This window comes from Mycobacterium sp. E1214, from assembly GCF_001666755.1.
Taxonomy (GTDB): Bacteria; Actinomycetota; Actinomycetes; order Mycobacteriales; family Mycobacteriaceae; genus Mycobacterium.
In genome coordinates this window covers 1-57,671 of sequence record NZ_LZJC01000082.1, presented here as the reverse complement: position 1 = coordinate 57,671, position 57,671 = coordinate 1, and the positions used below count along the sequence as shown (strand labels likewise).

At 70.0% G+C, this 57,671-nt stretch carries 48 protein-coding genes and 2 tRNA genes (1 of these 50 running past the window's edge); 21 read left to right on the top strand and 29 right to left on the bottom strand.

From position 1 onward, the window contains the following. The 3 genes from A5700_RS09845 to A5700_RS09835 all read right to left on the bottom strand — a co-directional run. On the bottom strand, window positions 1-349 hold the start of the coding sequence (locus tag A5700_RS09845) for a methylenetetrahydrofolate reductase C-terminal domain-containing protein (RefSeq protein WP_156671177.1). 629 nt of this gene lie to the left of the window's left edge; the window shows 349 of its 978 coding nt (coding positions 1-349); it begins with the start codon at window positions 347-349; the stop codon falls past the left edge of the window. 70 nt (window positions 350-419) lie between these two features. Further along, window positions 420-1,124, bottom strand: coding sequence for a carboxymuconolactone decarboxylase family protein (locus A5700_RS25310; RefSeq protein ID WP_082960485.1), 705 nt, complete (start codon window positions 1,122-1,124; stop codon window positions 420-422). A gap of 67 nt (window positions 1,125-1,191) precedes the next feature. Further along, window positions 1,192-1,440, bottom strand: a complete 249-nt coding sequence (locus A5700_RS09835; RefSeq protein WP_068069949.1) for a hypothetical protein — start codon at window positions 1,438-1,440, stop codon at window positions 1,192-1,194. Window positions 1,441-1,881: 441 nt separating this feature from the next. On the opposite strand from A5700_RS09835, the gene A5700_RS09830 reads away from it, so the two are divergent. Both A5700_RS09830 and A5700_RS09825 read left to right on the top strand, forming a co-directional pair. Then, the gene (locus A5700_RS09830) at window positions 1,882-2,292 is read left to right on the top strand and encodes a hypothetical protein (protein WP_068069947.1); all 411 of its coding nucleotides are present in this window, start codon (window positions 1,882-1,884) and stop codon (window positions 2,290-2,292) included. A gap of 408 nt (window positions 2,293-2,700) precedes the next feature. Further along, complete coding sequence (locus A5700_RS09825) at window positions 2,701-3,471, top strand: enoyl-CoA hydratase (protein ID WP_068069945.1); 771 nt, start codon at window positions 2,701-2,703, stop codon at window positions 3,469-3,471. Here the strand turns inward: A5700_RS09825 and A5700_RS09820 are convergent. From A5700_RS09820 to A5700_RS09800, 5 genes are read right to left on the bottom strand one after another with little or no spacing between them, the layout of a single operon-like run. Then, window positions 3,468-4,283 carry a CoA ester lyase gene (locus A5700_RS09820; RefSeq protein ID WP_068069942.1) on the bottom strand — a complete coding sequence of 272 codons (816 nt, stop codon included), beginning with the start codon at window positions 4,281-4,283 and terminating at the stop codon, window positions 3,468-3,470. The genes A5700_RS09825 and A5700_RS09820 overlap by 4 nt on opposite strands. Further along, window positions 4,280-4,783: a MaoC family dehydratase gene (locus A5700_RS09815; protein WP_068069940.1), complete on the bottom strand. Its 504-nt coding sequence runs from the start codon at window positions 4,781-4,783 to the stop codon at window positions 4,280-4,282. The genes A5700_RS09820 and A5700_RS09815 overlap by 4 nt, the downstream gene beginning before the upstream one ends. Further along, window positions 4,780-5,946: an acyl-CoA dehydrogenase family protein gene (locus tag A5700_RS09810; protein ID WP_068069938.1), complete on the bottom strand. Its 1,167-nt coding sequence runs from the start codon at window positions 5,944-5,946 to the stop codon at window positions 4,780-4,782. Before A5700_RS09810 ends, A5700_RS09815 begins: the two co-directional genes overlap by 4 nt. Before the next feature lie 7 nt (window positions 5,947-5,953). Further along, window positions 5,954-7,930, bottom strand: a complete 1,977-nt coding sequence (locus tag A5700_RS09805) for an acetyl/propionyl/methylcrotonyl-CoA carboxylase subunit alpha (protein WP_068070039.1) — start codon at window positions 7,928-7,930, stop codon at window positions 5,954-5,956. 5 nt (window positions 7,931-7,935) lie between these two features. Then, on the bottom strand, window positions 7,936-9,531 hold the full coding sequence (locus tag A5700_RS09800) for a carboxyl transferase domain-containing protein (RefSeq protein WP_068069936.1): 1,596 nt from the start codon (window positions 9,529-9,531) through the stop codon (window positions 7,936-7,938). Window positions 9,532-9,770: 239 nt separating this feature from the next. Here A5700_RS09800 and A5700_RS09795 point away from each other — a divergent pair, with 239 nt between their 5' ends. Beyond that, on the top strand, window positions 9,771-10,430 hold the full coding sequence (locus tag A5700_RS09795; protein ID WP_082960484.1) for a TetR/AcrR family transcriptional regulator: 660 nt from the start codon (window positions 9,771-9,773) through the stop codon (window positions 10,428-10,430). A 70-nt stretch (window positions 10,431-10,500) separates the two neighbouring features. Next, a complete protein-coding gene (locus A5700_RS09790; RefSeq protein WP_068070038.1) occupies window positions 10,501-11,292 on the top strand; it encodes an MmpS family transport accessory protein in 792 nt (263 codons plus the stop codon). Between the two features lie 31 nt (window positions 11,293-11,323). On the opposite strand, the gene A5700_RS09785 is transcribed toward A5700_RS09790, so the two are convergent. After that, window positions 11,324-12,652 (bottom strand): MFS transporter, encoded by a 1,329-nt coding sequence (locus A5700_RS09785; RefSeq protein WP_068069932.1) that lies wholly within the window; start codon window positions 12,650-12,652, stop codon window positions 11,324-11,326. Between the two features lie 66 nt (window positions 12,653-12,718). Between A5700_RS09785 and cmrA the strand changes: the two genes are divergently transcribed. Further along, window positions 12,719-13,525: a mycolate reductase gene (gene cmrA, locus A5700_RS09780; RefSeq protein WP_068069930.1), complete on the top strand. Its 807-nt coding sequence runs from the start codon at window positions 12,719-12,721 to the stop codon at window positions 13,523-13,525. Window positions 13,526-13,528: 3 nt separating this feature from the next. Here the strand turns inward: cmrA and A5700_RS09775 are convergent, their stop codons facing one another. Beyond that, window positions 13,529-15,082: a helicase HerA-like domain-containing protein gene (locus A5700_RS09775; RefSeq protein ID WP_068069928.1), complete on the bottom strand. Its 1,554-nt coding sequence runs from the start codon at window positions 15,080-15,082 to the stop codon at window positions 13,529-13,531. A 111-nt stretch (window positions 15,083-15,193) separates the two neighbouring features. Between A5700_RS09775 and orn the strand changes: the two genes are divergently transcribed. From orn to A5700_RS09760, 3 genes are all read left to right on the top strand, one after another. Further along, window positions 15,194-15,841 (top strand): oligoribonuclease, encoded by a 648-nt coding sequence (gene orn, locus A5700_RS09770; RefSeq protein WP_068069926.1) that lies wholly within the window; start codon window positions 15,194-15,196, stop codon window positions 15,839-15,841. Between the two features lie 53 nt (window positions 15,842-15,894). Further along, window positions 15,895-15,970: transfer RNA gene (locus A5700_RS09765), tRNA-His, on the top strand. Window positions 15,971-16,010: 40 nt separating this feature from the next. Continuing rightward, a complete protein-coding gene (locus A5700_RS09760) occupies window positions 16,011-16,391 on the top strand; it encodes a hypothetical protein (RefSeq protein ID WP_068069923.1) in 381 nt (126 codons plus the stop codon). Between the two features lie 4 nt (window positions 16,392-16,395). Here A5700_RS09760 and A5700_RS09755 read toward each other — a convergent pair whose 3' ends face one another. The 3 genes from A5700_RS09755 to A5700_RS09745 all read right to left on the bottom strand — a co-directional run bounded on the left by A5700_RS09755 (window position 16,396) and on the right by A5700_RS09745 (window position 20,987). Next, the gene (locus A5700_RS09755; protein ID WP_068069920.1) at window positions 16,396-17,592 is read right to left on the bottom strand and encodes an Ig-like domain-containing protein; all 1,197 of its coding nucleotides are present in this window, start codon (window positions 17,590-17,592) and stop codon (window positions 16,396-16,398) included. Window positions 17,593-17,712: 120 nt separating this feature from the next. Continuing rightward, the gene (locus A5700_RS09750; RefSeq protein ID WP_068204679.1) at window positions 17,713-18,615 is read right to left on the bottom strand and encodes a DMT family transporter; all 903 of its coding nucleotides are present in this window, start codon (window positions 18,613-18,615) and stop codon (window positions 17,713-17,715) included. Window positions 18,616-18,617: 2 nt separating this feature from the next. Next, window positions 18,618-20,987, bottom strand: coding sequence for an MMPL family transporter (locus A5700_RS09745; RefSeq protein ID WP_068069916.1), 2,370 nt, complete (start codon window positions 20,985-20,987; stop codon window positions 18,618-18,620). Window positions 20,988-21,139: 152 nt separating this feature from the next. Here A5700_RS09745 and A5700_RS09740 point away from each other — a divergent pair, with 152 nt between their 5' ends. Beyond that, window positions 21,140-22,378, top strand: a complete 1,239-nt coding sequence (locus A5700_RS09740) for a GNAT family N-acetyltransferase (RefSeq protein WP_068069914.1) — start codon at window positions 21,140-21,142, stop codon at window positions 22,376-22,378. Between the two features lie 97 nt (window positions 22,379-22,475). Then, a tRNA-Lys gene (locus tag A5700_RS09735) sits at window positions 22,476-22,551 on the top strand. Between the two features lie 15 nt (window positions 22,552-22,566). On the opposite strand, the gene A5700_RS09730 is transcribed toward A5700_RS09735, so the two are convergent. Continuing rightward, window positions 22,567-23,793, bottom strand: coding sequence for an MFS transporter (locus A5700_RS09730; protein ID WP_068069912.1), 1,227 nt, complete (start codon window positions 23,791-23,793; stop codon window positions 22,567-22,569). Window positions 23,794-23,883: 90 nt separating this feature from the next. Between A5700_RS09730 and A5700_RS09725 the strand changes: the two genes are divergently transcribed. Beyond that, the gene (locus tag A5700_RS09725; RefSeq protein WP_082959641.1) at window positions 23,884-24,813 is read left to right on the top strand and encodes a LysR family transcriptional regulator; all 930 of its coding nucleotides are present in this window, start codon (window positions 23,884-23,886) and stop codon (window positions 24,811-24,813) included. Here A5700_RS09725 and A5700_RS09720 read toward each other — a convergent pair. Beyond that, window positions 24,788-25,015: a DUF3618 domain-containing protein gene (locus tag A5700_RS09720; RefSeq protein ID WP_068070036.1), complete on the bottom strand. Its 228-nt coding sequence runs from the start codon at window positions 25,013-25,015 to the stop codon at window positions 24,788-24,790. The two genes, A5700_RS09725 and A5700_RS09720, sit on opposite strands and share 26 nt — an antisense overlap. A gap of 109 nt (window positions 25,016-25,124) precedes the next feature. Between A5700_RS09720 and bcp the strand changes: the two genes are divergently transcribed. Continuing rightward, a complete protein-coding gene (gene bcp, locus A5700_RS09715; protein WP_068069910.1) occupies window positions 25,125-25,607 on the top strand; it encodes a thioredoxin-dependent thiol peroxidase in 483 nt (160 codons plus the stop codon). A gap of 25 nt (window positions 25,608-25,632) precedes the next feature. Here the strand turns inward: bcp and A5700_RS09710 are convergent, their stop codons facing one another. The 6 genes from A5700_RS09710 to A5700_RS09685 all read right to left on the bottom strand — a co-directional run bounded on the left by A5700_RS09710 (window position 25,633) and on the right by A5700_RS09685 (window position 40,099). Continuing rightward, complete coding sequence (locus A5700_RS09710) at window positions 25,633-26,484, bottom strand: SDR family oxidoreductase (protein ID WP_068069908.1); 852 nt, start codon at window positions 26,482-26,484, stop codon at window positions 25,633-25,635. A gap of 306 nt (window positions 26,485-26,790) precedes the next feature. After that, on the bottom strand, window positions 26,791-28,128 hold the full coding sequence (locus A5700_RS09705; RefSeq protein WP_068069906.1) for a dipeptidase: 1,338 nt from the start codon (window positions 28,126-28,128) through the stop codon (window positions 26,791-26,793). A gap of 92 nt (window positions 28,129-28,220) precedes the next feature. After that, the gene (locus A5700_RS09700) at window positions 28,221-28,616 is read right to left on the bottom strand and encodes a holo-ACP synthase (RefSeq protein ID WP_068069904.1); all 396 of its coding nucleotides are present in this window, start codon (window positions 28,614-28,616) and stop codon (window positions 28,221-28,223) included. Between the two features lie 31 nt (window positions 28,617-28,647). Continuing rightward, window positions 28,648-37,884, bottom strand: coding sequence for a type I polyketide synthase (locus A5700_RS09695; protein ID WP_068069902.1), 9,237 nt, complete (start codon window positions 37,882-37,884; stop codon window positions 28,648-28,650). Window positions 37,885-38,419: 535 nt separating this feature from the next. Further along, on the bottom strand, window positions 38,420-39,079 hold the full coding sequence (locus A5700_RS09690; protein WP_156671174.1) for a DUF1906 domain-containing protein: 660 nt from the start codon (window positions 39,077-39,079) through the stop codon (window positions 38,420-38,422). Window positions 39,080-39,202: 123 nt separating this feature from the next. After that, entirely contained in the window at window positions 39,203-40,099 is an 897-nt protein-coding gene (locus tag A5700_RS09685) for a MerR family transcriptional regulator (protein WP_068069898.1), read from the bottom strand. A gap of 40 nt (window positions 40,100-40,139) precedes the next feature. Here A5700_RS09685 and A5700_RS09680 point away from each other — a divergent pair, with 40 nt between their 5' ends. Continuing rightward, entirely contained in the window at window positions 40,140-41,291 is a 1,152-nt protein-coding gene (locus tag A5700_RS09680; protein WP_068069896.1) for an SRPBCC family protein, read from the top strand. Here A5700_RS09680 and A5700_RS09675 read toward each other — a convergent pair. Further along, window positions 41,280-42,623 (bottom strand): secreted hydrolase, encoded by a 1,344-nt coding sequence (locus A5700_RS09675; RefSeq protein WP_068069895.1) that lies wholly within the window; start codon window positions 42,621-42,623, stop codon window positions 41,280-41,282. The two genes, A5700_RS09680 and A5700_RS09675, sit on opposite strands and share 12 nt — an antisense overlap. An 81-nt stretch (window positions 42,624-42,704) precedes the next feature. On the opposite strand from A5700_RS09675, the gene A5700_RS09670 reads away from it, so the two are divergent. Continuing rightward, a complete protein-coding gene (locus A5700_RS09670; protein ID WP_068069893.1) occupies window positions 42,705-44,177 on the top strand; it encodes an aldehyde dehydrogenase in 1,473 nt (490 codons plus the stop codon). 1 nt (window position 44,178) lies between these two features. On the opposite strand, the gene A5700_RS09665 is transcribed toward A5700_RS09670, so the two are convergent. From A5700_RS09665 to A5700_RS09640, 6 genes are all read right to left on the bottom strand, one after another. Next, window positions 44,179-44,619 (bottom strand): MaoC family dehydratase, encoded by a 441-nt coding sequence (locus A5700_RS09665; RefSeq protein ID WP_068069891.1) that lies wholly within the window; start codon window positions 44,617-44,619, stop codon window positions 44,179-44,181. Beyond that, a complete protein-coding gene (locus A5700_RS09660) occupies window positions 44,616-45,089 on the bottom strand; it encodes a MaoC family dehydratase N-terminal domain-containing protein (RefSeq protein ID WP_068070034.1) in 474 nt (157 codons plus the stop codon). Before A5700_RS09660 ends, A5700_RS09665 begins: the two co-directional genes overlap by 4 nt. A gap of 62 nt (window positions 45,090-45,151) precedes the next feature. Continuing rightward, a complete protein-coding gene (locus A5700_RS09655; RefSeq protein ID WP_068069889.1) occupies window positions 45,152-45,577 on the bottom strand; it encodes a nuclear transport factor 2 family protein in 426 nt (141 codons plus the stop codon). A 245-nt stretch (window positions 45,578-45,822) separates the two neighbouring features. After that, window positions 45,823-46,947, bottom strand: a complete 1,125-nt coding sequence (locus A5700_RS09650; RefSeq protein ID WP_369828256.1) for an aromatic ring-hydroxylating dioxygenase subunit alpha — start codon at window positions 46,945-46,947, stop codon at window positions 45,823-45,825. A 191-nt stretch (window positions 46,948-47,138) separates the two neighbouring features. After that, window positions 47,139-47,330: a ferredoxin gene (locus A5700_RS09645; RefSeq protein WP_068070030.1), complete on the bottom strand. Its 192-nt coding sequence runs from the start codon at window positions 47,328-47,330 to the stop codon at window positions 47,139-47,141. A gap of 17 nt (window positions 47,331-47,347) precedes the next feature. Then, the gene (locus A5700_RS09640; protein WP_068204677.1) at window positions 47,348-49,738 is read right to left on the bottom strand and encodes a CoA transferase; all 2,391 of its coding nucleotides are present in this window, start codon (window positions 49,736-49,738) and stop codon (window positions 47,348-47,350) included. Between the two features lie 94 nt (window positions 49,739-49,832). Between A5700_RS09640 and A5700_RS09635 the strand changes: the two genes are divergently transcribed. After that, window positions 49,833-50,645 (top strand): FadR/GntR family transcriptional regulator, encoded by an 813-nt coding sequence (locus A5700_RS09635; RefSeq protein WP_068069884.1) that lies wholly within the window; start codon window positions 49,833-49,835, stop codon window positions 50,643-50,645. Between the two features lie 11 nt (window positions 50,646-50,656). Continuing rightward, a complete protein-coding gene (locus A5700_RS09630) occupies window positions 50,657-51,376 on the top strand; it encodes an SDR family oxidoreductase (RefSeq protein ID WP_068069882.1) in 720 nt (239 codons plus the stop codon). Here A5700_RS09630 and A5700_RS09625 read toward each other — a convergent pair. Then, window positions 51,339-52,205, bottom strand: coding sequence for an LLM class flavin-dependent oxidoreductase (locus A5700_RS09625; RefSeq protein WP_068069879.1), 867 nt, complete (start codon window positions 52,203-52,205; stop codon window positions 51,339-51,341). The two genes, A5700_RS09630 and A5700_RS09625, sit on opposite strands and share 38 nt — an antisense overlap. Window positions 52,206-52,274: 69 nt before the next feature. Between A5700_RS09625 and A5700_RS09620 the strand changes: the two genes are divergently transcribed. The 5 genes from A5700_RS09620 to A5700_RS09600 form a co-directional block, all read left to right on the top strand. Next, on the top strand, window positions 52,275-53,351 hold the full coding sequence (locus A5700_RS09620; RefSeq protein ID WP_068070028.1) for an acyl-CoA dehydrogenase family protein: 1,077 nt from the start codon (window positions 52,275-52,277) through the stop codon (window positions 53,349-53,351). Continuing rightward, window positions 53,348-54,445, top strand: coding sequence for an acyl-CoA dehydrogenase family protein (locus A5700_RS09615; protein ID WP_068069877.1), 1,098 nt, complete (start codon window positions 53,348-53,350; stop codon window positions 54,443-54,445). The genes A5700_RS09620 and A5700_RS09615 overlap by 4 nt, the downstream gene beginning before the upstream one ends. Further along, on the top strand, window positions 54,442-55,599 hold the full coding sequence (locus tag A5700_RS09610) for an acyl-CoA dehydrogenase family protein (protein ID WP_197502825.1): 1,158 nt from the start codon (window positions 54,442-54,444) through the stop codon (window positions 55,597-55,599). The genes A5700_RS09615 and A5700_RS09610 overlap by 4 nt, the downstream gene beginning before the upstream one ends. Beyond that, window positions 55,596-56,531 carry an acyl-CoA dehydrogenase family protein gene (locus tag A5700_RS09605; protein ID WP_068069875.1) on the top strand — a complete coding sequence of 312 codons (936 nt, stop codon included), beginning with the start codon at window positions 55,596-55,598 and terminating at the stop codon, window positions 56,529-56,531. The genes A5700_RS09610 and A5700_RS09605 overlap by 4 nt, the downstream gene beginning before the upstream one ends. Beyond that, a partial coding sequence (locus A5700_RS09600; protein ID WP_231973787.1) for a class I adenylate-forming enzyme family protein occupies window positions 56,528-57,671 on the top strand: 1,144 nt, incomplete at its 3' end. The genes A5700_RS09605 and A5700_RS09600, both read left to right, overlap by 4 nt.

Here is a 57,671-nt window from a genome sequence, read left to right as displayed (position 1 = left end):
GGCACGACAACGTGATCCACGGCGCCACACCCGCGTCGAGCAGCAACGACCCCATCAGCGTCGGCGGGAAATCGGGCTTGTTCTGGTGCTCGCCGACGAGCACGGCGTCGCAGCCGGGCGCCAGCAGCCCGGCCGTCGCGGCCACGTCGGCGCGGTCGAACGGCGTGCAACTGAAGTCGGTGAGCACCAGAGGCGCGCGGGCCGGGCGGGGCGGCGGCTGCGGACCGGGCCAGGGCACGATGTCCTCGAACGCGCACGCGCCGGGCCGCATCTCACACTGACCGTCGGGCCGCACGCCGCCGCACGGTCCGAACTCCATCCGTTTCGGACAGTCCGAATCCGCCGACATCACCACCCCCGGGCCGCGCTGCATGATCAGACGGACTTGTACCCCGCCGGGCGGAACCGCAAGCTTGCGTTCAGCCGGTGAACGCGTTGGACCCCATCACCAGCGCCGCGGTGCCGCCGAACAGGTAGCCCACCTCGACCGCCTCGGTGACCTCGGGCTCCGAGGCGCCGGCCGCGCGGGCGTTGCCCGCCAGGGTCCGAACGCCGTCGGGGTGCGCGGCGATCGCGTCGGTCACCATCGCCATCAGCAGCTTGTACTTCGCCGGGATCGCGCCGTCGCGCAGGATGCGCTCACGCATCGCCGAGTAAGACTCCGCGAACTGCGGGTCGCGCTGCTGAATCGCCCCGAGCCAAGCGGGCCTGCTCAGACCGGCCTGCGGCGGCGCCCCCGGGTCGGGGCAGCCGCCGGCCGGTGCCGACCCGCCGTCGCCGCAACCGTCGGCCCGCCCGGGCGGCGCGCCGGCCACGGCCGCAAACACCAGCGCAGCGGTGCACACGGCCGCGACCCATCCCGCGCGGGAACGACGAAAGCCATTGCCCTGCAACGACAAACCAACCGAAGGTTGCGCGCCTGCGCGCCGGGTCTCGACCTGGCCGAACCGCGCGCCGACCGCGAGCGCTTCGGCGATCTCGGCTTCCGAGGCGCCGGCGCAGCGCGCGTCCTCGAGCAATGGCGTCACCGGTCGCGCGGCGGCCGCGCCCGCGGCCGCCGCCATCAGTGCCTGGTACTTGAGCGGCATGACACCGTCGGGGCGCGGGCCGCGTGTGATTCCCATGGCCGCAACGTACGCCCCGCGGCGGTCTGGCGCAATCGAAACACCTTGCGGCGCTTGGGTTCAGGACTTATGCGCCCGGCAGGTACTGCCAGACGACGTCGTGGCTGCCGCTCGGCGACGGGTTGCACATCATGACGTGCCCGGCCGCGTCGCGCGCGGTCGCGTTGCGCACCGAGCAGTGCCGACCGGCGACCGGTGCGTTGATGTAGGCGATGCCCATACCGAGCGCCACCAGAACGGCCGTGACGGTACAGACCAGCGCCAGCCGGGCGTATCCGATTTTCTTATCGATTTGGCACTTCGTGGGGCTCGGCACTGGGCACTCCTTCCGTCGAACCGGAATGGCGGATGCGCTTCCCGGTTTGGCCGAGCATCGGCGCGCTGTCTTGGTGGATCCTTGAAAGAACCTTGAGGTGGGCGGGTATGCCGCGACGCCCGATTGGCCGGGTTTGACCGCAGCGCTTAGGCGGGAATGCCTTCTGTGCCTTGCGAAACGCCGCCGCGCCCGTGCTGCTACGGGCAGGCGAATTGCTGCGTCGCCTGTCGTTTATGGGCGTGCGCTACCGCTCCTTGCCGCGAGATTGCGCTGGCGTTTACCACAACCGACCGGTCATCGCATCGCAAACGATAAAAACAACAAATCTATAAAAGTTTCTGGCTTATTGAATTCGGGAATAATAGTATGGCGTGTCGGTACGGGTTGAGGCGCTAGCGGGGTCATCACTCAGGCGTCTCCATTCGAGGGGTGTTGGCATCAATGACGGTGAGTGATTGGCAACCGGTGGTTCGTGTCGGCGAACCGAGGTTCGTAGCGGGTGTCGGAAGTCGCATTAAAGTCGAGGTGAAAACGCGCGGCTGGCTTAGTCGCGACTGGCGCGGCTACTTCGGTTCCCTGGTATCGCAGCAACAACTCGATGCCAGGTATGCGTCCTTTCCGTGTTGGGACGAGGTGCAGCGCATTGAGGGTTCTTGCGTGCAGGACGACGCGGAGCGCTACATCGAAATGATCGACGCAGCAATACATTACGCCAATACCCGGCTACGCAGCGAGGCAAAACCGGGTACGGCCGCGCACGAGACGAACGCGAGTCGGCGGGCGCGCGCGGTGCGCCAACGGCAGGCCGAGCTCGACGAGTTGGCCCGGAAGTTGGCGAAACCCGAGCAGTGAGCTCGAGGCGTGCGCTCCGCGCCGCGCTGGTGGTCGATTGGGACGGCCTTGATTGAAGGTTTGCCCAGCTAATGCGGGGCAACGCGGTCAAAGAGACGTGCACTGCGCCGCCATTGTTACTAACCAGTAACGCATCGATGCAATTTGCTGCGTCGCCTTTGGCGAATGCTCAGCAGTATGCACAGGGTGACCTGTCAGAAGTGGCCGCAAGCGAGAAAACGACAGTTCGCAAAGTCCACGCAAAAAAGACCAAAGGTCAATTTATGGCGTCAAAAAGAACCGGCGGCAGCCGCACCCGGAATCCCGCGGTCGGCCCGGCGCGACGCACATAGGCTGCGTCGAAGTACGCTGACTTGCCCTGAGGCGGCGCGGACCGGCCTTTGAGCACCCGGACCCGGGAGGTGTGCGATGACGCAGCAAGATCTCGTCCTGTACAGCGTCGACGACCGCGTCGCGCTGATCACCGTCAACGATCCCGACCGGCGTAACGCGGTGACCGCCGATATGTCGGCCCGCCTGCGCGACGCGGTGGCGCGGGCCGAAGCCGACCCCGACGTGCATGCCGTGATCATCACCGGTGCAGGCAAGGCGTTCTGCGCGGGGGCGGATCTGGCCGCGCTCGCCGCGGCGGGTGGCGCGGCGGCCGAGACGGGCCTGCGGCACCTCTACGACGGCTTCATGGCGGTCGGGGAATGCCGCCTACCCACCATCGCCGCCGTCCACGGCGCGGCCGTCGGCGCCGGGCTGAACCTGGCCCTGGCCGCCGACGTGCGCATCGCCGGCCCGCGGGCCCTGTTCGACGCCCGCTTCCAGCAGCTGGGCATCCATCCCGGCGGGGGTGCGACGTGGATGTTGCAGCGAGGCGTGGGGCCGCAGGTCGCCCGCGCGGCCCTGCTGTTCGGGATGCGGTTCGACGCCGAGTCGGCCGTGCGCCATGGTTTGGCGCTCGACGTCGCCGACGACCCGGTGGCCGCCGCCAAGGAGCTGGCCGCCGGGCCGGCGTCGGCCCCGCGCGAGGTCGTGCTCGCGACCAAGGCCACCATGCGCGCCACCGTCAGCCCGGGCGCGCTGGACACCGAGCACCACGACCTGGCCATGCGCACCGAGCTTGGGCCGCAGCTGTATTCGATCCAGTCGCCGGAATTCGCCACGCGATTGGCCGCGGCGCAGCGACGCTAGCCGGACTCCCCCGCCCGCCGCAGCAGCGCCGCCGCGTGCTTGAGCACCGGCGAGTCGACCATCTGCCCCTCGAAGGCGAAGACGCCGCGCTCGGTCTCGGCGGCCGCCAGCACCCGCCGGGCCCAGTCCAGCTTTTCCTCGGCCGGCCGATACGCCGCGCGGACCACGGGCACCTGGCTCGGGTGGATGCACACCGTTCCGGCGAAGCCGAGCGCCACGGCATCCTCGGCCTCGGCCCGCAACCCGTCGAGGTCGCGGATGTCGAGGTGCACCGCGTCGAGCGCGACCCGGCCGAACGCGGACGCGGTCAGCAGGGCGGTGGACCGCACGTGGTGGGCGACGTCGCGGTAGCTACCGTCGGCCCTGCGGCTCGAGCTGCCGCCCAGCGTGGCGACCAGGTCTTCGGCGCCCCACATCACGGCGACGGTGCCGGCCGCGGCGGCGATCTCGGCGGCGAACACCGCGCCGCGCGGCGTCTCCAGCAGTGCGATCACGTCGCGCGGCGCCAGCGCCCCCACCTGCGCCGCGGACTCCGTCTTCGACAACATCACCGTCGTGTACGCGGTCGAGGCGAGGGCCTCCAGGTCGCGGGGGTGCTCGTCGGTGTCGGCGGCGTTGATCCGCACGACGGTGCGTTCGGGGTCCAGGGGGGTCTCCCGCAACGCCTCGCGCGCGGCGGGCTTGTCCGCCGCCGCCACCCCGTCCTCGAGGTCGAGGATCACCACGTCCGCCGCGGCGGCGGCCTTGGCGAAGCGCTCGGGGCGGTCGGCCGGGCAGAACAACCACGCCGGCCCGGCGTCGTGCAGGTTCACTCGGCCTCCGAGTTGGCCGGACGCTTTTGCACCAGCGTGGTGCGCACGGCCCGCGCCACCACGTCGCCGTCCTGATTGCGGCCGGTGTGTTCCAGCGTCACGATGCCCTCGCCGGGGCGGCTCTTGGATTCCCGCTTGCCGGTGCAGACGGTTTCCGCGTACAGGGTGTCCCCGTGGAAGAGCGGCTTGGGAAAGGACACCTCGGAGAAGCCGAGGTTGGCCACGATGGTGCCGAGCGTCAGCTGCGACACGGACAACCCGACGAGGGTGGACAGGGTGAACATCGAATTCACCAGGCGCTCCCCGCGAAAGCCCGGCTGGTCGGCGGCCCACGCCGCGTCGAGATGCAGCGATTGGGTGTTCATGGTCAGCGTGGTGAACAAGACGTTGTCGGCCTCGGTGACCGTGCGGCCCGGCCGGTGCCGATAGGTGGTGCCGATCTCGAACTCCTCGAACCACAGGCCCCGCTGGACGACGGACTTGCCGCTGTGCTCGGTCATGAGAGCCCCAACGACCGCGCGATGAGCATCAGCTGCACTTCCGTGGTCCCCTCACCGATCTCCAGGATCTTGCTGTCGCGATAGTGCCGCGCGACCGGGTACTCGTTCATGAAACCGTAGCCGCCGTGGATCTGCGTGGCGTCCCGGGCGTTGTCCATCGCCGCCTCCGACGCGATCATCTTCGCGACGGCCGCCTCCTTCTTGAAGGGTTTGCCCGCCAACATCTTCGCGGCGGCGTCGTAGTAGGCCGTGCGCGCGACGTGTGCGCGGGCCTCCATGCGGGCGATCTTGAAGCTGATGGCTTGATACGAGCCGATCGGCTGGCCGAACGATTGGCGCTCCTTGGCGTACTTGACGCTCTCGTCGACGCAGCCCTGCGCCGCGCCGGTGGCCAGCGCCGCGATCGCGATGCGCCCCTCGTCGAGGATCGACAGGAAGTTGGCATAACCGGTGCCCCGGGTGCCGAGCAGGTTTTCTTCGGGCACGCGGGCGTCGTCGAACGACAACGGGTGGGTGTCCGAGGCGTTCCAGCCGACTTTGTTGTAGACCGGCTCGACAATGAAACCCGTTGTGCCGCTGGGCACCACGATCGTCGAGATTTCCTTTTTGCCATTGGCCAACGTCCCGGTGACCGCGGTGACGGTGACCAGGGAGGTAATGTCGGTGCCGGAATTGGTGATGAATTGCTTGCTACCGTTGACCACCCACTCGCCGTTGTCGAGCCGGGCCGTGGTCCGGGTGCCGCCGGCGTCGGAGCCGGCGCCGGGCTCGGTGAGCCCGAAGCCCGCCAGGGACCGGCCCGCGGTCAGGTCCGGCAACCACTTCTGCTTCTGCTCCTCGGTGCCGAACCGGTAGATCGGCATGGCCCCGAGGCTCGCCGCGGCCTCCAGGGTGATCGCCACCGACTGGTCGACCTTGCCGAGCTCTTCGAGCGCCAACGACAGCGCGAAGTAGTCGCCGCCCATGCCGCCGTATTCCTCCGGGAACGGCAGTCCGAACAGCCCCATCTCGCCCATCTTGGCGACTACCTCGTACGGAAAGCTGTGTTCCGCATCGTGTTTGGCCGACACCGGCGCGACCACGGTACGCGCGAACTCGGCGACCGTTCCCCGCAGGTCCTCGTATTCCTTCGGCAGGGTTCCTGCCGTGATGGCTGTGGTCATGATTCCTCTACTCCTTGCCGCCTTCGTCCAGCCGGGCCAGCACCTGATCGACCGTGACCTGATCACCGACGGACACCAGCACCTCGAGCACTCCGGCGACCGGCGCGGTCAGCGAGTGCTCCATCTTCATCGCCTCGACGACCACCACCACGTCACCCTCGGCGACCTCGGCTCCGGATTCGGCTTGCACGGCAATGACATTGCCGGGCATCGGGCTGACGATCTCGGCTTGGCGCTGCCCGGCGGCGCGCTGGATCCGCTGTTCCTCGGCTTCGTGCAGGTGCCAGGTGCCGCGCTCGTCGGCGATCCACAGGTGCTGCTCGGCCTCGGCCCACCGGTACTCACGACGCAGCCCGTCCAGGGTCACGATCAGCCGGTCCGCGGCGAGTTGCGCGGTGGCCGAGGCGATTTCAGCTGCGCCTACCTGGACCAGGGCGGACTCCGGTGGCCCCCACACGCTGACGGTCTCGCTGCGTTGCGGGGTGCGCAGGGTGGTCCGGACCGGTGCCGGACGGCCGCCGACGCGCCACCCGCTGGGTTGCGCCCACGGATTGCCCGCCGCGCGGCGACACAGCATCACCTGCCGGTACAGGCCGGCGGCGGCCAGCACGTCATCGGGGGCGGGCAGCGCGGCGAAATCGCCCAGCCGCTGATCCAGCAGCGCGGTGTCCAGGTCGCCGGCACGCACCCGCGGGTCGGCGAGCAGGAATCGCAGGAATTCGATGTTGGTCTGCACGCCCAGGATCGCCGTCGCGCTCAGCGCCCGGTCGAGGGTGGCCAGCGCCTCGTCGCGATCGGCGCCGTGGGCGATCACCTTGCTCAGCATCGGGTCGTAGTCGCTGCCCACGTGCACGCCGGCCAGCAGCGAGGAGTCGACCCGCACGCCGTCGGCGGACGGCTCGACGACGCCCAGCACCCGGCCGCCGGTGGGCAGGAAGCCACGCGCCGGATCTTCGGCGTACACCCGCGCCTCGATCGCGTGACCGCGCAGTTCGACGTCGTCTTGGCCGAACGCCAGCTTCTCGCCGGCGGCGACCCGCAGCTGCCACTCCACCAGGTCGAGGCCGGTGACCGCTTCGGTCACCGGATGTTCGACCTGCAGGCGGGTGTTCATCTCCATGAAGAAGAATTCGTCCGGGCGCTCGGCGGAGACGATGAACTCCACGGTGCCGGCGCCGACGTAGTCGACGCTGCGCGCGGTGTCACATGCCGCGGCACCGATCCGCGCGCGCGTCTGCGGGTCGAGCAGCGGCGACGGCGCCTCCTCGATGACCTTTTGATGGCGTCGCTGCAGGCTGCATTCGCGCTCGCCCAGGTGCACCACGTTACCGTGGGTGTCGGCGAGCACCTGCACCTCGATGTGCCTGGGGCGCAACACGAATCGCTCCAGGAACAGTGTGTCGTCCCCGAACGACGAGGCGGCCTCACGACGCGCGCTCATCAGCGCGGCGCGCAGCCCGGCCGGTTCCTCGACCAGCCGCATCCCCTTGCCGCCACCGCCCGCCGACGGCTTGATCAGCACGGGGTAGCCGATCTGGTCGGCCGCCGCGACCAACTCGTCATCGCTCATGCCCGGCTTCGCCACGCCGGGCACCACCGGGACGTCGAAGGCGGCCACCGCGTTTTTGGCGGTGATCTTGTCGCCCATCACCTGGATGGCCCGCGCGGGCGGTCCCAGGAACACCACGCCGGCGCGCTCGCAGGCCGTCGCGAATTCGGCGTTCTCCGAGAGGAACCCGTAGCCGGGGTGGATCGCCTGGGACCCGGTGCGTAGCGCCGCGTCGACCACCTTGGCGATGTCGAGGTAGCTGTCCCGGGCCGCGGCCGGCCCCAACCGCACCGCCTCGTCCGCCTCGAGCACGTGGCGGGCGCCGGCGTCCGCGTCGCTGTAGACGGCAACCGAGCGGATGCCCAGCCGCCGCAGGGTGCGCATCACGCGCACCGCGATCTCCCCGCGGTTGGCCACCAAGACGGTCGTGAACACGGCGCTCACATCCGGAACACGCCGTAGGAGACCGGCTCCAGCGGCGCCTGCGCGCACACCGAAAGCGCGAGCCCGACAACGGTTCTGGTGTCGGCGGGGTCGATGATGCCGTCGTCCCACAACCGGGCGGTCGAGTAGTACGGGTTGCCCTGATCCTCGTATTGCGCGCGGATCGGCGCCTTGAACGCCTCTTCGTCGTCGCCCGACCATGGCGTGCCTGCCGCCGCGAGCTGCTCGCCGCGGACGGTGGCCAACACCGAGGCGGCCTGCTCGCCGCCCATCACCGAGATCCGGGCGTTGGGCCACATCCACAGGAAGCGCGGTGAGTACGCCCGGCCGCACATCGAATAGTTGCCCGCCCCATAGGATCCGCCGATCACGACGGTGAGCTTGGGCACGCGGGCGCACGCCACCGCCGTCACCATCTTGGCGCCGTGCTTGGCGATGCCGCCGGCCTCGTAGTCGCGCCCGACCATGAATCCGGCGATGTTCTGCAGGAACAGCAGCGGCACGGTGCGCTTGTCGCACAACTCGATGAAATGCGCGCCCTTCATCGCGGATTCGCTGAACAACACGCCGTTGTTGGCGACGATGCCCACCGGGTGGCCGTGGATGCGGGCGAAGGCGGTGACCAGCGTCTTGCCGTAATTGGCCTTGAATTCGCTGAATTCGCCGCCGTCGACCAGCCGGACGATCACCTCGCGCACGTCGTAGGGCACCCGCGGATCCGGCGGCACCACGTCGTAGAGCTCCGTCTGCGCGTGCGCGGCGTCGACCGTCGGCGTCGTCTCCCACGGGCTGGGCGCGCGGGGCCCGAACGTCGCCGCGATCGCGCGCACGATCCGCAGGGCGTCCTCGTCGTCCTCGGCGAGGTGGTCGGTGACGCCGGAGACGCGCGAATGCAGGTCGCCGCCGCCCAGGTCCTCGGCCGAGACGATCTCCCCCGTGGCCGCCTTCACCAACGGTGGGCCGCCCAGGAAGATCGTGCCCTGCTCGCGGACGATGACGGCCTCGTCGCTCATCGCCGGGACGTACGCGCCGCCCGCCGTGCACGAGCCCAAGACCGCCGCGACTTGCGGAATCGCTTTGGCGCTCATGGTCGCCTGGTTGTAGAAGATGCGCCCGAAATGCTCGCGGTCGGGAAACACCTCGTCCTGGCGCGGCAAGAAGGCGCCGCCGGAGTCGACGAGGTAGATGCACGGCAGCCGGTTCTGCAGCGCGACCTCTTGAGCGCGCAGGTGCTTTTTGACCGTCATCGGGTAGTAGGTGCCCCCCTTGACCGTCGCGTCGTTGGCCACGATCACGCATTCGCGGTCCGACACCCGGCCGATGCCGGTGATGATCCCGGCACCGGGGGATTCGTCGCCGTACATCCCGGTCGCGGCCAGCGGGGACAGTTCCAAGAACGGGGCGCCCGGATCCAGCAGGCGATCCACCCGGTCGCGCGGCAACAGTTTGCCGCGGCTGACGTGGCGCTCGCGCGCCCGCTCGCTGCCACCGAGGGCCGCCTCTGCCAGTCGGGTCCGAAATTCGGCGACCAGGCGGCGGTGCTCGTCGGCGAAGCCGGACGCCCGCGCGACGCCGGCGGTCGGGGCGGTCACCGAAGGGCCTCGCGATTCGTCGCCACCGGCACGGCCCGCGCGACCACCACTCTGTCCATCGCCGCCGCAGCCTCCTTGCCGTCCGGCCAGTTGAGTTAATGCTCATTAACCGGTTGCCGACAATACCATCGGCGCACCGCCGCGTCCAGGGACGTCGCACCGGGCGGCGCCGTCCGTGCGCTTGAGTTCACCGCCCAGAACCCGTATGAGTTAGGGGCGATTAACCAACCGGAGGTCTCATGGCCAGCTCCGCGTCCAGGGCCACCCCTGACGGTCGATCCGATGCGCCGAACCGTCGCACCCAGTTGAAGTCCGACCGGCGCCAGCAATTGCTGGCGGCGGCCGAGCGTCTCTTCGCCGAACGCGGCTTCCTGGCCGTCCGGTTGGAGGACATCGGCGCCGCGGCGGGAATCAGCGGGCCGGCCATCTACCGGCACTTCGCGAACAAGGAGTCGCTGTTGGTCGAGCTACTGGTCGGCATCAGCACCCGGTTGCTCACCGGCGCGCGCGAGGTGCGCGCCCGCAACCCCCGAGCTGCCGACGCGCTCGACGGCCTCATCGATTTCCATCTGGACTTCGCCTTCGGCGAGCCCGACCTGATCCGCATCCAGGACCGCGACCTCGCCTACTTGCCCGAGGCCGCCGCCAAGCAGGTGCGCAAGGCCCAGCGGCAGTACGTGGAGGTGTGGGTCGGTGTCCTGCGCGAGTTGCATCCCGACCTCGACGAGGCCGATGCACGGCTCACCGCTCACGCGGCGTTCGGCCTGCTCAATTCGACGCCGCACAGCGTCAAGCCGGCCGACAACGCAGGCGGCGAACCCCGCCGGGCGGCACGCTCGCGCGCCGTGATGCGGGCGATGACGGTCGCCGCGCTCGCCGCCGGACCCGAGTGCCCGTGACGGTGCGCGCCGCACAGTGAGGGGGGTCGACGGCCCCCAATCCAGGTACCCTGCATGCCATGAGGTGGACATGAACGATTCACGTCCCACCGGACGTTATCGCCCCTCGTTGCCGAGGCCGGGGGCGCAGGGGCCGCGCACTTCGCCCCCCGTCGATCCCGCGTACGCCGACCAAGCCCCCTACGCACCTACCTATGGCGGGCACCTCCCGCCCTGGGCTCCGCGCGCGAACCAGACCAGCCCCACCAGGCCGTTGCCGGCGTACTGGGCGCAGCACGACATGCCGCCGGCCGGGGAATCGCCGACCGAGGTGCTGGCACCGCTGCCGCCGCCGCAGGGGCCGAAATCGCCCCGCTGGCTGTGGATCGCCGCCATCGCGGCGGTGCTGCTCGTCGTCGCCCTCGTGATGGCGCTGGTCCTGGCGAACGACGCGATCAAGACCCAGACCGCCGTCCCCCCGCTGCCCGCCATGCCCGAGCCGACCACGACGACGGCGGCTCCCCCGCCCTCGGTGCACAGGTCACCGTCGCGCCTGCCGGCGCCGATCCCGCCGACGACCGGGCCGCCTACGCCCAGCGGGACCACCGGCCCGGCCGGCATGCAGGACGTCGTGTACACCGTCGCCGGGGAGGGGCGGGCGATCAGCGTGATGTACATCGACACCGGCGACCTGATCCAGACCGAATTCAACGTCGCGCTGCCGTGGACCAAAGAGGTCAGCCTGTCCAGGGCTGCGGTGCACCCGGCCAACGTGACGATCGTCAACATCGGGCACAGCGTCACCTGCTCGGTGAGCATCGACGGCGTGCAGGTCAGCCGCCGGATCGGCGGGGGCCTGACGATCTGCGACGCGCGGGGCTGAGCCGGCGCGGCACGCGGGCTCGGGCGCCGCGTTACACGGCCTCGGCCGCCGCGGCACCGCGCACCGGGACCCGGACCGCCAGCATCCCCAGCAGCCCCGCGACCAGCACCAGCGCGACGCCGCCCAGCCCGGCGCGCACGGCGCCGAACCCGTCGACGAACACCGAGAACAGCCACGGCGCCACGAAGGACACGGCCCGCCCCGTCATCGTGTAGAGGCCGAAGGCCACGCCCTCCCGGCCGTTCTTGGCCATGCGCAGCAGCAGGGCGCGCGCCGAGGACTGCGACGGCCCGATGAACATGCACAGCAGCAGCCCGCAAACCCAGAACGCCAGCGACCCGGACAGCACCATCAGCGTCAACGCCAGCACGACGATCGCCACCAGCGACCCCACGATCACGGGCTTGGACCCGATCCGGTGGTCGACGAATCCGCCCACCACGGCCCCGACGGCCGCCACCACGCTGGCGGCCACGCCGAAGATGAGCACGTCGGCCTGTGAGATGCCGTAAACGTTGACGCCCAGCACCGCGCCGAAGGCGAAGATGGCCGCCAAGCCGTCGCGGAACAGCGCGCTCGCGAACAAGAAGTAGACCAGGTTGCGGTCGCGCTTCCATTCGGCGGACACCTCGGTCCACAGCTTGCGGTAGCCGCCAAGCATGGTCGTCGGCTGGTAGCCCTCCACCGTGTCGGGCAGCCGCTGCGCCGCCAACAGCAGCGGCAGCGCGAGCACCGCGAGCCACGCGGCGGCCACGAGCATGGCCTCGCGGACGTAGAGCCCGTCGTGGACGGGCACCCGCAGCAGGCCGCGCACCGGGCCGGATCCGGAAATGAACCCCGTGTAGACGACGAGCAGTAGCAGCACGCTACCGAGATAGCCTGCGGCCCAACCCAGTCCGGAGATACGACCGGCGGTCTGCGGTGTCGAGAGCTGGCGCAGCATCGCGTTGTAGGGAACGCTGGCCAGGTCGCCGCAGGCCGCCGTCGCGCCCAGCAGGGCCAGGCCCGCCCACAGGTATTCGGGGCGGTCGCGGATGAAGAACATCGAACACGTCAGCGCCACCGCCAGGCCGGTGAGCACCCGAAGCGTCACCCGCCTGCGGTGCGGGGACTCGACCCACACACCGACGGCGGGTGCGAGCAGCGCGACGGTCAACCCGGCGATGGCACCCGCGCGGCCCAGCCAGCTGGCGGGCGTGACGCCGCCGGAGATGCCCGTCCCGACGCTGCTGGTGAGGTAGACGGCGAAGACGAACGTGGCGACGATCGCGTTCAGCCCGGTGGAGCCGCAGTCCCACAACGCCCACGCCACCACTCGAGATCGCACGACGGGGGACGTACCCGGCTCCGGTTGGCCCATGCCCGGCACTCTATGTGCCGCACGGGCCAGCCGCCGCGCCAGAGCCCGGCTGTCTACCATGGGCGCATGCCGATACCCGCTCCCAGTCCCGAGGCCCGCGCCGTCGTCACCGGAGCTTCCCAGAACATCGGTGAAGCGCTGGCCACCGAACTCGCCGCGCGCGGCCACAGCCTGATCGTCACCGCGCGGCGCGAGGACCTGCTCAAGGATCTGGCCGCCCGGCTGTCCGAGAAGTACCACGTCAGCGTCGAGGTGCGGCCCGCCGACCTCGCCGATCCCGACCAACGCGCAAAGCTGTGCGACGAGCTCGCCGCGCGCCCGATCTCGATCCTGTGCGCCAACGCGGGCACCGCGACCTTCGGTCCGGTCGCGACGCTGAGCGCCGCGGAGGAGAAGGCTCAGCTGCAACTGAATGTCCTTGGCGTGCACGATTTGGTGCTCGCGGTGCTGCCGGGCATGGTCGAGCGCAAGGCGGGCGGCATCCTGATCTCGGGGTCCGCGGCGGGCAATTCACCCATTCCGTACAACGCGACGTACGCGGCCAGCAAGGCGTTCGCCAACACGTTCAGCGAATCGCTGCGCGGTGAACTCCGCGCTTACGGCGTGCATGTCACGCTGCTCGCGCCGGGGCCGGTGCGCACGGAGCTTCCCGACGAGACCGAGGCGTCGATCGTCGAACGGCTGGTGCCCGACTTCCTGTGGATCTCCACCGAACACACCGCGAAAAAGTCGTTGAATGCATTGCAGCGCAACAAGATGCGCGTGGTGCCGGGGTTGACGTCGAAGGCGATGTCGGTGGCCAGCGGCTACGCCCCGCGCGCGATCGTCGCGCCGATCGTGGGCAGCTTCTACAAGAAGCTGGGCGGCGGTTAGGCGTTACCGGCGGCGCCGGCCCGAGCCGAACAGGCCCCGGATGGCTTCGCGAATCGCGGTGTTGACGCCGCTTTTCACGGTGGGGTCATGCCACACCCGCTCGAGAAGCCCCGGCTCGCGCGGCTCGTAGGGCGCGGGCATCGGCGGCAGCGCCTCGGTGCCGGGGGCCGGATCGGGCTGCGCCTGCGGCGCCGGTGCCGGCGGCGGGGGCGGTGGCGTCGGCGGCGGGGGTGCCGGCGCCTCGACCGTTCGCCCGTACTTCGCTTGCAGGGCACTGCGTTTCGCTTCCGCCGCGATCGCGTCGTTGCCGATCGAAGCCATCAGCGAACGCGGCACCCGCATGCGAGTCCACGCGACCGGAGTGGGTGCGCCCCGTTCGGAGAGCACGGTGACGACGGCCTCGCCGATACCGAGCGACGTCAGCGCCGACTCCAAGTCGTACACATCGGTTTTCGGGTAGGTCCGGACGGTCTTGCTGAGGGCCTTCTGGTCGTCGGGGGTGAACGCGCGCAGGGCGTGCTGGATGCGGGCGCCCAGCTGCGACAGCACGTCGTTGGGCAGGTCGGTGGGCAATTGGGTGCAGAAGAACACCCCGACGCCCTTGGACCGGATCAGCTTGACGGTCTGTTCGACCTGCTCCAGGAAGGCCTTGGACGCGTCGGCGAACAGCAGGTGCGCCTCGTCGAAGAAGAACACCAGCTTGGGCTTGTCCACGTCGCCCACCTCGGGCAGCTCGTGAAAAAGGTCCGCCAGCAACCACATCAGGAACGTCGAGAAGATGACCGGCCGCAACGACTGGCCGGTGAACTCCAGCAGCGAGACGATGCCGCGGCCCTGCTCGACGCGCAGCAAGTCCTGCGGATCGAGCTTCGGCTCCCCGAAGAAGGTGTCACCACCCTCGCCACCGAGGTTCACCAGCGCCCGCAGGATGACGCCCGCCGTCGTCGGCGACACGCCACCCAGCGATTTCAGATCGTCCTTGCCCTCGTCACCGGTCAGATGATTGATGACCCCGCGCAGGTCGTCCAGGCTGACCAGCCGCCGGTGGGCGCCCTTGGCCCAGTGAAAGATCAGGCCCAGCGTGGACTCCTGAGTCGCGTTGAGCCCCAGCACTTTTGACAGCAACACCGGCCCAAAGCTTTCGACGGTGGCCCGCACCGGCACGCCCACTCCCCCGGTGCCCAGCGAGAGGAACTCGACCGGGAATGCCGTCGGCGCCCAGTCGTCGCCGGTCTCCCGGGCGCGGGCGTCGGTCTTGTCGTTGCCTTCCCCGGGACGCGCCAGCCCGGACAGGTCGCCCTTGACGTCGGCCATCAGCACGGGGACACCGGCGGCGCTGAGCTGCTCGGCGATCAGCTGCAGCGTCTTGGTCTTGCCGGTACCGGTCGCCCCGGCGACCAACCCGTGCCTGTTGATGGTGGACAGCGGGATTCGGATCTGCGCGCTCGGGTCGGCGACGCCGTCGACCACCACGGCGCCCAGTCCCAGCGCCTGCCCGTCGACCCGGTAGCCGTCCGCGATCCGCCTCGCGGGCGTCGCCGCGGATTCGGTGCCCATCGCGCCGCCTCCCTTCGCCTCGCCGTCCAGCGCTCACCCTACTTCTCCTTCTGCCCACCGAACCGGGGGCGATGACCGGCGCGGCCCCCGAAAGGGCCTAGTCTGAGCGGCGTGCGCGACACGCTGGTGTGGATCGATTGCGAGATGACGGGGCTCGACCTGGGGTCGGACAAGCTGATCGAGATTGCGGCCCTGGTCACCGACGCCGAGTTGAACATCCTCGGCGACGGGATCGACATCGTGATCCACGCCGACGACGCCGCGCTGGCCGCGATGGGCGAGGTGGTCACCCAGATGCACGCGCGCTCCGGGCTGACCGACGAGGTCAGGGTGTCCACCGTCGACCTGGCGACGGCCGAGGCGATGGTGCTGGACTACATCGGCCAGCACGTTAAGCAGCCCAAGACCGCGCCGTTGGCGGGCAATTCGATCGCCACCGACCGATCCTTCATCGCCCGCGACATGCCCACCCTCGACGACTTCCTGCACTACCGCATGATCGACGTCAGCTCCATCAAGGAGCTGTGCCGGCGCTGGTACCCGCGGATCTATTTCGGCCAGCCGGTCAAGGGGCTGGCCCACCGGGCGCTGGCCGACATCCACGAGTCGATCCGCGAGTTGCAGTTCTACCGGCGGACCGCGTTCGTCGCGCCGCCGGGCCCGTCGACCAGCGAGATCGAGGCCGTGGTCGCCGAGTTGGGGGGCCCCACCGACGCCACCGGGTCGAGCGATTCGGCCCCCGAGGCGCCGAGCCGCTAGTATCGACGTCGCCGCTCGTTGGGCCCCCTCGCGGGGACCGGCTCGCGGCCATGGTGAGTGTAGTTCAGTTGGTAGAGCACCAGGTTGTGATCCTGGGGGTCGCGGGTTCGAGTCCCGTCACTCACCCCAACACGTCGGCGACTGACGTCGCCGCCTAGCCTGCCTTGTGATGCTGATCAAGACGGCCGCCGTCGCGGGGACGGCGATCGCGCTCACCGGCTGTGCCGGGTCCGGCCAACCGATCGCCACGGTTACGTCCACGCCCCCGCCGCTGATGAAGACCGTCACGGTGACCTACACCCCGCCGCCTCCGCCGGGACCGAAGACGACGATCGACACCAACGGCACGTTCGTCGTCGGCTCCGACATCGACCCCGGCACCTACCGCACCGACGGGAAGTACGGCTGTTACTGGGCGCGGCTGCGCAGCCTCGATACCGGCGACATCATCGACAACAACGTCAGCGACGGCCCCCAGATCGTGCAGATCCTGCCCGGCGATAAGGCGTTCATGACGCGCGACTGCGGTACCTGGCACAAGACCGGCTGACCCGTCAGGTGTTGGCGTTGCCCGCTTTCCACTGCGCCCACGGCATGTTCCAGTCACCCAGCCCCTCGGTGCCGGACAACACCGGCCCCACCGTGTTCATCACCTGCACGATGTCGCCGGCCTTGCTGTGGTCGTAGAACCACTCGGCGTTGCTGGGGCTGACGTTGAGGCAGCCGTGGCTGGTGTTGGAGTGCCCCTGCGCGCCCACCGACCACGGCGCGGAGTGCACGAAGACTCCGCTGTAGGACATCTGGGTCGCCCAGTCCACCTCCGTGCGGTAGCCGTTGGGCGAGTTGACCGGCACCCCGTAGGTCGAGGAGTCCATGATGATGTGCTTGAACCGCGCGCCAATGATGTAGACGCCGTTGGCCGTTGGCGCGCTGTCCTTGCCCATCGACGTCGGCATGGTCTTGACCACCTCGCCGTTCACCCGCACCGTCACCATCTTGGTGGTGTCGTCCGCGGTCGAGATGACCTCGTCGCCAATGGTGAAGTGCGTCTTGACGTTGTCTTCGCCGAACATCCCGTTGCCCAGGTCGACGCCGTAGGTGTTGACCGCGACGTCGATGGTGGTGCCCGACTTCCAGAAATGCTCTGGGCGCCAACGCACTTCGCGGTTGTTCAGCCAGTAGAACGCGCCCTCGACCGGCGGGTTGGTGGTGACCGCGATGGCCGTCTGCGCGGCCGCCCGGTTGGCGATGTTCTCGTCGAACCGGATCGCAACCGGCTCCCCGACGCCGACCACCTCACCGTCACCCGGCGACACGTAGGGCATGGTCAGGTGGGCGGGCGAGCTGGTCTGAAAGGTCATCTGCTTGTTCGCCGCGCCGCCGAGACCCAGCGCCTTCGCGCTCAACGTATAGCGCCGGTTGTAACCGAGCTGCTCGGTCGTCGACCAGCGCAGCCCGTCGGGGCTGAGCTGGCCGCTGATCGACCTGCCGTTCTCGTTGACCATGGTGACCGAGGCCAGCACGCCGTCGGCGACGGTCACCGTCACCGGGGAATCCACCGTCACCCCGACGGCGCCGTCGGTCACCGAGGCGGTGAGCTTGGGTACGAGCAGGTCGGCGAAGGGGGTGCCCTTGTCGAAGATGACCTTGGCGGGCGCCGCGGTGTGGTCACCGCCGCATCCGGCGCCCAGCACGGCAACCACGGCCATCGCGCCAGCCAGCCACGATCGCCGCGCGCGCAAAGACAACATGGAGTGACCTTCCACGAAATTTCCTCAGTTGGTCACCGCTGACCACAGATGATCGCAAGCATTGTAGTGGCTCGGCTCCACAAATCGCGGCCTTGACGCGGTAGCAGCAGCGCGTGTCGGTTACGCCGGCTGGCCGACCTCGTCGTCGAGGCGCTTCTCGACCTCCGCGTGGGTGGCGACGGCCTCCACGCGGGCGAGTTTGACGATGGCCGCGGCCATCACGAGCGCCGCCACCGCCAGCGCCGCGGCCCCGGCGCGACCGGTGGTCAGCGTCTCGTCGAGCACCACGACACCCAGCAGCGCCCCCACCACAGGCTGCGCCATCTGCAGCGTCGGCATCGAGGCGGTCAGCGGGCCCGCCCGAAACGCCGCCTGGCCCCACACGAATCCGCCCGCCACCACCAACGCGGCCGCGTACAACTCGGGGGTGCGCACCACCGCGGCGGCACCGTCGCCGAGGCGGGCGACGACCTCCTTGGTGAGCACCGCGAACACCCCCCACAACGACCCGGCCACGAAGGCGAACAACGCCGCCGCCGCGGCACCGCCCAACCGGCGACCCGCCACCGCGCACGCGGTCAACAGCGAACCCAGCACCACCGTGACGGCGATCCAGCTGCGCAGCGGCGCGCCGCAGTGCCCGGCCGCCGGGTGCCCCACCGTGACGACCACGCTGACGGCCGCCGTCAGCAGGCCGCCCCAGATCCACTCGCCGCGGTGCGTCACCCGGTGCGACACCCAGGCGTTGACCGGGAGGGCGAACAGCAACGACAGCATCAGCAGCGCCTGCACCAGCAGCACCGAACCCCGGCTCAGCGCGGCCGCCTGCAACGCGATGCTCGCGACCAGCAGGGCGGCTCCGCACCACCATCGGGGATTGCGCACCAAGACGCCCAGCAGCCCCACATGGCCGAGCGACCGATGCTCGGCGCAGTGCGCCGCCCGTTGCTGCAGCACGTCGCCGACGGCCACGCACAACGCCGAAGCTAACGCCAAGAACACGGCGATATCTCTGGGAGTCACGGCTATTCGCGGTCCGCGAGGGCTTCGATGGGCCAGCGCCGGATCACATGCGGCGCGGCCTCCGGCGCGTCGGCGTCCCACCGGCGCTGCCCCACCGCGGCGGCATCCACCTCGCCGGTGCCCGACCTGATCCGCAGGCGTGTCAACGCCTTGGGTGCCCACCAGATCCAGCGGCCGAGCACATGAATGAAGGCGGGCAGCAACACCATTCGCACCAACGTAGCGTCGACCAGCACGGCCAGCGTCAGGCCGACGCCGAGCATCCGCATGAACGACACGTGAGCGGGGATCAGCGCGGCGAACGAGATGGACATCACCAACGCGGCGGTGGTCACCACCCGCCCGATGCCCGCCAGGCCCAGCGCGGTGCTTTCGTCGGTCGCGGCGCGCGCCTCGTACGGGATGGGACGCTCCTCGTGAGCGGGCGGCGAGGCCATCCAATATTCGTGGATGCGCGAAACCAGGAACACCTCGTAGTCCATCGCCAGCCCAAAGGCGATGCAGAACAACAACACTGGGATGTTGGCATTCAGCGTTCCGTTGGGCGTGGTGCCCAGTGCGTTGAGGTGCCCGTCCTGGAAGATCCACACCATCGCCCCGAAGGCGGCCGTCAGCGACAACACGTTGCACACCAGGGCCTGCACCGGGATCACCGCGCTTCCCGTCAGCAGGAACAACAGCGCGAACGTGATCAGCGCGATCAACCCGAACACCAGCGGCAACCGGTGGGTGATCGCGGCGACGCTATCGCGGTTGATCTGCGCCAACCCGGTCATCTCCACCGACCGCTGCGCCGGGGCGGCCACCTGGTGTAGCCGGTCCAGCTGGACGTCGGAGGCGTGCGAGTACAGGGGCGCGGTGCTGTCCACGGTCAGAAACGCACTGCCGTTGGCCATTCCGGTGGCAGCGGCGGGCGGCCCCGCCAACCTGCCGGCGACGAAGGTACCCGTCGGGGCGGAGACGGCGGAGACGTCGGGGACGCGCGACAGCGCGGCGGCGTAGCCCTGCAGATCGGCGGGGGTGACACCGCGGGCGTCGGGCAGCACGACGGTCATCGAATTGCCCAATCCGCCGGGGAAGTCGTTGTCGAGCATGTCGGCGACCTGGCGCGCCGTGGCGGACCGGGGCAACACCCGTTCGTCGGGGAAGCCCCACTTCACGCCGAGGAATGGAACGCCTAGCAGCACGAGCAGCGCAACCACGCTCAACCCGATCGGCGCGGCGTGATGCAGCACGACCTTGGTGGAGCGGTACCAGAACAGCGAGGTGACCGGAGTGTGCGCGTGGTCGCGCCAGGATTTGGTCTTCGCGGTGACCCCGAACAGGCTGCGGCGCACGAACCGGGACACGTCCAACGCGTCGAGCCGCGCACCGAGCAGGGCGATCGCCGCGGGCGTGATCACCACGGCCGCCAGCGCCACGATGATCGCGGCGGCGACGATGGTGTACGCCGACGACTTGAGGAAGTACATGGGGAACAGCGCCATCACCGCCATCGACAGCCCCACGGTGGTGGCAGAGAACAGCACGGTCCGGCCGGCGGTGGCCATCGTGCGCACCAACGCCCGCTCCCGGTCCTCGGTGCGCGCCAACTCCTCCCGGTACCGGGTGATGATCAGCAAGTTGTAATCGATCGCCAGGGCGAGGCCCATGGCGATGCTCAGGTCCAACGCGTAGGTGGACACATCGGTGGCGAAGCTGATCACCCGCAAGACCGACATGGTGCCGACGATCGCGAACAGGCCCAGCACGATGGGCAGCGCCGCGGCGACCACGCCACCCAGCACCCACACCAGGACCGCGAAACTCAGCGGAACGGCGATGGCCTCCATCAGGACAAGGTCGCGTTGGTTCTGGTCGTTGATCTGCGCGTACGCCACGGCCATGCCCCCGGCGCGCACGGTCACCCCGGGGCGATCGTGCACCAGCTGGCGGGTCAGCGCGCTGGCATACTCCTGCGCCTTGTTCTCGCCGCCTTTGAGTTCGGCCACGATGAGCCCGGAGGTGCCGTCCTTGCTGACCAACTGGGCCGCGGCCGCCGGGGGCGACGTCCACGGGGAGGAGACGTTCAACACCCAGGGCGACCGCGTGAGCTGTCCGGCGATGTCGGTGCCGGTCTGACGCGCCTGCTCGCTGCGCGCCCCGGTCGGGGCGGTCACCACGATCAGCATGGTCTGGTCGGTCTGGCCGAGCCTGTCGCGCAGCACGTCGGTTGCCCGCGCGGATTCCGACGTCGGGTCCTGGAAGCCACCACCCGAGAGCTTGTCGATCACCGGGATGCCGAAGATCGCCGCCGCGACCATCGCCAGCGCCGCCACCGCGATGATGCGCCTCGGCGCGGCGATGGCCAGCCGGGTGAGTGTTTGCAGCATGGCGTAGGGCTATACCCACAACGCCGCCGTCTGACCCACCGCGACGTTTGGTGATCTGGTACTCGGGTATCGAATCGGGAGCGGCGGCCCCGGACGGGAAATCGGGATACAGGCCGCCGGTTCGACTGAATCAGCGGCAGATTGGACCACCCATGAGCGACGGGGACGACGCCATCAACATCAGGCACCCGGGCGACAACGACTGGCAGGCGGTGTATGAGAACCAGGCCCGCACGTTCGGCGACCCGGTGGGCGCGCGCGACGTCGACGCGTGGAAACGGCGGGTAGCCCCCGAGGACATCCTGATCGCCGAGGACTTGTCCGACCCGGACCAGCCGTACTTGGTGGGCACGTCGATCATCTATCGCACCCAACTCACCGTGCCCGGTGGGGGCAGCGTCCGTGCGGCCTGGCTGACCATGATCGCCGTGGCCTCGACACACCAGGGCAAGGGCATCTGGGCGAAGCTCAGCTCCCAGGGGCTGGGCATCCTGCTGGACCGGGGCTACCCGATCGTGTTCGGTGTGCCGACGCAGACCGCGATGTACGACAGCTTCGGTGCTGGGGTGTCGAGTTACAGCCACAGCTATTCGGTCGACCGCCGATTCGCCAAGCTGCGCGATGCACCGGGTGAGATCCGGGCCCGCGAGGTCAGCGCCGAACAGGCGAAGGATCGCCTGCCGGAGCTTTACGACCGGTGGCGCGCCGTCACGAACGGGGCGGTGGAACGCGACAGCGCTTGGTGGGCCGACGCTTTCGACGATCGGTCGATCCAGCGGGGCGCCAAGTCCGAGCTGAAGTACACCATCCACCCCGACGGCTTCCTGACCTACCGCGTCGTCGGCGAGGACGTACACGGCTACCGGCCGCCGCTGGGCACCGTGGTGGTGCAAGACTTCTGCCCCATCACCGACGACGCGCACACCGAACTGCTCGCGACGCTGCTGGCCTTGGAGATGTTCTACGAGATCCAGATCGACGTGCCCGTCGACGACCCGCTGCCGTTGAAGCTGACCGACCAGCGCGCCGCCGCGTCGCGCGGCGTCAACGACTTCTTGTGGGTGCGGATCAACGACGTGCCCGAGGTGCTCAACACGCGCACTTACGCCGCCGACACCGAGCTCGTGCTGGAAGTGGCGGACCCGCTTGGGCTTTCGGGCGGCCGCTTCCTGCTGCGGATCAACGACGGCGTCGGGAAGTGCTCACCGCACGACGGCGACCCGGACCTGCGGATCGGCCTGGCCGACCTGGCGTCGGTGTACACGGGCGCGCACACGGCGTCACAGCTGCGGGCGGCCAACCGCATTAACGAGCTGACTGCCGGCGCCGTGCGGGATCTGGACGCCGCATTCCGCGTCGAGCGCGCGCCGTACTGCGGAACGCTGTTTTGAGCGCCCAGAGCAGCGATTATCCTGGTAAAGGTTCGGGGATTTCGCTTGGCGGCAAGACGCCTGTTATTGTCGCCTACGCGGTCTCGGCCGATCACTAGCGCCGTTAGCTCAGTTGGTAGAGCAGCTGACTCTTAATCAGCGGGTCCGGGGTTCGAAACCCTGACGGCGCACCACCCCCACGCCCGGCGTCACGCCGGGTGTGGCCGCCCGACGGGCACGGCGTCCCGGATCAGCGTCGCGACCAGGCACAGCGCGACCAGCAGCAGCAAACCGACGAACGTCACCGTCGCCGGCCAGCCGCCCACGTTGTACACGACACCGCCGAACGCGCCGACGACCGACCCGCCCAGGTAGTAGGCGAACAGATACATCGCGGACGCCACCGCCCGGTCGCGTTTCGCGGCGGCCCCGACCCACCCGCTGGCGACCGTGTGGGCGGCGAAGAAGCCGGCGGTGAATAACCCGATGCCGCCGAAGATGGCGACCAGCGCGTGCGGCACGGTGACCAGCAGGCCGGCCGCGGTGACCGGCAGGGCACCGAACAACACCAGCGCACGCCCCTTGCGGTCGGCGAGCCGGCCCGCGACGTTCGATGACACGGTGCCCGCCAGGTAGAGCAGGAACATTAGGCCGACGGTCGACGACGCCAACCCGAACGACTGACCGGTCAGTCGGTAGGCCAGGTAGTTATAGACCGTCACGAACCCGCCCATCAACACGAAGGACAAGCAGAACAGCTTGGCCAGCAACGGGTTTCGCAGGTGCGCGGCGAGGTTGCGCACCGCGTCGCGCGCGGTGGCCGCCTTAGGCGTGAAGAACTGGGAGCGCGGCACCAGGGCGGCGAAGACGATGACGCCCAGCAGCGAGGCCGCCGAACTCACCAGCAGGGCGACCCGCCAGTTGCTGACCTCCACGACCAGCGACGGGATGATCCGCCCCGCCAGCCCGCCGACCGTGTTGCCGGCGATGTAGCGTCCCACCGCCGAGCCCAACGACGACACGTGGATTTCCTCGGCCAGGTACGCCATCGCAACCGCGGGAATGCCGGCCAGGGCCACCCCCTGGGCCGCCCGCCCGGTGAGCAGCACGCCCAGGTTCGGGCTGAACGGCAGCAGCAACCCGATCACGCTGGACGCCACCCCCGACGTCAGCATCACCCGGGTGCGGCCGTAGCGCTCGGAGAGCACGCTGGCCGGAATGATCGCCAGGGCCATCAGCCCGGTCGTCAGCGACACGGTAAGCGCGGCGGTGGTCGGGGCGATGCGGTAGTACACCGAGAACGCCGGCAACAGCGCCTGGGTGCAGTACATCGCCGAGAAACTGGCCAGCCCGGCACCGGCCAGGGCGGCGGTCACCCGTCGGTACCCGGCGGTGCCGACACGGTGGGCGACGGCGGTGGCGGCGAGGGTGGCCATGGGTTCGATGCTCCGCGCTCACGCCAACATACGGAAATGTATTAATCGATCGTTTATGATGCATTTATCGCATTAGCGGAGGTGGCGGGCGTGAGCGACGGCGACTACGAGTGGTTCATCACACTGGCCGAACTTCAGCACGTCACGGCGGCCGCCGAACAGCTCGGCATTGCCCAACCGACCCTCACCCGGATGCTGGCCCGCCTGGAACGGCGCCTGGGCGTCGCGCTGTTCGACCGCCGTGGCCGCCGCCTGAGCCTGAACGCCTACGGCCGGATTTTCTACCAGCACGCCCGGCGCGCGCAGCTCGAGCTCGACTCGGCGCGGCGGGCGATCGCCGACCTGGCCGACCCGGCCGTCAGCGAAATCCGGTTGGGCTTTCTGCGCTCGTTCGGCCGCACCGTGGTGCCGCGCCTCATCGCGCAGTTCACTCGGGCGTCGCCGCGCGTGACGTTCACCCTCAAGGAGGGCGCCGCCGAATGGATCGGCGAGCTGGTGGAGAACAGGTCGATCGACCTGGGCGTGGTGTCGCCCCGGCCGCAGAACCCGACCCTCGGCTGGCGCACCATCTTTCGGCAACGGCTCGGGGTGGCCGTCCCCCACGGCCACCGCCTGGCCGGGCTCGCGACGGTCTCGATGGCCGCGCTCGCCGACGAGCCGTTCGTCGCGATGCATCACGGCTACGGCATGCGGCGGCTGCTCGACGAGCTGTGCGCCTCGGCGCAGTTCCAGCCGCGCATCGCCCTGGAATCGGCCGACCTGACGACCTCGGCCGGCCTGGTGGCGGCGGGCCTGGGGATCAGCCTGGTCCCCCTCGACGACAGCGAGGCGCCGGGCGTTGCGGTGCTGCCGCTGGCCGAGGCGGACGCCTACCGCGACGTCGGGGTGATCTGGAACGCGGGCCACCCGCTGTCCCGCTCGGCGCGCAGCCTGGTCGAGTCCGCCGCCGAGGGGGGCGCCACCGGCGTCGACCCGACGACGCGCCGACGTGTCCTCAGCGGTCGCGGATCCGGCGGATGACCACGACGACGACGATCGACGAGATGCCCGCGAGCGAGGCGAGCACCACCGGCTTCGTCACGAAGTCGACGGCCCGGGCCTTCAGGTCGTCGGCCAGGCGGCGCGGGTTCGCGCGCTCGGCGAGGGTATCGACGGTCGCCGCCAGCTGGTCGCGGGCCACGTCGATGTCCCGCTTGATTGCCTCGGGGTCCCGGTCCGCCACGTCGCCATCCTCCAAGTCGCCCGCCATGGGGTTACTGCACCTGCCCGAACTACCCTAGATCAGCCGGCGGCAACCCCGGCGCGCCGGTGAACAGAAAGGGACTTCGACCGTGCCCGACTCGACCGAGAACACGCGGCTGGCGCCGGGTGACACCGCGCCGTCGTTCAGCCTTCCCGACGCCGACGGCAACACGGTGTCGCTTTCCGACTTCAAGGGGCGCCGCGTCGTCGTCTACTTTTACCCGGCCGCCTCGACGCCCGGGTGCACCAAGCAGGCCTGCGATTTCCGCGACAACCTGCACGAGCTCAACGACGCCGGCCTCGATGTCGTCGGGATCTCCCCGGACAAGCCGGAAAAGCTCGCCAAGTTCCGCGACGCCGAGCAGCTGACGTTCCCGCTGCTGTCCGATCCCGACCGCAAGGTCCTGGCGGCCTGGGGCGCCTACGGCCAAAAGCAGATGTACGGCAAGACCGTCACCGGCGTCATCCGCTCCACGTTCGTGGTGGACGAGAAGGGCAAGATCGCCGTCGCGCAGTACAACGTCAAGGCCACCGGCCACGTCGCCAAGCTGCGCCGAGACCTCGACGTCTAATCCGCCGACCGAAGCTGCACAGCCCTCACCGGGCGGCCAATTCACGGAAGTACTCCGCCAACGAGCGGGGCTGGCGACCGAGAATCGCGCGCAAGACGAGAGGGTTGCCGCCGGGCAGCCCGTGGCGGTCGTAGTGAGCCAGCATGCGGGTCATGCCCTCACGGAAGGCGCCTTCGGGCATCTTGGCCGTGAACTGCTCAGCCGGCAGGCGTGACGCGCTGATCGGCCGGCCCAGCACCGAGCTGAGGATCTTCGCCGCCTGGTAGCTGTCATAGTTCCCCGGGGAGCTCAGCTCGAAAGTCCCGTAGCTCAGCTCCGAGCCGGTCATCGCGATCGCGGCGACCTCGGCAACGTCGCGGTAATCCACCCAGCAGAATTTCGACGACAGGTTGTAGGGCTGTGACAGCCGGTCGTGTTCGACGACGTCGTCCCAGAACAGCTCGAAGTTCTGCATGAACCTCGCCGGCTGCAAGACGGTGTAGTCCAGATCGGACGTGTAGAGCGCGTCTTCGACCGGCAACTTGGCGGCGGCGTGATTAGTGAGCGCCGAGACCGACGGGTGAATGACACCGGAGAACACAAACTTCCGCACTCCCGCGTCGCGGGCCGCATTGACCATCGCCACGCCCATGTCGGCCTCGCCCGCCGCGTGCCCCGGGCCGATGTGAAACACACCGTCCACTCCGTCGACCGCGGGTGGCAGGCTCGCCGGCTCGCTGAGGTCACCGATCACCACCTCGTCGGCGCCGTTGTCTCGCGCGACATTTCCACGGTCCTCGTTGCGGACCAGCGCGCGCACCGTGACGCCACGTTCGGTCAGGGCGCGCAACACCCAGTGGGCGTAGGTGCCCGTGGCTCCGACCATCAATACGTGCATGTGAGTGTCTCCTCGTGGTCTCGGTGGCTAGTCCTGCGAATAGCCCTGCAGCTGCGCATAAACCTTGGTGTGTTCATCTCGGCATGAATACCGTCGAAGGTGCCGTTGCGTTCGGCGAACCGGAACGCCTTGACCCGGTCGACGACGATCTCGTCGGCGTCCGGCCCGCTCTGCGGCATGGCAGCGGATCCCGTTCTCGCGCAACGGAAACGGCCTCGAGAGGTTCCCGGCGTCGCCCGGCGACGACGACTCGATTGCGCCAGTAGCCGGACGCCGGGACCTGGAGGCGCAACCCCATGCGAGCGCTCAGTGACCCAACTGGTCCAACAGCAGCGCCTCGGCGATCGCCGCGCGCTCCAGCACGCCGAGATGCAGGCTCTCGTTGATGCTGTGCGCCTGCGTCCCCGGATCCTCGACACCGGTCACCAGGATTTTGGCGTCCGGGAAGGCCTCGGCGAATTCGGCGATGAACGGGATGGAGCCGCCCATACCCATGTCGATCGGCTCAACGCCCCACGCCTGGCGGAACGCCGCCCGCGCCGCGTCGTACACCTCGCCGCTGGCGTCGATCGCGTAGGGCTCGCCGATCTCGCCCGGTGTCACGGTCACCCGCGCTCCCCAGGGCGCGTGCTTTTCCAAGTGGGCGGTCAGCGCGTCCAGGTGCGCCGCGGCATCGCCGCCGGGGGCCACCCGCATGCTGATCTTGGCCCGCGCCCGCGGGATCAGCGTGTTCGACGCCTTCTCCACGGGGGTGGTGTCGATGCCGATCACGGTCAGGGCCGGTTTGTCCCAAAGGCGTTGCGGCACTGAACCGGAACCGATTTCACTCACGCCGTCGAGCAGGCCGGAGTCGGCGCGCACCCGGACGGCCGGGAACTCGGGATAGTTGAGCCCGCTCACGTCGGGCTCGTGCAAACCGGCCACGGCGACGTTGCCGTCGTCGTCGTGCAGGCTCGCCAGCAGCCGCACCAGCACGCTGAGCGCGTCGGGAACCACCCCACCCCACAGGCCGGAGTGCAGCCCGTGATCGAGGGTGGCCACCTCGACCACGCAGTCGGCCAGGCCGCGCAGCGACACGGTCAGCGCCGGGGCGTCGACGCCCCAGTTGTCCGAGTCGGCGATCACGATCACGTCCGCGGCCAGCGCCTCGCGGTGCGCGGCCAGCAGCCGGCCCAGCGAGGGCGACCCGGATTCCTCTTCCCCCTCGACGAAGACCGTCACACCGACCGGCGGGCGGCCGCCGTGCGCCCGGAACGCGGCGAGATGCGTGGCGATGCCGGCCTTGTCGTCGGCGCTGCCGCGGCCGTAGAGCCGGCCGTCGCGCTCGGTGGGCTCGAAGGGCGGTGACGCCCACTGGTCGCGGTCGCCCTCGGGCTGCACGTCGTGGTGGGCGTAGAGCAGCACCGTCGGCGCGCCCGGCGGCGCCGGATGGTGGGCGATGACGGCGGGCGCCCCGCCCTCGCTGACGATGCGCACGTCACCAAAACCGGCTTGCGTCAACAACTCCGACACGGCCTGGGCGCTGCGGTGCACCTCGTCGCGCCGGTTCGGGTCCGCCCACACCGATTCGATGCGCACCAGGTCCTCGAGGTCGCGCCGCACCGACGGCAGCACCTCGTGAACGCGCTCGACGAGATCACTCATGGCATCGAGGCTAGCCTGATCGCGCTCCCCGCCGAGATCGACGCTAGCGCGGGATACGTCGAGAGGAACTCGCGCTCACGTCGGTGTCGGCGCTAACCGGTTGTCTCGATGATGGCCACGGCCGCCGCGGTGTCCCCCTCGTGGGTCAGCGACACATGGATCGTCACGTCGGCCAGGTGCTTGGCGATGTCACCGGTCAGCCGCACCCGGGGGCGCCCCCACATGTCGGTCACCACCTCGATGTCGCGGTGGATGTCCTCGCGCAGCACGGGGCGCTGGGCGAACCGGGAGCCTGACCAGGCCTTGATGACCGCCTCTTTCGCCGCCCAGCGCGCCGCCAGGTGCCGCGCCGCCGACGAGCTCTTGTCGGAGGCGTCGCGCCGCTCACCCGGGGTGAAGGTCTCGGCGAACACCGTGCCCGGCTGGTCGACCTGCTCGGCGAAATCAGGGATGGACACGAGGTCGATCCCCACACCGACGATTCCCATGGGTCGCCAGGCTAACGTGTCGGCGCGGGCGTCATCCGGCGGACACCTCGTAGGCTCCCCCGTCGCCCAGCCGGGCGGTCGGGTTGAGCAGCATCGCCGCCTCCTGCCGCTTCTCCGGGATGTCGTGGTCGAAACGACGGTCCGCCGGCCGCTCGTACAGCGGCGCGCCGCCCGCGATGGCGGAGGCCAGCCGTCGCTGACCGGCGAGCAGCCGCGCGTCGGCGCGCCGCTGATAGTCCGCGCGCTCCTCGGGCTTCAGCGCCGCAATGAAGGCCTGCGGGTGCACCAGCGCGACGAGCCCGGACACGTGGCCGAAGCCGAGGCTGGTCAGCACGCCGGCCTTGAGCGGGAACCGCTCGCCGAGGCGCAGCGTCTCGCGCACCCACACGAAGTGCGCCGAGCCGGACAGCTCGTCGTCGACGCAGTCCAGGCTGCGGTTGGGCGGAATCACCCCGTCGCGCAGCATCTGGCACAGCCCCATCATCTGGAACACCGCCGCGCCGCCCTTGGCGTGCCCGGTGAGGCTCTTCTGCGACACCACGAACAGCGGGGCCCCCTCGGAGCGGCCCAACGAGTCGGCCAACCGCTCGTGCAGCTCGGTCTCGTTGGGATCGTTGGCCAGCGTGGAGGTGTCGTGCTTGGACAGCACCGCGATGTCGTCGGCGCCGACGCCCAGCCTGCCGAGCGCCCGGGCCAGCTGCGAGTCCTTGCCGCCGCGGCCGGCGCCCAGCGCGCCCAGCCCCGGGGCGGGGATCGACGTGTGCACGCCGTCGGCGAACGACTGCGCGTACGCGACCACCGCGAGCACCGGCAGGCCCATCTTGAGCGCCAGGTCGCCCCGCGCCAGCAGGATGGTGCCGCCGCCTTGCGCCTCGACGAAGCCGAGCCGGCGCCGGTCGTTGGGCCGGGAGAACTTCGAGTCGTGAATTCCGCGGCCCCGCATCATGGAGGTGTCGGCGGTGGCGGCCATGTCGCCGAAGCCGATGATGGCCTCCAGCGTCAGGTCGTCGAATCCGCCGGCGACCACCAGCTCGGCCTTGCCGAGCCGGATCTTGTCGACGCCCTCCTCGACCGACACCGCCGCGGTCGCGCACGCGCCGACCGGATGGATCATCGCGCCGTAGCTACCCACATAGCTCTGGATGACATGGGCGGCAGCGACATTCGGCAGGACTTCCTGGAGGATGTCGTTCGGCTTGTTCCGGCCGAGCAGGTTGCCGTGATACATCGTCTGCATCGACGTCATGCCGCCCATGCCGGTGCCCTGGGTGCTGGCCACCAGGCCCGGGTGCACCCACCGCAACAGCTCGGCGGGGGTGAACCCCGAGGACAGGAACGCGTCCACCGTCGCGACGATGTTCCACAGCGCGACCCGGTCGGTCGAGCTGGCCATGTCCTGGCTGATCCCGAACACGGTCGGGTCGAAGCCGGTGGGGATTTGGGCGCCGACGACGCGCGACAGCTTGGTCTTGCGCGGCACCCGAATCTCGGTGCCCGCCTTGCGGATCACCTGCCAGTCGGTGGAGTCGGGCACCGGCTGGATGATCGTGTGCGCGGGGTCGAACTCGACGAACGCGCGGGCGTCGGCCTCCGAGGACACCACGAACGAGAAGTCCTTGTCCAGGAACACGCTCACCAGCAGCGGCGACGCGTGGTCGGGGTCGATGGCGCCGTCGTCGACGAATTCGCGGATGCCGACCCGCTCCACCACGACGTCGTGGTAGCGCTCGACCAGCTCGGCCTCGTCGACCAGATCTCCGGATTCGGTGTCGTACCAACCCGGTTGGGGGTCGTCCTCCCAGCGGACCAGCCCGGTGGTCCAGGCCAGCTCGAGGACGCCGGCCGCCGACAGCTGGTTGTCGACCTCCATCTCGAACCGGGTGCGTGACGAGCCACACGGGCCGATTTCGGCGCCGCCGACGATCACCACCAGGTCGGCCGGGTCGACGTCGAGGTCGGCCCACTCCGGGGGCGGGGCCGGGCTGAAGCCGCGCGGCGGCGACGGCAGGGCGGCGATGGTGCCCTCGGCGGCGACGTCGTCGTCGGCTTCGCCGGAGGTGGCTTGCTCGCGCGCCTTGGCGGCCAGCTCGGCCATGTCGAGGTTGGCCTCGCCCAGGCCGCCGGTCAGGTCCGCCTTGATCGGCGCACTGGCCGCGGCCACCTTGGATTCCACGTCGCACAGGCCCAGCAGCATGGCCGCCATCTCGTCGGTGGAGTACGTGGTGACCCCGGCCTCCTCGACGGCGTCGACGATGGCGTCGTTGTGGCCCATCAGCCCCGTGCCACGGGTCCAGCCGATCAGCGCGTGCGCCAGGGAAACCCTTGACGCCCAGGACGTTTCGGCGTGCCAGCGGCTCACCAGGGCGTCCAGCGCCGACTTCGCCTCACCGTAGGCGCCGTCGCCGCCGAACATGCCCCGGTTCGGGGAGCCGGGCAGCACCACGTGCAGCCGCGACGCGATGTCGCGCTCGGCGCCGATCTTGGACAGCCCGCCGATCAGCCGCTGCACGGCCCACAGCAGGACCTTCATCTCCATCTCGGAGCGCGAACCGGCCTCGGAGAGGTCGCCGGCCACCCGCGGCGCGGCGAACGGGAACAGCAGGGTGGGTGTCTGCGCGTCCTTGATGTGAATGGATTGCGGCCCAAGGCTTTCGGTCTGCTCGGTGCCCACCCACTCGACCAGGGCGTCGATGTCGGAGTAGGACGCCATGTTCGCCGCCACCACCCACAGCGCCGCGCCGTAGCGGGCGTGGTCGCGGTAGAGCCCGCGGTAGAACGCCAGCCGCTCCTCGTCGAGCTTGGAGGTCGTCGCGATGACGGTGGCGCCGCCGTCGAGGAGCCGGCCGACGACCGACGCCGCGATCGAGCCCTTCGACGCGCCGGTCACCACGGCGACCTCGCCGCTGTAGCGACCCGGGTCCGGATTCTCGGCGCCGGCGGCGATGCGACCGTACAGCGATGCGTGGATCTGCCGGCCGGCGGCCAGCGCCTTGCCCTGCCACCAGGTGGCCTGCGTGGCCACGACGTGTCCGGCGCCCTCGAACCGTTCGGACAGGCTCAGCCACCGGGCGTCGATGTCGCCCTCGTCGCTCAGCCAGAGCTTGACCAGGTCCTCGCGGGCGCTGGCCCAACGGTCGTCAAACACCACGGCCTTCTTAGGCTCGAACACCGGTGCCACCAAACGTGGCCAGTCCGAACCCAATTCGGCGGTCACCAGGTCGACCAGCTCGGCGTCGGTGGCGGTCGGCGAGACCGACACCGGGTTGTCGAGCCCCAGCTGGTTGAGCACCAGGCGCGCCGCGGACGCCAGCACCCCGTCGCGGCCGGTGATCTGGTCGGTGAACTCGCTGAGCGCGGCCGCGTCGATGGTCGCGCCGCCGCCCCCGCCCGACGACGGCAGTGCCACCGCGACGCCGCGACGCGCCGCGACGGACGTGACGGCGGCGTCGATCACCTTGTCGACGGCGGCCGCGTCGGCCAGGGCGCCTTCGTGCAGGTGGCCCATCGCCCCGCCGCGGACGCTGGTGCCCTCGCGGGTGCCCAGCACCACCTCGACCGTGACGTGCTTGGCCCAGCCCTCTCCCAGCTCCCACGTCTTCTTGACCCGCTCGGTGATGGCGGCCGGCCGCTTGCCCGACGGCCCGAGCACCGTGCGCAGCTGGTCGTTGATCGCGTCGGAAAGCACCGGGCCGAACGGCTTGTAGGTGCGGGCCAGCTTGGTCACCTGCGAGCGCAGGCCGGCCAGGTCGGCCTCGGCCGCGCCGTCGATGGCACCCAGGTTGAGCTCCGAACCCAAATCGACCAGCAGCTGGTTGCGCCGCGACGAGGCGCCGTCGGTGATGGACTCGATGGAGTCCAGCTCCTCGATCTGGTCGAGGCGCATCTTCGCCGACAGGGCGATCAGCGCCAGCGTCGCGTCGGCGGCGTCGAACCCGATGTCGTCGGGTCTCGGAGCGCCTGACGGCGCGGTCGGCGCGGCCACCGGCGCCGCCGCTTGCGGCGCGCCTTCTGTCGGTGCGCTCGACTCCGCGGCCGGTTCTGCGACCTCGTCGGCCTCCGGCTCGGGATCGGTGTCCGTCGCGAACAGCACCGCGGCGTCACGCTCGGCGTTGAGGACTTCGACTGTGCTGTGGGCGTATTCGGGCAACTTGAGGGTGTTGGTGGCCAGCCCGGCGACGGTCGGCGCGGACTTCACGCCGATCTCGACGAACCGCTCCACCCCCAGGCCGCCGGCGGCCTCCTCGGTGAACAGCAGGTCCTGGGTCTCGATCCAGCGCACCGGGCTGGCGAACTGCCAGGCCAGCAGCTCGATCAGGACGATGCGGGCCATCTCGTTGCGGCGCTCGGCGAGCCAGGTGTCGTAGTCGGCGAGGATCGCGTCGAGCGGCTCGGCGGGCACCAGGTCGCGGATCTCCTGGATGAAGTCGCGGTCCAGGGTGAACGGCCGCGGCACCAGGTTCGGGATGTAGCGCCCGATGATGACGTCGGGATTCTTGTCGCGCGGCATGACGCGGTCCAGCGAGCGCCGGAACTCGGCCACCCCGACCCGCAACACCCGCGAATGGAACGGCACGTCGATGCCGGGCACCAGGATGAAAGAGCGCTTGCCGCCGCTGATTTCGCGGCGCCGCTCCACCTCGGCCTCCAGCGCCTCCAGGCCCCGCACGGTGCCCGCGATCGCGTACTGCGAGCCGCGCAGGTTGAAGTTGACGATCTCGAGGAATTCGCCGGTGCGCTCGGCGATCTCGGCGACGAACGCGGGCACCTCGTCGTCGGGCAGGTCGATCTGCGAGGGGCGGATCGCCGCCAGCCGGTAGTTGGACCGGCCCAGGTCGTCGCGTGGCACGATGTCGTGCATCTTCGAGCCGCGGTGAAACACGGTCTCCAGCAACGCTTCCAGCTCGTAGATGCCGGTTACGCAGGCCAGGGCGGTGTACTCGCCGACCGAGTGACCGCAGGCGATCGAGTCCTCGACGAAGGCGCCCTGCTCGCGCATCTCGGCGACCTGCGCGGCCGCGACCGTCGCCATCGCGACCTGGGTGAATTGCGTCAGGTACAGGACGCCCTCGGGGTGGTTGTAGTGCACGCCGCTGGCGATGATGCTGGTCGGGTTGTCGCGCACCACGTGCAGCACCGAGAAGCCCAGGGTCTCGCGGGTGAACTTGTCCGCCTTGTCCCACACCTTGCGGGCCGCCTTGGACCGGGCGCGGACGTCCATGCCCATGCCCTTGTGCTGGATGCCCTGGCCGGGGAAGGCGTAGACCGTGCGCGGCGCGGCCAGCCGCGCGGTGGCGGCCATGACCAGGTCCGAACCGATGCGGGCGGCCACCTCGACGACCTCCGCACCCTGGTCGATGCCGACCCGTTCGACGCGGAACGCGACCTCGTCGCCGGGGCGCACCATGCCCAGGAAGCGCGCGGTCCAGCCGATCAGCCGGGCGGGCGGCCGGGCCTGGCCGTCGGTGGCGGTGACCGCGTGCTGCGCGGCGGCCGACAGCCACATGCCGTGCACGATCGGCGAATCCAGGCCGGCCAGCAGGGCGGCTGCGCGGTCGGTGTGGATGGGGTTGTGGTCGCCGGAGACCACGGCGAACGGGCGCATGTCGACCGGCGCGGTCAGCGTCACGTCGCGGCGACGGCGGCGCGGGGTGTCGGTGGCGTTCTCGGAGATCGCGCCCCCGGCGCGCGGCGGGTCGGCGAGTTCGGCGGCCCCGGTGCGGCCCAGGATCGCGAAACGCTCGGTGAGCGTGGCGATTTCGTGGCCGTCAGCGTCGGCGATCGTGACGCCCACCGGCACCACCCGGCCCATCTCGGTGTCCACGGCGGCCGACGCCGTCGCGGTGACCGTCAGGTGCGCCGGCTCGGCGGGCAGCGTGCCGGTCATGTGTGCGGCGTGGTCCAGGTGCACCAGGCTCAGCAGGCCTTCGACGACGGGGACACCGCTGTCGGTGACGGCCGAACCGATCGCCGCGAACACCGCGGGCCAGCACAGGCCCACCAGCGCGTCGGGTGCGGTGTTGAGGCTGGGCGCGAGTCGTTCGGAGAAGGTGGCCGTGACGCCGGTGTGGTCGGCGACCCGCTCGGGGTCCCAGTTCACCGTCGCGGTGGCCGTCCCGTCGGTGACCGGTGGCAGGAACTCGGGGCCCTCGACGCCGGCGGCGATCGCCAGCACGGCGCGCATCGCGGTGGCGGCGTCCTCGGTGGAGACCACCGGGGTGGCGCCGTCGACCGTGTTAGCCGGCAGGGTGAACGGAATCTCGATCCAGGTGCCGGACACCGGCACGCTGAGCACGACGCGGTCGCCCTCGACCTGCAGCCGCGCCCCGGTGGACGAGTGGGTGGCGCGGTGGCTGTGCGGTCCGTCGTGCACCAGCCAGTCGGACGGGTCGGCGATGCGGTGCACCGGGTTGATCGCCGTGCGGCCCGCCCACTGCACGTCGGGGCAATCGAGGACGACGGCCAACGGGCCCGTCACGTCCGCGCGGCCCAGGCGGCGCGACGCGACCTCGCGGGGCTGCGCGCCCGCGGCCAGCGTCTCGTCGACGGCCGCCTGCTCGAAGCGGTCCAGCAATTCGCCGACGGGCTCGTCCAGCCTGGTGATGCCGGCGACGGCGGCCGTGCCCGGGATGATGCACACCTGGTCGGCGTCGTAGCGGGCGTCGTGCGCCTGCCACAGCGAGTCGCTGCGCCACCAGCGCCGCACGTCCTTATCGATGACCGGCACGAAGTTCACCGGCTTGCCCGGGAGCTTGCACAGCGTGACGAAGAAGGGCACGTCGGCGGGGTGCAGGTGCACGGTGTCGGCGTCGGGGTAGGCGCCGAGCAGCGTCTCGAGGGCGGCCTGCGGGTCCTCGAGCAGGCCCGCGTCGCCGAACAGGGTCTCGATGGGTCCCGAGTCTTGCGGGTGCAGGCGCGCCTCCGCGCGCTGCAGCATCCGCCCGAAGCGGTCGCGCCAGGTGTCGGCCAGCCACGGGCTGCCGGGCTGCATGGTGTCGGCGGTGGAGTCGCCGTCACCGATGGCCAACTCGACGTAGCGCCGCAACCACTGCAGGTAGGTCATCTCGCCGGCGTCGCCGAAATACGGCTTGGCGGTGTTGGCCATCGCGGCGATGATCTCGTCGCGGCGCGCGGCGACGGCGTCGGCGTCACCGGCGACCTCGTCGAGCAGCCGGCCGCACCGCGAGGCGCTGTTGTCGATCTCGTGGATGTCGGCGCCGAGCTGGCTGCGGCTCGAGGCCATGCCGCCCGAGGCCTTCCCCGCGCCGATCCACTCGTCGGTGCCCTGCGTCTCGACCAGCATCCGCTTGACCGACGGCGACGTGGTCGCTTCCTTGGTCGCCATCGCCGCGGTGCCGACCAGGATGCCGTCGACGGGCATCAGCGGGAACCCGTAAGCCTGCGCCCAGCGCCCGGACAGGTACTCGGCCGCCCGTTCCGGCGTGCCGATGCCGCCGCCGACGCAGACGGTGATGTTGGACCGCGACCGCAGCTCCGAATAGGTCGCGAGCAGCAGGTCGTCGAGGTCCTCCCACGAGTGGTGGCCCCCGGCGCGGCCGCCCTCGATGTGCACGATCACGGGCTTGGTGGCCACCTCGGTGGCGATGCGGATGACCGAACGGATCTGCTCGACGGTGCCGGGCTTGAACACGACGTGGCTGATGCCGGCGTCGCTCAGCTCCTCGATGAGCTCGACGGCCTCCTCGAGGTCCGGGATGCCGGCGCTGATCACCAGGCCGTCGATCGCCGCGCCGGACTGCCGCGCCTTCTGCACCAGCCGCTTTCCGCCGACCTGCAGCTTCCACAGGTACGGGTCCAAAAACAGCGCGTTGAATTGATAGGTGCGGCCCGGCTCCAAGAGCTCGGCGAGCTCCGCGACGCGGTCGGCGAAGATCTCCTCGGTGACCTGGCCGCCGCCGGCCAGCTCGGCCCAGTGGCCGGCGTTGGCCGCGGCGGCGACGATCTTGGCGTCGACGGTGGTGGGCGTCATGCCCGCGAGCAGGATCGGCGAGCGGCCGGTCAGGCGGGTGAACTTGGTCGACAGCTTGACCCGGCCGTCGGGCAGCCGGACCAGCGTGGGGGCGTAGCTGGACCAGGCCCGCGCCACCTCGGGCACGGCGCCGACGGTGAACAGGTTGCGCTGGCCGCCGCGGGTGGCGGCGGGCACGATGCCCACCCCGAGCCCGCGGATCACGGGCGCGGTCAGCCGGGTCAGGATGTCCCCGGGTCCCAGGTCGAGGATCCAGCGGGCCCCGGCGTCGTTGACTCGGGTGATCTCCTCCACCCAATCGACGCGGCGCACCAGGATGGCTTCGGTCAGTTCGCGGGCCAGCGCGACGTCCAGGCCGATCTTTTCGGCCCAGTTGCCCACCAGGTCGATGCCGTCGGCCAGACGGGGGGTGTGGAAGCCCACCTCCACCTGCACGGGGTCGAAAACCGGCGCGAAGACGTCGCCGCCGCGCAGCTTGTTCTTGCGGTCGGCCTCTTCTTTCTCCGAGATCTGACGGCAGTAGAGCTCGAAGCGGGACAGCTGCTCGGGCGTGCCGGTGATGACGACCGACCGGCGCCCGTTGCGGATCGACAGCACCGGGGGCAGCACGGTCCGGACATCCTGCGCGAACTCGTCGAGCAGCCGGCTGATGCGCTCGGGGTCGGCGTTGGTGACCGACACCATCGGCGGCCGGTCGCCCAGGACGGCGATGCCGCGGCGGCGGGCCACCAGCGTGCCGGCCGCGCCGATGAGCTGGGCCAGCGCCAGCAGCTCGACGTCGCGGGCGCCGCCGGCCTTCAACGACTCGACCGCGAGCACGCCCTGCGAGTGGCCGGCGACGGCCACCGGTGGCGTCGCGGTCAGGTCCATACCCTGGCGCGCCAGGGCGCGGACGGCGGCGATCTGGGTGAGCAGGACGCCCGGGATCGACACGGCGGCCGACGTCAGGTGCTTGTCGGAGGGAACCGGGTCCTCGGCCGCCAGCGCCCGCACCCAGGACAGCGGTTCGAAGCCGATCGGACGCACCACGACCAGCTCGTTGGCCACCGGCTGCAGAAGTAGCTGCACCTCGCCGACCAGCGTCGCCACCTCGGCTTCGATGCCGGCCGAGGACACCAGTTCCTCGAGGGTCTCCAGCCAAGCGCTGCCCTGGCCGCCGAAGGCTACGGCGTAAGGCTCGCCGGCCGTCAGACGGTCGACGAGCGCATGGCTGTCCCCGGCTCCCGGGCGGCCGTTCCCGTCGCGGTCAGCGGATACCCGGTCGTGCTCGTGGATCGTCACCTGCTATCTCCCCTGCCTGCGTCTTTCGTGTCTGTCCGTGTCAACGTGTGCTTGGGTCCGGGTGAGGGAACCCGCCGCCACGCGGGTGTCCTCGATTCGGCGTCGAATCTCAGCCGGAACCCGGCTGACCGGTGTGTTGTCGGCGGGCCGCCTCGATGGCGGGGCGGCGCGGCGGACTCCATCGGATGCACTAAGAGTGTCATAAGGATCGGGGCGGGATCGGCCGCGCGATTGGTTACTGGTCAGTTCTACGCATGGGTAACCATGCCCTGGGTAACACCCGGTTTGAGCGGCGACGCCGACCCGGCGAACAAACGTGCTGCATGCAGGTGGTTACGGTCGAGTAGCTACAACGGTGCAGATCAAAGCAGTTATGTTATCGAATCGTTATAAAACTTTTTCCGGCACCGGAGCGCCGCGGGGCTGGCCCGTCGGGCGCACGCCGGCGCCGACGGCGCCGGGAAACGAGCGAACGAGTGTTTGCTGGAATTCTAAGAAAGCGCGCCGCGCGCGGCCGGGACCGACCGCCGCGCCCTCAGGCCCACTGCCCGAATTGCGGTTTGAGGATCTCGTTGACGTCCACCCCGACGCCGCCGACATTGCGTTTGTCGATCTCCACCTGGTGCAAGTGGGCGGCCGGGTGGGTGTAGCCCTTGGGCGAACCCCAGTTGTGCTGCCAGAAGTAGGCGCCCAGGCCGTCGTGCAGCGCCCAGTCGATGGTCTTGGAGTTGGCGTAGACGCCTGTGCGCTGATGCCCGATCACCGATTCCCACGACCGCAGGTACGGCGCGACCTGGCTCTTGTACTGCTCATAGGAGGGGTCGTCGTCGATCGAGGCGTAGATCGGCGCGGTCGCTGGGCCGCCGGCGGCCGCGTGCAGCTGCATTCCCCGCTGCGCGTGCTGCTGCCCGGCGCCGGCGCCTCCGAGCCAGTCGGCGGTGCTGCCCTTGCCGTATTGGTAGCACGAGACGATCTTGAGCCCGTTGCTGTCGAGATCACGTGCCTCGGCGACCTGGATCGGCTTACCCAGCATCCAGTTGCCGCCGGGGCGCCGGTCCGAGACGTACCTGATGGAGCCCACCGCCCCGGCCGCCCGGATCTGGCTGGCGGGGATCACGCCGGCCGCGTAGTCCAGCAACGTGCCGAGCGAGGCCGAGGCGGGTGCGGCGCGCAGCGACGCGCCCGCCACCCCCATGCCTACGAGGGCCGGGGCCGCGGCCGCCAGCTTGAGGAGGTCCCGCCGGGACACCGAAGACACGTATCCCAGAATATGACACCGGTACCAGTGGCCTCGTGAGCCACACCAGTCACAGCTGTATCACGATCCTGAGGTCGCGGTTTCGGGGTGCCCCGGGGCGGGCAGCACGATGACGCTCACCGCCTCCAGGCCGCGGCACGAACTCTGCCGCGTGACCTCCTCAAGGAAACGCGCGGCCGCCGGGCTGATCGCCCCGGCCCACGCCCTGAAGCCCTGCACGATCACCGGGTCGCCCTCGAGGAGCGGTCGAACGCCGCGCAGGACGGCGACCACGTCGGCCGGCCACGGCTCGGCCAGTTGCCGCTCGATCCAGCGTCTCGCGAGTTCGGTTGCGGCCGTCGGGTTATCGTCGAGACGGATCACCTCGTCGGCCAGCTTCCGCAACCGGTCGAACAACACAGCGCGGCCGGGGGCCTCGGCCAGCTGCGCCAACAGGACGCTGGCGGCGGGCGGCAGGACCATCTGCCCGAACAAGGCCGGCACCGGCAGGTCCCACTCGTCGAAGAGGTCGGCATACATCGCCGCCACCGGCGCGGGCAGCGGCGCGCTGAGCCGCCCCACCACGCCGATGCTGTCGCGATGGGTGGTGGCCAGCCTGCGCAGGATGTGGTCGCCGCCGTCCGCCCGGTCGGCGGCGGCCCGGGACCGGTCGATAGCCTCGATCAACTCGTCGAGCCGGTCCCGCTGGCGGACCAGCAGCGCGCGGTGCTCGGCGAGCACCCCGGCCAGGGTGGCTTGCCCGCCGTCCGTCAGCCGCGCGATGTCGTTGATGCCGACGCCGAGGCTGCGCATCAGGTCGATGCGCAGCAACTCGAGAACCTGCTCCACGTCGAACACCCGGTAGCCGTTGGGCAGGTGTTCCGCGCGCAGCAGCCCGATCTTCTCGTAGTGCCGAATGCGACCCGAGGCGATCCCGGTCAGGGCCGTGACGTCGCCGATCAGCAACTGCTCAGCCACCCCTTGACCTTACAACCGTCACAAGGTCTGTACTGGGACCATGGAATCTGGACTAGGCCGCGATCAATTGGTCGATTTGACCCGGCGCGCCCTGAAGTTGGCCCGCGACAAGACCACCGACCTGGCCCCGGCGGAGTATCGGGTGGCGGCGACGGACTACACCTCGGTCGAGCGCCATCGCCGCGACCGGGCCATGCTGGCGGGCAGCCCGCAACTCGTCGGCTACGCCTCGGAGCTGCCCGGCCCGGGGGCGTACTGCACGAAAACCGTGATGGGGCGCTCGATCCTGTTGACCCGCACCTCCGAGGGATCGGTCAAGGCGTTCGACAACGTCTGCCTGCACCGGCAGTCGCGGGTGGCGACGGGATGTGGGACGGCCAAGCGCTTTGTGTGCCCGTACCACGCCTGGACCTACGACAACACCGGTCGGCTGGTCGGGGTGCCGGGCCTCGAGGGATTCGGTTCCGTGAACCCGAAGTCCGACGGCCTGACGGAACTGCCGGCCGCCGAGCTGGCGGGCTTTCTGTGGGTGGCGCTCGACCCGGGCGCGTCCCTGGACGTCGCCGCGCACCTGGGACCGCTGGCGGCCGAGCTGGACTCGTGGGGCATCGGGGGCTGGTCGCCGCTGGGCGAGAAGGTGCTGGACTCCCCCATCAACTGGAAGCTGGCCCTTGACACCTTCGCCGAGAACTACCATTTCGCCACCGTCCACCGGCAGACCTTCGCCACGATCGCGCGCAGCAACTGCACGGTGTTCGACAGCTTCGGGCCGCACCACCGACTGGTGTTCCCGCTCAACACAATCGGTGACCTCGAGGACGTCCCGGAGGAGCAGTGGAACCCCCTGCACAATCTGGTGGTCATCTACGCGCTGTTTCCCAACGTCGTCTTGTCGGTGACCATCGCCAACGGCGAGCTGTTCCGCGTCTACCCCGGGGAACACCCCGGCAGATCGATCACGGTGCACCAGAACGCGACGCCGCAGGATCTCTCCGACGCGTCGGTGGCCGCGGGCGCGGCGGCGGTCTTCGACTACGCACACGCCACGGTCCGCGACGAGGACTACCGGCTGGTCGAGGGGCTGCAGGCCAATCTCGAGTCGGGAGCCCGCAGCCACCTGTTGTTCGGCCGCAACGAACCGGGGCTGCAGCACCGCCACCTCAGCTGGGCGCACGCCCTCTCAGCCCGCTGACAGCGCCGCGACCAGGTCGTCGAGAAGCGTTGCCAGCGAGCCCTTTTGGCCGGACCGGACGGTGGTCAGCAGGTCGATCGCCTCGCTCCGCCGGCCCCTGGCCAACAATTGCACCAGCAGGCCCGACGTCATGCGCAGATCCCGATCGGGCGGCTCGGCGTTGGCGGCCGTGGTCGCGAGCACCTCCACCAGCTCCCAGTCTCGGTAGAGGGCCAGCGAACGCTCGTTGAACGCGAACCCGGTGACGGGCTGGCCCCACAGCGTTCCCCGGTAGCGGTACGGGCCTTCCATGTACTCGATCGGTAGGCCATGCGCGGGCGCCGCCACCAGCGGTACTCCGGTGATATCGAGTTCCATTGTCGCGCAGGTGATCCGGTGCCGATCGGGCAGGTATCGGGCGTCGGCGACGGGTCGCACCAGCGGCCGCACCGCGTCCGGCCAGCGCACGTAGCTGGTGGTCGTCACCTCGACGTCCTCGGCGCATTGCGGCGGCACACCCGGGTCGGGATGGCTCGACGTCACCCCGGTGAAGGGCTGGGGCGCGTTGCCGTTGGTGCGGTCGAACTGGCGCCAGATGCTCAGGTCGACGCCGTTGTCGAAGTTGATGGTGCGCCATTCATGCGACCTCGCCCGCGGGTCTCCCCCGGACCCGCCGCCGCCGGCGTACTTGGGGAACCACTGCCGGTCGACGTGGCCGCTGCTGCCGGACACCTGCTCGACGACGTCGCCCCAGCGCAACGTCCCAGTCATCGTCATCCCCGTCTGGAAATACGAGTAGGTGTCCTCCTGGCCGAAGCAGACGATCCTGCCGTTGTAGACCGAGGCGCCCACGGGAGTCGGTGCGCGGGTGGGTGTTACGGCCAGATCCAGCCGCATGGGCCGATCCAGCTGGTCGTTTCCGACCAGGCTCACACGGTAGGTGTAGGGCAGCAGTCCCCCGTCGCCGTTGCGGCAGGTGAACCAGGAGGCGGTACCCGCGCCGCTGGCGAAGCCGATGTCGAGGTAGCCGGAAGCCAGCGTGAGCTTGCGCGGCGCCCCGGGCTCCAGGTTTGCGGGCGGCATGTCGTAGTCGGTGTAGGTGCCGTAGTCGCCGGTGTCCAAATCGAACAGGGCCATCGTGTAGAAATCCGCCACCAGAGTCCCGCCGGGGCGGTTCTTGTTGAAGATCGTCAAGAAGGCGTACGACCGGTCCGTCCCCGCCGCATCCAGCTGACCGGCGATGAACCAGGTGTCCGATTCCTGGTCGGGATGTTCGCCTTCGGCGGCGGGAAACTCCAGCTGGCTGTCGCCGGGCACCAACTTGAACGGGTAGGTGCGCCATTCGCTGGTCATATCGGCCCTCGCTGCTTTTTTCGCTATGTTAGCGTCAATAGCGAATCGCGGTCGTGGCTTCAACCCTCGAGGAAGTGCCCGATGACAGAACACGCCGGCCACCGGTCCTACGACGAGATCTTCGTCGGGGGGCAGTGGCGCAAGCCCGCCAACCCGCAGCAGCTCGCCGTGATCTCACCGCATTCCGAGGAACCGGTCGGCCACGTGCAGGTGGCCGGCGGCGAGGACGTCGAGGCAGCCGTCGCCGCCGCGCGCCGCGCCTTCGACCACGGCCCCTGGCCGCGGATGAGCCACGCCGAGCGGATGGCGAAGGTCGAACAGCTCGCCGCGATCTACGGCGGACACATCGACGAGATGGCCGATCTCATCACCGCCGAGATGGGCAGCCCGCGGACCTTCAGCCGGCTCGGCCAGGCGGCGGCCGCGGCGACCATGATGCACCTCGCGCTGGCCGACGCGCGCGCATTTCCCTGGGTTGAGCGCCGCCGGGGCGTGCTCGGCGAGGTGCACCTGCGCCGCGCCCCGGTGGGGGTGGTCGCGGCCATCGTGCCGTGGAACGTGCCGCAGTTCTTGATCATGCCCAAGCTGATCCCGGCGCTGATCGCCGGCTGCACGGTCGTCGTCAAGCCCGCACCCGAAACACCTTTGGACGCTTTGTGGTTGGCGGAGATGATCGAGCAGTTGGACCTGCCCGACGGGGTCGTGTCGGTGCTGCCGGGCGGCCCCGATGTCGGCGAGGCGCTGGTGCGCCACCCGGGGGTGGACAAGGTGGCGTTCACCGGCTCCAGCGCGGTGGGCCGCCACATCGCCGCCGTGTGCGGGGAGCATCTCAAACGCGTCAGCCTGGAACTCGGCGGCAAGTCGGCGGCGATCATCCTCGACGACGCCGACGTCGAGAAGACCGTGGCCGAGCTGAAGACCGCCGGGCTGATGAACAACGGCCAGGCGTGCGTCGCCCAGACCCGCATCCTGGTCAGCGAGCGGCGCCACGACGAGGTGGTCGAGGCACTCGCCGACATGATGTCGGGACTGCGGGTGGGCGACCCCGCCGACGCGGACACCGACATCGGACCGCTTGTGGCGCAACGACAACAGCGACGGGTTCAGGACTTCATCCGGTCGGGCCGCAGCGAGGGTGCCCGCGTCGTCCTCGGCGGTGACGACAGCCCGTCGGAGCGCGGCTGGTACGTGCGGCCGACGTTGTTCGCCGAGGCCTCGAACGACATGCGGATCGCCCGCGAAGAGATCTTTGGCCCGGTGCTGACCGTGCTGCGCTACCGCGACGAGGCCGACGCGATCCGGATCGCCAACGAAACCGATTACGGCCTGGCCGGTTCCGTGTGGACCGCCGACATCGAGCATGGGCTCGATGTCGCGGCCGGCGTCCGCACCGGGACGTACGGCATCAACATGTACACACTCGACATCGGTGCGCCGTTTGGCGGCTTCAAGCAGTCGGGCATCGGCCGCGAGTTCGGTCCGGAGGGGCTGCACGAGTACGTCGAACTGCAGACCCTGGTCTGCAAGGGGACGCTGCCCCCGCTGCCCGCCTGAGTCAATTCGGTTGCGGCAGCTGCAGCGTCAGTTCGACGGGGCTGCATAGCGCGCCGTCCTGATTGGTCACGTGGATCTCCAGGTCGACGAGCCAGCGGGGCGGATCCGTCGAGTCGTCGCGCCGCTTGGCCACCGCCCGCCCACGGCCGGTCACGGTGTCACCCGCGTACACCGGCGTGAGCAGCCGCATGGCGCGGCGCACCACTCGGCTACCGGGGCCCGCCCAGTCGGTCGCGACACGGTCGGCGAATCCGGCGATGTGCATGGTATTGACGTAGATCGTCGGATTACCCTGCCGCCGAGCGTATTCGGGGTCGAAGTGACCGGGAAAGTAGTCCCACGTGGCGCCGGCGTTCTGCACCACCCGCTGGTAGGTGATGTGGTCGACCACCTCGGGCAGGTCGGCGGGAATCTCGAGGGAGTTCCAGTCCAGGTCGCTCACTCGCCCTCACCCGGGGTGAAGCGGAACAACGTGTTGCGGCAGGTGGCGACGACGGCACCGTCCTGGCGGCGGTAGGTCTCGAGGGTCTCGACGAAATGTCCTACGCCCAACCGGGTTCGCTTCTCCGGCGACACCGCGACCACTTCCTCGACGACGCTGAGCACGTCCCCCTCGACGATGGGTTGCGAGAACTCGGCGTCGTTGGCCGCGTTGATGAACGTGGTGCCGGGCAGGGGCACCCGCAGGGCGATCGACCCGGCGGGCCGGCTGCCGCCCGGATGCCAGGGCGGCGGCACCGCCCAGCTCATCAGCATCGCCGGCGGCGCCAGCAGCCCGCCCCAGCGCTGGCGGGCGTAGTCGGCGTCCCAGTAGGACCGGTTGCCGTCGCGCACCATCGCGGCGAACAACTGGATGCGGGCGCCGCTGACGGCGGTCGCCGCGGTGCGCACCTCGCCGGTGGCGCCGACCATGCGCAGCGCGTCCTCGTAGGTGCCGAAGGCCAGCCGGGTGTCGGGCCCCTCGTCCGCGCCGCTCACATGACGAGCGGGTGCCGGCTGGGCACCGAATCCCATTGCAGCGCCCGTGAAGTGAAGTACCACCCGCCGCGCTCGTAGGTCAGGGTGTCCCGGAAAGTTCCCGTCGCCCGCAGGGTGGTGTCGCCGAACATCGCCGCGTACAGGACGACGACGCAGCGCTGCATGGCGTTGACGCCGTCGACGCGGATCTCGTGGTCGACGGTGACGAGGCGTTGTCCGTCACCGCCGTCGAAGGCCGCGCGCAGGTCGTCGAACAGTTCGCCGTCGCGGGTGTAGCTGGCGCCGGAGTGCCGGAACGTCGCGACCCACCGGTCGCGGTCTCCGTCGGAGTACGCCCGGTTGTGGCGGGCGTTGAGGTCCAGGATGGCGGCGCGGGCGGTGACGGCCTCGAGCATCCGCTGTTCCTGATAAGACATCGTCATCCTGGTTTCCAGCCTCTCGTGAAAGGACCGCAACGGACGGGCCGACGTGACACTAGGGCAACGTGCCTGCCACCACGTAACATTAACGTAACTTAACGACGAACGATATAGCTCCACGATGCGCGGTTGCTGGGGCAGCTACCGCGCCCTACGTACGGTCGGGATAGCTGCCCGTAACCGTTTCCACGCCGAATTCGCCTGCCGTTCAACACCTTTCCCGTGAGGTGGTCACCGGCCAGCACCCGTCAGGCCTTGGCGGCCGCCGGGTCGGGCTCACCGTCGGCGGTGTAGCCGAAGTCCGACGCCGACGGCTGGGTGCCCGGATAGAAGCGGTGCGCCCAGCGGCGCAGCGCGGCGTAGTCGTGCGCCTCCTCGGGCGCCAGGTTTGGCTTCTCGAGGTACTTCATGTTCTCCCACGTGAAGAAGTCCTGTTTGATGACCTCTTGCTGCAGCGCGAGGAAGCGGGCCGCGCGGCCGGTGGGCGCGTCGCCGGTGTCGCCCGGTTCGCGGATGGAGGCCTGCGTATAGAAGTAGTCGGTGTAGTCCTCGTCGACCGGTGTCTGGCCGGTGACCTGGACGGTGGCGACCAGTTCGCTGGGGAATCGGACCACACCGAGGCCCAGCGAGTAGTTGTCGTAGATGATCTTGGCGTCGACCGGTCCGTTGGGGGTCAACCAGGTTTGGGCGCGGCCCCCGCCGAAGTGGGCGTTGACGGTGGCGTGCAGGTGGTAGCCGGAGACCTCGAACGACGAGGTGGTGGCCGGATTGGCCGCCTTGTGTACGTACTGCACGTGATACGGGTCGGCGGCGTTCTCGATGATCATCTGGGGGTGCACCTTGACCCGGTTGAGCATCTGGGTGTGCGGGTGCAGCGGGTAGTACTCGTCGGTCTCGAGTTCGGGCAGCACCGGCGGCTGCCAGTACGGCGCGCGACCGTGGCGTTCGTGCCAGGCGAGCACGAACCCGTACCACTCCATGCTGGGGTAGCTGCGGATGCGGACGTTGTTCTTGCAGCCGATCTTGCTGTACGGGATCAGCGCGTTCGAGCCGTCGCCGCGCCACTGCCAGCCGTGCCAGGGGCACACGATGTTCTCGCCCTCCACCGTGCCGCCGACGGCGAGGTTGGCGCCCAGGTGCTGGCAGTAGGCGTCCATCACGTGGACGCGGCCGGATTCGGTGCGGAACAGCACCAACTCCTCACCGAAATAGTGCGCACGCCTGACCTGCCCGGGCGCCAGGTCGGAGCCGAAGGCGACGATGAACCAGCCCGTCGGGAACCGGTAGGTCGACAGCGCGATGCCGGCCGCACCGAACTCGCGCTCCGAAGGATCGTCGGACTGCGGGGCCAAGCCCGCGCCTGTCTGCGTCACTAGCACTCCGTATCCGCCCCGGCCGTGCTCGGCCGGGCGCAACCGGGCCGCCCCGGGTTCGACGACTAGGCCTATTTTTACTATCTTACGCATTCACCGTCAACGCGGGCGGCGTTGGCGCCGCGTGGGACGCGGCGCGCGCGGCGAGGGTCAGAGCGTAACGGCTTGGGAGACAGAGTGTTTCGCTGCCATCACTCCCGTAGCCGCAGAGCCGCCTTCGGGCACTGGTCGACCGCGGCGCGCACGTCGATCTCCCGGTCCGGTGGCACTGGGCCGTCCGCGATCTGTACGACGTCTTCGTCGCCCAGTTCGAAGACGTCGGGCGCCAGTGATTCGCAGAAGCCGTTGGCCTCGCACAGGTTCTCGTCGACCGTCACACGCATGTTGCACTCCATTCCCTCTACAGGCCTTTGGGTCGGGTCCCGATCACGCCGCTGGCCGTCAGACGCGTCAGGTCGTCGTCGCCGAGCCCGCATCGTTCGCGCAGGACTTCCTCGTTGTGCTCGCCGAGTCGCGGCGGCGGCCGCAGCAGCCAGCGGTCTTGGCCGGCGAGGCGGGCGAACGGTGGGCACGGGTAGAGCCCCGGGCCGGTGCTCGGGTGGTGCAACGCCTCAAAGAATCGGCGGTCCCGCAGTTGCGGGTTGTCGGTCACCAGCGACGGGGACACCACCGGGGCGGCGGGGACGCCCGCGGCGGCCAGCCGCTGCACCGTCGGGCCCTGCGGTTGCTCGGCGAACCATCGGGCCAGCCGGGCGTCGACGTCGACGCCCAGCCGGCACCGCCCGGTGGCGGTGGTCAGGTCGGCGTCGCACCACGCCGGCCGGCCCATCAGCTCGACCAGCGCGTCCCACTGCCGGTCGTCGCGGACGCTGACCGCGATCCACCCGTCGTCCTCGGCGCAGCGGTAGATGTTTTGGACCACGGCGCCGTGGCCGCGGTTGCCGCGGCGGACCAGCGTCACGCCGAACACCTCGAATTCGAGGGCTTGCAGGGCGGTCGCGTTGAGCACCGTCTCGAGCATGGGCAGCTCCAGCAGCTGGCCGGTTCCGGTGCGTTCGGTGAAGTTCAACGCGGCCAGCACGGCGAACGCGGCGTGCACGCCGGCCAGCGGGTCGCACGCCCCGCGCGGGGTCACCGGCGGGCCCTCCGGCAGGCCGGTCACCCAGGCGAGTCCGGCGATCTGCTCCATGGTCGGCGCGAACCCGACGCGGTCGCGCCACGGACCGGCCAGCCCGAATGCGGGCATGCGCGCGAAGACCAGCCGCGGGTTCACACGCAGCAGCGCGTCGGCGGTCAGCCCGAACTGCTCCATCACCCGCGGCGAGAAGTTCTCGATCACCACGTCGGCCCCCGCGACCAACTCGGTGAACAGGCGCCGACCGTCCGGCGAGCCCAGATCCAGCGTGACGGAACGCTTGTTGGTGTTCATGGCGTGGAAAACCCAGCCGTACTCCCACCAGTCGTCGACATCGGTGCGCATGCCGCCCGAATACCGGATGCCGTCCGGGCGCTGGATTGACTCGACCTTGACGACGTCGGCCCCGAAGGCGGCCAGCAGGTGGGTGGCCGCCGGGCCGGCCCAGAACGCCGTCAGGTCGACGACGCGCAGACCGGCCAGCGGCGCCCCCGCGGGGAGCGGCCCAGGGCCCGATGAGGTTGCTTGCCAGGGTGATTCGTCATTCGCCTCGCCGAGTTCGGGCGTCTCACCGGGCGGTGCTGGCATGCAGGACGACATCAGCCAGGGCGGTCGGGGTTGGGAGAAACCGGCCGGGTTGCGGACGAAAGCCTCGCGCTGGGTGACGTAGTCGAGCCGCCCGATGGTGGAGCCATTGCCCAGGGCGGCGACCGGCAACCGGATCAGCTGGCCCAACTCGACGATCTCGGCGACGGTGCGTTCGGCCAGCCAGGGCCGGATCTGCTCGCGGATCAGGTCGCGGTATTGCCAGCGTCCGATCTGGAAGCGCAGCTGCTCGATCTCCTCCAGCTGCGGGCGTTCGACCATCGCGACGAAGTCGAGCCATTGCTGACCGGTGACCATGGTGAAGCCGACGTAGCCGTCCTTGGCCGGTTCGATGGAGGGCACTTCGGTGGTGCGCCGGACCGGCGGCACCCGGAGCAGCTGCGAGTGCAGCCATTCGCTGCTCTGCATCGCGGTGATCGCCTCGAGCATGGACAGGTCGAGATGTGCACCGGCGCCGCCTCGTTCGACGCGGCGCCGCATGGCCAGCGCGCCGAAGGCGGCGTAGACGCCGCCCATGTACTCGCCCAGGTCCCCGCCGATGCAGATCGGCGGTCCGGCGGGATCGCCCCGAAAGCCCGGCGAGCCGGCCCACGCCTGCAGGGTGAACTCGGTGGCGGCCCGGTCGGCGTACGGGCCGTCCCACCCGAAGTCCGAGATCGTGACGACGACCGCGCCCGGCGCGTCGTCGAGCAATCGGCGCGGGTCGACGCCCAGCGCCGCCGCCTGCGCCCGGCCGGCGGTGACGACGACGACGTCCGCGCCGGCCAGTTCCGCGCGGTGCCGCTGCGAACCCGGCGCGACCGTCAGGCTGCGCTTGCCGGCGTTGAGGTAGCTGAACAACGGCGCCGGCCGCCCGTCGGGACTCGGCAACCCGCACGCCGTGTACCGGCGCAGCCAATCGCCTTGCGGGGGCTCGATTTTGCGGACCTGCGCGCCGGCGTCGGCCAGCAGCTTGCCGCAATAGCTGCCGGCGATGCGGTCACTGATCTCGACGACGCGCAGGCCGTGTAGCGGCGTGGGACGATCGCCGGACCGCTCGCTCACTGGCATTCGCCCTCCCGATCGACGCGCGATGCGAGAAGCCATTTATACCATTACTGCTAAAATAGCTAAGCCAGCCAGTTGGCTTGACCTCGAAGATCGGATGACCGCCTTGGGAATTGGCCCCGACGCCCGTCGCCGATTGTCGGCGCCCCGGATCGCAGAAATCGTAGCCGACGAGTTGCGCCGCCAGATCATCGACGGGGAGTTGGCCGACGGCGACCTCCTGCCGCGCCAGGAGGTGCTCGTCGAACAGTTCAACGTCAGCCTGGTATCGCTACGGGAAGCGCTGCGGATCCTCGAGACCGAGGGCCTGATCTCGGTGCGGCGCGGCAACCGCGGCGGCGCCGTCGTCCACGCCCCGGCCAAGACCAGCACGGCCTACATGCTCGGCCTGTTGCTGCAGAGCGAATCCGTCACCGTGGCCGACCTCGGCATGGCGCTGCAGGAGCTCGAACCCGCCTGCGCCGCGCTCGCCGCACGGCGCCCCGACCGCGCCGACACGCTGGTGCCCGAGCTGCAGCGGATCAACGACGCCATGGCCGAGCACCTCGACGACGGCCCGCGGTTTACCGAAATCGGCCGCCAGTTCCACGATTTGGTCGTTCACGGCTGCGGCAACCGCACGATCATCGCCGTCGTCGGCAGCCTGGAGACGCTGTGGACCAACCACGAGCGGCAATGGGCCGACGAGAACGCAGCGCGCGGCACCTACCCGTCCTTGGCCAAGCGCCGCGCGGTGCTCAACACCCATGTCAAGCTCGCCGAGACCATCGCCGAAGGCGACGTCGACCGGGCGCGCCGCATCGCGGGCCGTCACCTGGCCGACACGCAAACCTACGTACTCTCGGACCGTTCCGAGCAACGCATCAACGCGCTGTCGCCGCAAACGTTGTCGCGGCCGCGGCGCGCCTGACGGGCGGTGCCGTGCGGACCGCGTTAGTCACCGGCGGCAGCGGCGGAATCGGAATGGCCTGCGCGCGCACGCTCGTTGACCGCGGCTACGACGTGACGATCGCCGCGCGCCGAGAGGAAGCCTTGCGCGCGGCCGCCGACGAGATCGGGGCCCGGCCCCTGGTCGCCGACGCGTCGGATCCCGTCGGGTTCCCGGCGGCGTGCCGCGCGCTGGGCGCGATCGACCTCCTCGTGCATGCCGCCGGCGCGCTCGGCGGCACGTACGCCCGTAAGCAGACCTTCGAGCAGTGGCGCGCCATCATGTCGGCGAATCTGGATTCGTGTTTCGTCGTGACCTCGGCGGTCCTGCCGGTGATGGGAGCGGGCTCGCGGCTGGTGTTGATCTCGTCGTCGGCGGCGCACGAACCGATGCCGGGCCGCACGGCCTACTCCGCCTCCAAGGCCGGCATGAACGCGTTCGCGCGGGCGTTGGCGCTCGAGGTGGACCGTGACGGCATCAGCGTGCACCTCGTCACGCCGGGGCCGGTGGCCACCGACATGCTGCAAGACGTTCCGTTCGAGATGTACGCGATCCAGGCATCCGACGTCGCCGAGACGGTCGCCTGGCTCGACACGGTGGACGCGTCGGTCGATCTGCCGGAGGTCAGATTGTCGGCCGTGCAGCGGGGCCCGTTCGCGCGGCCGCCGGTGGTGCCTACCGAAGCGCGACGGCGCCGCCAGGGAACGCCTTGATCACCGACTCGCCGAACTCGCACAGGGATTCGGGCGCGGCGAAGTCGGCGAACCACACGTAGAACCGTTCGACGCGCTGGTCGGCCAGGCCCGCGAAATGCTCGATCAACTCCGCGGCGTCCCCGCAGAGCAGCCCCGAGCCCAGGTTGCCGAACCGTCGGGTGCTGACCTCGCGCACGGCTGCGGGATCGCTGCCCGACCGCACGAACCCGATCATCTGCTGAATGGACAGCCGGGCCGTCCCCGCCGACGGGGTGAGGGCGGCCAGCCGGTCGAGATGGGTAGCGGGCACGTTCCACCAATCGGCATGGCCGCGAACGAGTCCCATCATCCGGCGGCCGGTGCCACCGAGAACCAGCGGGATCGGGTGGGTCCGGCGGGGGGACTGGGGGTCGGCCCCCGGCTCGTCACCCCAGTATTGCTTGAGCAGCGCGAGGTGGCGTCCAAGTCGCTCCACCCTGGCCACCGGATCACCCTGACCGACACCGAATCTCGTGAATTCGGCGGGCCAGGATCCCGCGCCCAGGCCGAGGTCGAATCTGCCCTCCGACGCGTCGGACAGGGTGACGGCCTGCTTGGCGAGCACCGCGGGGTGCCGGAACGCGTCGCAGAGCACCAGGTGGCCCACCCGCAACCGCTGCGTTTTGGCCGCCACCCAACTCGCCACTCCCATTGCCTCCCAGATGCTTTCGCTGGGCAACCCGGGGGCTTCCAGGTGGTCGATGAAGGCAATGCCGTCGAAGCCGCTGGCCTCGGCGTGCCGAGCCCGCTCGGCGATATCGGCCATCGACAGCCGCACCTGCGGCAAGAACAGATACCACTCCACCATGTGCCACCTCAACGTGAGCATGACTGCGCCGGTCCGCTAGTTTATTATCTTTACTATGTTAGGGGCATGGTGGACGTAGGGCTGCAGGCGGAGCACCTGTCGCTGCGCGACGCGGTTCGCGACATCTTGAGAACAGAGTGTCCGCCCGACGCAGCCCGCCAGGCCATCGCCGACCCGGACCGCTGGCGCGCCCTGTGGAAGACGGTCGTCGGGCTGGGCTGGACCCAGCTGGCGGCCCCCGGCGCCGACTACGGACCCGTCGAGATGGTCGTGGTTCTCGAGGAGTGCGGAGCCGCCCTCGCCCCGATCCCGTTGCTCAGCAGCGTCGGTCTGGCCGCGGGCGCGCTGCGCGACACCGGCCTGGACGCGGTGCTCGCCGAGATCTCCGACGGCACGGTGGCGACCCTGGCGGTCCACGGTGTCGGCACCCGGCTGCCGACACCGACGATGACGCTGTCCGGCGGGCGGGTGCGCGGCCGGGCGGTGGCGGTGCCCGACCTGAGCCGGGCGGAGCTGGTCGTCACGCTGGCCCGCGCCGACGAGGGCGGCATCGTGGCGGCGGTCCTGCGGTGCGGCGACGGGCTGACGACGACGCCGGTCCGCGAGTCCACCGACCCCGCCCAGCCGCTGGCCGACGTCGAGGTGGATGCCCGGCCGGTGGCGGTGGCCCCGCTGCGGGCGGGAGTCGTCGACGCGGCGCTGGCGGCACCGCTGCTGGCCTGCGCCGCCGATCTGGTCGGCGTCGCCGCCGGCGCGTTGCACCGGTCCGTCGAGCACGCGAAGGCTCGGCGACAGTTCGGCAAGCCGATCGGCGCTTTCCAGGGGATCAAACACGCGTTGGCCGACAACTACGTCGCTTTGGAACGGGCTCGCAGCCTGACCTACGCGGCGGCGGCCCGGCTCGCCGAGGAGGGCACGGCGCCGGCCGACGCGTGGACCGCCGCGGCGCTGGCCAAGGCGGCGGCCGGTGACGCGGCGACGGCTTGCGCGCGCACCGCGGTCCAGGTGCACGGCGCTTTGGGCCAGACCTGGGAGCATGACATCCACCTCTACGTCCGCCGGGCGTGGCAGGGCGCCGCCGCGCTCGGTGACAGCCGCGCCCTGTATCACCAACTGGGCCAACGGTTTTGCGAGCGTGTCCGATGAGCGCGGTGGTCGAGGAGTTCGGCGCGTGGTTGGCGGCCTTCCTGCCGGACGACTACTACGCGAACTACCGCGCGTACCGCTGGGATCTGCCGCTGCGCCGCGACTATCAGCGGGCCGCGTTCGAGGCCGGCTGGCTGCAACCGACGTGGCCTCGCGAGCACGGTGGACGAGCGCTGGGCCTACGCGACGCGATGGAGGTCCGCACCGAAGCCGCGGTGCGGTCCGCGCCGAAGCTGCCCAACATTCAGGGTCCGGGCGTCGCGGCGCCCGGCATCCGACAGTTCGGGACGCCCGCGCAGATCGAGCGGTTCCTCGTTCCGCTGCTGCGCGGCGACGAGTGGTGGGCCCTGGGCATGTCCGAGCCCGAGGCGGGTTCCGATTTCGCCGGCCTGCGCACTCGCGCGCACCTCGACGGCGACGCGTTCCGGGTCACCGGGCACAAGATCTGGACGACCCAGGCGCACGAATCGCGGTGGTGCACCTTGTATGCCCGCACCGATCCGGAGGCGCCCAAACATCGGGGCATCAGCTGCCTGATCGTCGACCTGCACTCGCCCGGCGTGCGGATCGAGCCGATCCGGATGGCCTCCATCTCGGACGAGACATTCTGCGAGGTGTTCCTGGACGACGTCGAGGTGCCCGCCGACAACCTGCTGGGACCCCTGCACGGCGGTTGGAACGTCGCGTTGTCCTCCCTGCATCACGAGCGCCAGATGATCTGGATCATGAACTGGGTCGAAATTCAGCGTGGCCTCGACGCGGTGCGGCGCGCCGACGCCGGTCCGGACCTCTACGCCGAACTCGGCTCCCTGCTGGCCGACGCAGAAGCGCTGCGCGCCACCGGATACCGCTCACTGGGCAACGAGCTCGCCGGCCGGCCCAGCCCGGAGTCGGACACCATGAAACTGCTCGGATCCGTGACGCTGCAACGGGTTTGGGAGCTGGGCGCGGCCGCGGCGGGTCCCGCCTCGGCGGGTGACCCCGATCTGCTCTTCGAGCGTCAGGACGCCTTGGCTGCAACGATTTACGGCGGCACCTCGGAGATACAGCGCAACATCATCGCCGAGCGGCTGCTCGGGTTGCCGAAGGGATGACGACCATGGATTACGACCTCGGTGACGACGCCGGGCAGCTGCGCAACCATCTGCGCGAATTGGTGGCCCACCACATTCCCGCGGATTTCCTGGGCGCCTGCACGGAGAACCCGCAGGACCTCGCCACCACGGAGACCTTCTGCAAGCTGCTGGCCGCCGAGGGGCTGCTGGCGCTGGCGTGGCCGAAAGAGCATGGCGGCGGCGGGGGTTCGGTGTGGCAGCAGACCGTGCTGCGCGAAGAGATGTGGGCCCAACACGAACCCCGCGGTCCCCAGTACATGGGCATCAACTGGGTCGGGCCCGCCCTGATGCGCTACGGCACCGCCGAGCAGAAGGCCAAGCACCTGGCGGCCATCGCCGCCGGCGACGTGATCTGGTGTCAAGGGTTCTCGGAGCCGGAGGCCGGAACCGACCTGGTGTCGCTGCGCACCCGGGCGGTGGCAGATGGTGACGGTTGGCGCATCACGGGCCAGAAAGTGTGGACCTCCTACGCGCTGATGGCGTCGTGGTGCGTGCTGGCCGCGTGCACCGACCCCGACGCGCCAAAACACCAGCGGCTCACGCTCTTTCTGATCCCGATGGACAGGCCGGGATTCACGGTTCGCGGCATCCCCTCGATGCTGGGGCCACATCACCTCAACGAGATGTTCCTCGACGACGTGCCGGCGTTCCCCGGCGACGTCCTGGGCGAGGTCGGCGACGGTTGGCGGGTGATGCGCGAGGCGCTGGCGTTCGAGCGGGTGGGCATCGCGCGCTACGCGCGCTGCGAGTCGCTGCTCGACCGGATGGCGGCCCAACTCGGCGACGACTGGGACGGGTTGCCGGAATCGATTCGGACCCGGTGGGTGCGGGCGCTGGTCGACCTGCGCGTCGCCCGGTTGCTGGCCTACCGCGCCGTGTCTTTGCAGGACGATCCCGCGGCGGGAGCGGCGGCCAGCGCCGCGCGCATCGCCACCACGACATGTGACCAGCAGGTCGCCGAGCTGCTGTTCGACGTGCTCGGACCCACCGCCCTGGACAGCGGTTCTGCCGCTCCCCTGCACGGGGCGATCGAAGACCATTGGCGCTACGCCCAGGCCGCCACCGTCGCGTCGGGCACCATCGAGGTCCAGAAAATGTTGGTGGCCCGCGACGTATTGGGAGAGAGCCGATGAAAACCGAACTGCCGCAGGACATCAGCGACTTCGCCGCCGTTGCCGGCAAGCGGCTGCTGCGGTTGGGTGGGCCACCGGCGGCGCTGCGCGCCGAGACCGACGACACCGTTCGGGACGCGGCGCGCGCGGCGCTGACCGAGGTCGGCGCGTTCGACCTGGACGTCCGGTCGGTGCCGGACGACCGGCTGGCCGCCGCGGTGCTCTGCCAGGCGGCGGGCGCGACGGCGCTGCCCTACCCGCTCGTGGAGGAGTTGCTGGCGATCGACGGCGCCCGCCTGGCACTGGTCGATCCGCGGGCCCCGCGCATCGACCACGGTGACTTGCCGGGCGCCTGGATCGCCGCGGACCTTGACGGCCACCGCTACCGCCCACAGCCCGCGCGGCGGACCGGTGCGAAGCTGGGCCCCTTCCTCGTCCCGGCGACCCTGTCCGGGCCTGATGGCGCCGTCGCGGCCGCCGACGTTAATCTTCATCTCGTGCTGGGATCGTGGCGGATTCTGGGAGCGCTGCAACAGTCGTTGCGGATCGTCACCGAACACGTGCGTGCCCGCATCCAGTTCGGCAAGCCGCTGGCGGACTTCCAGGCCGTTCGCTTCGCTGCCGCCGAGGCCGCCGTCGGGGTTCGCGGACTTCACGAACTGGCCAAATACACCATCTGTCGGCCGGAATCGGCGCCGCCGCAAGTTGTTTCGGCGGACGCACTCGTTCTGCGGCTCAAGGCGGTCGACACCGCGCGGCAGGTGCTGCGCACCTCCCACCAGCTGCTCGGAGCCCTCGGGTTCTGCGACGAGTCCGACGTCAGCGTGCTCGACCGGCATACCCAGCCGCTCATCCGGTTGCCGGTGGGCGCGGAGGGGTTGGCGCTGCGCCTGGTGCCCGGCGTGCGCGATGGCGCCGTCGAGACATTGTTCAGCGGGCCGGTCCCGGCATGACGACCGAGCCCGTCGCGGCGGCCGTGCCCCCTAACCCGTTCGAGGGTGGGGTTCCCTTCGGCGTCAAGCTGCAAGAGCTCGCCGAACATCGCCACGACGACCCGGGCGTGACGATCGTCGCGCTCGACGGGACGGCGTCGTCGCTGTCCTTCGGTGAGCTCGACGCCCGGGCCAACCAGTGGGGCCGGGCGCTGGCCGCCTCCGGCGCCGAGACGGGGTCCTTTGTCGCGCTGGCGATTCCGAACTCCGCGCACCTGGTGTTGGCGACCCTGGGCAGCTGGAAGATCGGCGCTATCCCCGTGCCCATGCACTGGGACCTCCCCGAATGGGAGCGGGACCGGGTGCGGGCGGTCATCGACCCCGCCGTCGTCGTCGACGAACAGACCCGCCGGGAGTTGGACGCCCACGCCGCCGCCGAATCGAGCGACCCGTTGCCCGCCGCCGTCTCCCCCGCCGCCAACGGGATTTGCAGCAGCGGCTCCACGGGTGTCCCGAAAGTCATCCTCAACCTGGCCCCGTCGTTGTGGATCCCGCAGCAAGGCGAACCGTTCCTGTCGAACTGGACGCCGGTGGCGCAGCCGCAGACCATCATGGTGCCCGCGCCCATGTACCACACGAACGGCTTCGCCACCCTTCTCATGATGCTGGGCGGCGACCACCTGGTCATCCTCGAAAAGTTCGACGCCGCACTGGCTTTGGACGTCATCGAGCGATTCCGGATAACCAACTTCACCGCCACCCCCACGATGCTGGCACGCATCGCGGCCCGCCCCGACGTCCGCCGGCGCGACCTGTCCAGCATCGTGTTCGTCCTGCAAGGCGCCGCGGTGATGCCGCCCTCGCTGCTGCAAACGTGGTTCGAGCTGCTGAGTCCCGAGCAGATGGTGACGGCCTACGGCATGACCGAGAACCTCGGGCTCACCGCCTTGCGCGGCGACGAGTGGCTCAGCCATCCCGGCAGCGTCGGGCGCGGGTTCCGCGACACCGAGATCCGGATCCTCGACGCCGACAAGCGGCCGCTGGGCCCCGGCGAGGACGGCGACGTCTATTTGCGCGCACCGATGAGCGCGGACTCGACCTCGGCGGGAAAGACGTTGGCGCCGCCTGTGACGATCATGTCGACGCGACGGTCGACGATGT

Excerpts from the sequence above, each read along its gene's own strand:
- A5700_RS25310 (WP_082960485.1), bottom strand. The coding sequence starts at position 1,124 with ATGGGAATCACACGCGGCCCGCGCCCCGACGGTGTCATGCCGCTCAAG.
- A5700_RS09830 (WP_068069947.1), top strand. The coding sequence starts at position 1,882 with ATGACGGTGAGTGATTGGCAACCGGTGGTTCGTGTCGGCGAACCGAGG.
- A5700_RS09825 (WP_068069945.1), top strand. The coding sequence starts at position 2,701 with ATGACGCAGCAAGATCTCGTCCTGTACAGCGTCGACGACCGCGTCGCG.
- A5700_RS09815 (WP_068069940.1), bottom strand. The coding sequence starts at position 4,783 with ATGACCGAGCACAGCGGCAAGTCCGTCGTCCAGCGGGGCCTGTGGTTC.
- A5700_RS09810 (WP_068069938.1), bottom strand. The coding sequence starts at position 5,946 with ATGACCACAGCCATCACGGCAGGAACCCTGCCGAAGGAATACGAGGAC.
- A5700_RS09795 (WP_082960484.1), top strand. The coding sequence starts at position 9,771 with ATGGCCAGCTCCGCGTCCAGGGCCACCCCTGACGGTCGATCCGATGCG.
- A5700_RS09790 (WP_068070038.1), top strand. The coding sequence starts at position 10,501 with ATGAACGATTCACGTCCCACCGGACGTTATCGCCCCTCGTTGCCGAGG.
- A5700_RS09785 (WP_068069932.1), bottom strand. The coding sequence starts at position 12,652 with ATGGGCCAACCGGAGCCGGGTACGTCCCCCGTCGTGCGATCTCGAGTG.
- cmrA (WP_068069930.1), top strand. The coding sequence starts at position 12,719 with ATGCCGATACCCGCTCCCAGTCCCGAGGCCCGCGCCGTCGTCACCGGA.
- A5700_RS09775 (WP_068069928.1), bottom strand. The coding sequence starts at position 15,082 with ATGGGCACCGAATCCGCGGCGACGCCCGCGAGGCGGATCGCGGACGGC.
- A5700_RS09760 (WP_068069923.1), top strand. The coding sequence starts at position 16,011 with ATGCTGATCAAGACGGCCGCCGTCGCGGGGACGGCGATCGCGCTCACC.
- A5700_RS09755 (WP_068069920.1), bottom strand. The coding sequence starts at position 17,592 with ATGTTGTCTTTGCGCGCGCGGCGATCGTGGCTGGCTGGCGCGATGGCC.
- A5700_RS09745 (WP_068069916.1), bottom strand. The coding sequence starts at position 20,987 with ATGCTGCAAACACTCACCCGGCTGGCCATCGCCGCGCCGAGGCGCATC.
- A5700_RS09740 (WP_068069914.1), top strand. The coding sequence starts at position 21,140 with ATGAGCGACGGGGACGACGCCATCAACATCAGGCACCCGGGCGACAAC.
- A5700_RS09730 (WP_068069912.1), bottom strand. The coding sequence starts at position 23,793 with ATGGCCACCCTCGCCGCCACCGCCGTCGCCCACCGTGTCGGCACCGCC.
- A5700_RS09710 (WP_068069908.1), bottom strand. The coding sequence starts at position 26,484 with ATGCACGTATTGATGGTCGGAGCCACGGGCACCTACGCCCACTGGGTG.
- A5700_RS09705 (WP_068069906.1), bottom strand. The coding sequence starts at position 28,128 with ATGAGTGATCTCGTCGAGCGCGTTCACGAGGTGCTGCCGTCGGTGCGG.
- A5700_RS09700 (WP_068069904.1), bottom strand. The coding sequence starts at position 28,616 with ATGGGAATCGTCGGTGTGGGGATCGACCTCGTGTCCATCCCTGATTTC.
- A5700_RS09690 (WP_156671174.1), bottom strand. The coding sequence starts at position 39,079 with ATGGGGGTGGCGGGCGCGTCGCTGCGCGCCGCACCCGCCTCGGCCTCG.
- A5700_RS09680 (WP_068069896.1), top strand. The coding sequence starts at position 40,140 with ATGGAATCTGGACTAGGCCGCGATCAATTGGTCGATTTGACCCGGCGC.
- A5700_RS09675 (WP_068069895.1), bottom strand. The coding sequence starts at position 42,623 with ATGACCAGCGAATGGCGCACCTACCCGTTCAAGTTGGTGCCCGGCGAC.
- A5700_RS09670 (WP_068069893.1), top strand. The coding sequence starts at position 42,705 with ATGACAGAACACGCCGGCCACCGGTCCTACGACGAGATCTTCGTCGGG.
- A5700_RS09660 (WP_068070034.1), bottom strand. The coding sequence starts at position 45,089 with ATGGTCGGCGCCACCGGCGAGGTGCGCACCGCGGCGACCGCCGTCAGC.
- A5700_RS09655 (WP_068069889.1), bottom strand. The coding sequence starts at position 45,577 with ATGACGATGTCTTATCAGGAACAGCGGATGCTCGAGGCCGTCACCGCC.
- A5700_RS09645 (WP_068070030.1), bottom strand. The coding sequence starts at position 47,330 with ATGCGTGTGACGGTCGACGAGAACCTGTGCGAGGCCAACGGCTTCTGC.
- A5700_RS09640 (WP_068204677.1), bottom strand. The coding sequence starts at position 49,738 with ATGCCAGTGAGCGAGCGGTCCGGCGATCGTCCCACGCCGCTACACGGC.
- A5700_RS09635 (WP_068069884.1), top strand. The coding sequence starts at position 49,833 with ATGACCGCCTTGGGAATTGGCCCCGACGCCCGTCGCCGATTGTCGGCG.
- A5700_RS09625 (WP_068069879.1), bottom strand. The coding sequence starts at position 52,205 with ATGGTGGAGTGGTATCTGTTCTTGCCGCAGGTGCGGCTGTCGATGGCC.
- A5700_RS09615 (WP_068069877.1), top strand. The coding sequence starts at position 53,348 with ATGAGCGCGGTGGTCGAGGAGTTCGGCGCGTGGTTGGCGGCCTTCCTG.
- A5700_RS09610 (WP_197502825.1), top strand. The coding sequence starts at position 54,442 with ATGACGACCATGGATTACGACCTCGGTGACGACGCCGGGCAGCTGCGC.
- A5700_RS09605 (WP_068069875.1), top strand. The coding sequence starts at position 55,596 with ATGAAAACCGAACTGCCGCAGGACATCAGCGACTTCGCCGCCGTTGCC.